This is a genomic window from Streptomyces sp. CoH27 (assembly GCF_020181035.1).
Classification (GTDB): Bacteria; Actinomycetota; Actinomycetes; order Streptomycetales; family Streptomycetaceae; genus Streptomyces; species Streptomyces camelliae.
Map to the genome: position 1 here is coordinate 230,167 of NZ_JAIQYY010000007.1, position 57,009 is coordinate 287,175.

The following is a 57,009-nucleotide window of genomic DNA, read 5'->3' on the forward strand; positions in this document are numbered from 1 at the left end:
GGCCAGGCGGAGGAGGTCGACGATGGCGGACGGATGCCGGGCGGCGGCCATCGTGAGGTCGAGGCGCGCGAGGACATCGTCGAAGAGGGGCGTGGCGGCCTTTCCCCGCCCCACGACGAGCAGCCAGGTACCGCTGTTCCGGCCGACCTTGGTCAGCCGGAGCAGGCGGTTCAGGGGACGGTCGTATCCGGCACCGGGCTCCATGCGGTAGACGAAGTCCTGGAGAGAGGCGAGTTCCACGCCCAGCATCGCGCCACCCCTGCCCACGACGGAGTGGACGAAGTCCAGCAACGACTTCTGGGCCGCCGCGGAGAGGACTCTCCCGTCGAGGGACTTGCCGAGCTGAAGTACCAGGCGCAGGAGCGCGGCGTCGGACAGGTCGTCGGCGTCGTGCCTCAACTGGCGGGCCACCGCTTCCAGGTAACGGCCCTGGTTGTGCTCGGGCAGGTGCTCCAGGTGGCGCAGACATCTGGCGTACAGGCCGGGCAGCGCCGCGGAGTCGGACCAGTCCCGGCAGAGCAGGGCCAGGAGTGCCTTCGCCGCAGAGCGGACGAACCTGTCCTCGTCCAGCTGGTACGCGTGGAGTGTGCCGGGCATCTGGCGCAGGAGCGGGTGAACGGCGTGCAGCAGGAATTCGGCGTCGCTGTCGCCGACGAACATCACCCGTCTTACCGTACCCGAGATGCCGGACGGGGCGACCTCTTCCGGCACCGTGTGATACGAGCCGAACCGTGTGCTCATGGCGCCCAGTTGCCAGTTCAGCTCGTGCTGGAGGAGCGGCACCTGGCGGGTACTGATCCGCAGATCCGGCTCACGGTCCCGTGTGCAGCGCTCCGGGTGCAGTGCGGAGGACAGCAGGTCCCAGGACTCGGACGACAGCTGAGACTGCCATCGCAACGCATACCGCCGCCAGCCGTCGACCAGGTCGCCGCTCTCCACGAACGCCGACGCGTACACCTCGCCCGCCGCCAGCACCGCGATCAGCAGCAGATTCACCTCGTACACGGCGTTCCGGTACGTCCTGGTGACCGCTGCCGGCGCGTGCCCCGGATCGGTGCGGTGGGGGTTGTCCCACTCCGTCTGCCGGAACAGGACGGCCAGCAGGCCGGGCAGCCTGTCCCGGGCCTCGCCGTCCGGCCAGGCGGCGAGCATGTCCCCCAGGTTCCGCGGGAGTTGGTCCCGGTCGGTGAGCGGGGTGAAGGACAGCAGGGCGTACAGCTCACCGTCGTCCTGGCTCCCGGACTCCGCCAGCCGGCGCAACGCCCGGTCGATCAGCCGGGCCGCCAGATGCTCGCCGAACGTCGCGTGCAGGAACTCGTAGCTGCGCAGGCGCTGGTCGGTCACCACGGCCTGCGCCTCATGGACGAAGAAGAAGCGGCCGAAGAGCGGCTCGGCGCCCGGGGATTGGCCGAAGAGCGGCTCGGCGCCCGGGGATTGCGGGCCCGGAGCGCCGGGGGCCAGCGCGTGCAGGTCCCGGTCCGCCTGCTCGCCGCTGATGGCCTGGGCCCCGCGGTGCAGCATGCCGAGGGCGATCACCGACAGCCGGTGCAGCTCACCGTCGACGGCCCTGTCCTGCTCGGCCGCCGGCAGCGGGCCGTCCTTGACGACCTGGCGGCGGACGAACTCCGTGAAGAGCCGCTCGTACAACTGGGTACGGTCGAGCCGCTCGGTCTGCGAGGATCCGAGGCCGTTGCCGACCGCGTCGTACAGCGCGAGCATGAGCAACAGCAGCGGCTGGGAGGCGAGTTCCCGGTGCGGCAGGACGGCAGCGGACGTCAGCGGGAGCAGTCCGTGCCGTGCGAAGTAGGACCGGTTCGTGGTGTTCCAGATGTCCAGCCAGCGCTCGATCTCGTCCGTGCCGAACGGCGCCAGCCGGAGCACCTGGCTGCCCTCCGGGATCTCCGCGCGGTCCGCCACCACGGTGCGGCTGGTCACCACCACGATCAGCGGACGGCCCTGCTCGGCCTCGCGCCTCTGGAACCGTTCGACCTCCTGGAGATAGTCCCACTGCCGGCCGGAGTCGAGGAGGTGGGCGCCCGCCTGGAGCAGCTCGTCGAAGCCGTCCAGCAGGACCACCGGGACGGCCCCGGGCTCGGACTCGGACCAGTCGGGCCAGCCGACCGCCCGTCCTGTCGCCTGTTCCAGCGCGTGCTCCAGCTGTGCCTGCACACTCGCCTCCGCCGGGGTGCGCCGCAGTTCCACCCGCAGCGGACGGAACGCGCCGGCCGGCAGCCGCGCGGCGAGCAGCCTGGTCAGCAGCGACTTCCCGGCGCCGGGGTGGCCCAGCACCACGAGGGGGCTCAACAGCGCGGGGAGGCTGAGGAGGTAGGCGGCGAGGAAACGCTCGAACCCGTCGTACGCAGGCCGCGCCTCCCACCACTTGTCGGAGGCGACCCCGTCCCGGGAACCCGGCTCGAAGCGCGGACGGGCCAGCTGGAAGCGGGGAGTGACATAGCCCTCCGCCAGGCTCGGCAGCCGGGGGCCGTGCGGATCGAGTGCGGCGATCGGGTCGTCCAGCCGGGCGCGGCCCGCCACGGCCGGGCCGGCCCCGCCCGCGAACGCGGTGAGCAGTCGCCCCAGCCCGGCAAGGCCGGTCCCGTGGCCGTCCTCGGGGCCGTCCCCCGCCCCGCCGGGCAGGTTGGCCGCCAGCGCGAACTCGGGGCAGGCCGCGGCGATCCCGGCCGCCCGGCTCCCGTAGCGGTCGAGGAACGGCTGCCACATGGACTCGGGCAGCGTCCCCAGGACGCGCGCCCGCAGGACCGGGTCGACCGCGCCGTCGGTGGTCCACACATGATCCGCGGCCGCCCCGCCCAGCAGGTCGTCGACCAATGACCGTGCACTGCTCAGCACCGATGTCCGGCACCCCACCAGCGCCTCCACCATGAGGACCATCCGGGCGGCCTGGAGGAGCGCCCGGCGCCGAAGGCCGTGCGCGGCCCGCACCCGCTCGGGAAAGCCGTCCAGCAGGAGGCTGAGGGAGAGGCGTGGGTCCGGGGCCTCCCCCTGCCGGCCCCACACCCGGTCGGGGTCCAGGCCCGGCCGTCCGTCCGCCAGCAGGCGCACCGCGTCGTCGGTCCTCATGTACAGGTACTCGGACACGTCAAGGGGCTCGGGAGGGACAGCAGCCGGGAGCGGATCCGCTCCCGACGAGCGGCGGGATTTCCCCCGCCCGCTCTCGACCGCCCCCTCCACCTCCCCGTACCGCCCCCGCCACCACTCCACATCCAGCCGCAGGCCCGCAGGCAACGGCGTCCGCCGGCCGGAGCCGTGCCGTTCCCCGCACAGCAGCACGATCCGCCGTACCGCGTCCCACTCCGGAGCCCTGCGCCGGTTCCCGTTGAGCAGCGCCGAGACCGCACCGGCGCTCAGGTCGAGCATCGCCGCGATCTCCGTCTGCGGCACCCCGCACGCCCGCACCAGACGCCCCAGCGCGGCACAGAACTCCCCGACCGGACCCGGCACTGCTGCGGCCAACTCCCCACTCCTTCGCCACCGTTCGGTGTACGACTCCGAAGCCTACGGAGTGACCTGCGGCTTTCGCCGGGGGTTCGGCGGGATTCGGGGTTCGGCCGAGGCGCGGCGCGCAGGGGCCATCGTCGTCGGGCAAGCCACCCGTCGTACGCCCCCGGAGGGAACGCCATGACCGTCCAGCCGCCCCTGCTCCTCGCCGCCCTCGTCTTCCTCGCGGTCTACGCCGGCGTCGTCCTGCCCGCCGTATGGTCGAGCAAGCCCGCCCGCAGGACCGCGGCGCTCAAGGTGCTCGGTCAACTGCTCGGTGCCCTGCGGCACTGGAAGCAGCGGTGATCAGGAATGCCCGCCCGGCTCCGTCAGATCGATCAGCCGGCACACCGTCTCGATGTCGATCTTGACCTGGGCGATGGAGGCGCGGCCCGAGAGCCAGGTGATGAGGGCCGAGTGCCAGGTGTGCTCGATGACGCGGACCGCCGAGAGCTGCTCGGGGGTCGGGTTCTCCAGGCCCATCGCGTCCAGGATGATCACCGTCGTCTGGCGGGAGACCTGGTCGACCTCGGGGGAGACGCTGCGGTCGGCGAACGTGAGCGCGCGGACCATCGCGTCGGCCAGGTGCGGCTCGCGCTGCAACGCCCGGAAGGCCCGCATCAGCGTCTCCGCCACCCGCTCGGCCGCCGTGTCGCCCGCCGGGGGCTTCTTGCGCAGCGTGCCGTGCATGTGCTCCAGCTGGTCCTGCATGGTGGCGACCAGCAGATGCACCTTGGACGGGAAGTAGCGGTAGAGGGTGCCGAGGGCGACCTGGGAGGACTCGGCCACCTCGCGCATCTGCACCGCGTCGAAACCGCCCCGGCTGGCCAGCTGGGCGCTCGCGTGCAGGATCCGGCGGCGGCGGGCCTCCTGCCGCTCGGTGAGGGGCGGTGAGGCCGGCCTCGACATACTGGCTTCCGCAGGCATGGGTCCCGTTCCGTGACAGTCGGTGAGGGCGTCTGTAGGGCACGTGATCAAACAGCATGACAGGGCGGTCCGCCGTGGCGTGAATCACCTGATCCACCGCTCACAGCACCCCTACCTGCCGGTAGATTCAGAGCCTCTTGAACGATCAAGTCTGAAACTTGTTCTAGATTAGCGTCCCGGCGTAGTCTCGCGGGACAGCGCAGGCAGAAGGGGGCACGGAGTGACCGCTGAGGCCCGGAACGCGGGTGCCCGCAAGGACCCCGCGGCCGACGGCGAGCGACCGCTCGACATCGCGCTCCTCACCTATAAAGGGAACCCGTTCTGCGGCGGGCAGGGTGTCTATGTACGGCACCTCTCGCGCGAGCTGGCCCGGCTCGGGCACCGCGTCGAGGTGATCGGCTCGCAGCCGTACCCCGTCCTCGACGAGGGGTATCCCGGGCTCACCCTCACCGAGCTGCCCAGCCTCGACCTGTACCGCCAGCCCGACCCCTTCCGCACCCCGGGGCGGGGCGAGTACCGGGACTGGATCGACGGTCTCGAAGTCGCGACCATGTGGACCGGCGGGTTTCCCGAGCCGCTGACCTTCTCCCTGCGTGCCCGCCGCCATCTGCGCGCCCGGCGCGGTGAGTTCGACGTCGTCCACGACAACCAGACGCTCGGGTACGGCCTGCTGGGCGACATCGGCGCCCCCCTGGTCACCACCATCCACCACCCCATCACCGTGGACCGGCAGCTGGAGCTGGACGCGGCCGAGACCCGGCAGCGGCGCTACTCGGTCCGCCGCTGGTACGCCTTCACGCGGATGCAGAAGCGCGTCGCCCGCCGGCTGCCCTCGGTCCTCACCGTCTCCGGCACCTCCCGGCAGGAGATCGTGGACCACCTCGGCGTCCGCGACGACCGCATCCACGTGATCCACATCGGCGCCGACACCGACCTGTTCTCGCCGAATCCGGCCGTGCCCGAGGTGCCGGGCCGGATCGTCACCACCTCCAGCGCCGACGTGCCGCTGAAGGGCCTGGTCTTCCTCGTGGAGGCGCTGGCCAAGGTGCGCACCGAGCACCCGGCCGCCCATCTCGTCGTCGTCGGCAAGCGCCCCGAGGAGGGGCCGGTGGCCCAGGCCATCGAGCGGTACGGCCTCGCCGGCGCCGTCGAGTTCGTCAAGGGCATCTCCGACGCCGAACTCGTCGACCTGATCCGCTCCGCCGAGGTCGCCTGCGTGCCCTCGCTGTACGAGGGCTTCTCGCTGCCCGCCGCCGAGGCCATGGCCACCGGCACCCCGCTGGTCGCCACGACCGGCGGCGCCATCCCCGAGGTCGCCGGCCGCGACGGCGAGACCTGCCTGGCCGTCACCCCCGGGGACGCGGGCGCGCTCGCCGCCGGGCTCGTACGGCTGCTCGGTGACCCGGAGCTGCGGGTGCGGCTCGGCCGGGCCGGCCGGGAGCGGGTGCTCGCCCGCTTCACCTGGGCGCGGGCCGCCGAGGGCACCGTCGCCCGCTACCGCGAGGCCATCGCCCGCACCGGCGGCCTCCGTACCCGGCCGTACCCCGTGCCGCACACCGAGCCGTACCCCATGCCGCACCCCGAGGGCCGCCCCGCGGCCGCGGCAACAGGCGTCTACACCGAAAGCAGGGCCACGTGCTGACCGTCGACTTCTCCCGGTTCCCGCTCGCCCCCGGCGACCGTGTCCTGGATCTCGGCTGCGGGGCCGGCCGGCACGCCTTCGAGTGTTACCGGCGCGGCGCCCAGGTCGTGGCCCTGGACCAGAACGGCGAGGAGATCCGCGAGGTCGCCAAGTGGTTCGCCGCGATGAAGGAGGCCGGGGAGGCGCCCGAGGGTGCCACCGCCACGGCCATGGAGGGCGATGCCCTGGCCCTCCCCTTCCCGGACGAGTCCTTCGACGTCGTCATCATCTCCGAGGTGATGGAGCACATCCCCGACGACAAGGGCGTGCTGGCGGAGATGGTGCGGGTGCTCAGGCCCGGCGGCCGGATCGCCATCACCGTGCCCCGCTACGGCCCCGAGAAGGTCTGCTGGGCGCTGTCCGACGCCTACCACGAGGTCGAGGGCGGCCACATCCGCATCTACAAGGCCGACGAACTGACGGCGAAGGTCCGCGAGGCCGGCCTCAAGCCGTACGGCAGCCACCACGCGCACGCGCTGCACTCGCCGTACTGGTGGCTGAAGTGCGCGTTCGGCGTCGACAACGACAAGGCGCTGCCGGTGCGGGCGTACCACAAGCTGCTGGTCTGGGACATCATGAAGAAGCCGCTCGCCACGCGCGTCGCCGAGCAGGCCCTCAACCCGGTCATCGGCAAGAGCTTCGTCCTCTACGCGACCAAGCCCCACCTGCCCCGTCTGTCCGCCGAGGTGGCCGCCCAGTGACGACGCCCCGGACAGAACACCTCGTCCTGCCCGGGGTCCTCACCGCCGGGCAGGCCGCCGCGACCGTCCGCGGCATCCTCGCCGTACAGCGGGAGGACGGCGCGATCCCGTGGTTCCGCGGGCACCACCTGGACCCCTGGGACCACACCGAGGCCGCGATGGCCCTGGACGCGGCCGGCGAGCACACGGCCGCCGAGCGGGCCTACGACTGGCTCGCCCGGCACCAGAACGAGGACGGCTCCTGGTACGCCGCCTACGCCGACGGCGCCCACGACGACGTCACCGACCGCGCCCGCGAGTCGAACTTCGTCGCCTACATAGCCGTCGGCGTCTGGCACCACTACCTCGCCACCGGCGACGACACGTTCCTGGACCGCATGTGGCCCACCGTGTACGCGGCCGTGGAATGGGTGCTCAGGCTCCAGCAGCCCGGCGGCCAGATCGGCTGGCGGCGCGACGCCGACGGCACGCCGACCGCGGACGCGCTGCTCACCGGCAGCTCCTCGATCCACCACGCGCTGCGCTGCGCCCTCGCGATCGCCGAACAGCGCGAAGAGCCGCAGCCGGACTGGGAGTTGGCGGTCGGCGCACTGCGCCACGCGATCCGCCGCCACCCGGAGCGGTTCCTCGACAAGGACCGCTACTCGATGGACTGGTACTACCCGGTCCTCGGCGGCGCGCTGACCGGCGAGGAGGCCATGGCCCGCATCGCCGAGTCCTGGGACCGCTTCGTGGTGCCCGGCGTCGGCGTACGCTGCGTGGTCCCCAACCCCTGGGTCACCGGCGGCGAGTCCAGCGAACTCGCCCTCGCCCTGTGGGCGGTGGGGGAGTCCGACCGCGCCCTGACGATCCTCCAGTCCATCCAGCACCTGCGCGACCCGGACAGCGGCCTGTACTGGACGGGGTACGTCTTCGAGGACGACGCGATCTGGCCGCGCGAGCTGACCACGTGGACGGCGGGCTCCCTGCTGCTCGCGGTGGCCGCTCTCGGGGGCCACGAGGCGACGTGCGCGGTCTTCGGCGGGGAGCGGCTGCCGGCGGGGCTGGACCCGGACTGCTGCGGCTGACCCACGGCCTTCAGCGCCGGTACAGGCGGCCTGCGAGGGCGTGGCCCACGATCAGGTACACGACCGCCGCCAGGCCGTAGTCGCAGACCACCCGTGCCCACTCCTGGTCGAAGGTGAAGATGCCCTGGGCCCAGCCCGCCAGCCACGTCGCCGCGTCGTGCACGAACCGGACCACACCGTTGGACCGGTTCGCATGCACCAGGAACAGCAGGATCCACAGGCCGATGATCGCCGCCATGACGTAGGCGACGGTCGCGACGATCCTCCGGGCCGGATGTGCGCCGTAGGAGCGATAGCGAGGGGTGACAGGGGTCATACCTGCGGATTGCCGCAAAACGGGCTCCGAAACCCGGACGGTGAAACCCGGACGGTGTGACCCGGATGGTGAGACCGGGACGGTGTGACCCGGACGGTGTGACCCGAACGGCGTCCCCCGAGTGGCGCAGTCGGCCGCCTCGGGTGACGCTGCCGGAGAAAGCAAACCGCTCGGGGAGACGCGACTCGTCCGGAGGACCTCGTGCCCGTACCGATACGGCGCCTCTGCGTGGCGCTCACGCTCTGCACCGCCCTGCTGGCCGGGGCCACGGCCTGCGGCACTGGCGAGACGGCTAGTACGAAGGACACCACGAAGGACACCGCGGCCCTCCAGGCCGTCCCCGCCGCCGACACCCCCAGCCCGACGACGTCGGCGGAGCGCCAGAAGTTCGCCAAGACCCGGTTCGTGGCCAACGCGGGCCTCGCGGCCGGCGCGACCTACCAGTGGATCGTGAAGCCCTGGAAGGCGGGCAAGTTCAAGAAGGGCGCCGACGGCCGCAAGTCGGCCCTGGTGAAGGCCGGTCTGGCCGGTGCCTTCACCTACAACCGCCTCAAGGCCGCCGAGAGGAACGCCCAGGGCGACCCGAAGCTCGCCAAGGCGCTCGCGCCGCTCTCCGCAGGCATCGACGCGCTGAAGAACCTGCCGGCGAAGCTCCGCAACGGTGACGCCGGCGCGGTCAACTCCTTCAACGACACGATCAACAAGGTCAAGGGCGCGGGCGCCAGCGCGGGCGCCCCGGTCAAGGACCAGGTGCCCTCGGCGTCCCAGCTCGCCAAAGGGTAGCTAGACCGCTAGGAGTTCAGCTCCGCCAGCACCCTGAGCGTGTGCGGGTCCGGTGAGACGGCCAGCAGGTCGGTCACCGGGCCCGCGCGCCATGCCGCCAGCCGCTCGGCGATCCGCGCACGCGGCCCGACCAGCGAGATCTCGTCGGCGAAGGCGTCCGGCACGGCCAGCACGGCCTCCTCCCGCCGCCCGGCGAGGAACAGCTCCTGGATCCGCCGCGCCTGCCCCTCGTACCCCATACGGGCCATCAGGTCGGCGTGGAAGTTGCGGGCCGCGTGCCCCATCCCGCCGATGTAGAAGCCGAGCATGGCCTTGACGGGCAGCAGCCCCTCGGCCACGTCGTCGCACACCCGCACCTGGGCCAGCGGAGCCACCATGAATCCCTCGGGCAGCTTCCGCACGGCCTCCCCGTACACCTCGGGCCGGCTCGGCGCCCAGTACAGCGGCAGCCAGCCGTCGGCGATCCGCACCGTCTGCGCCACGTTCTTCGGCCCCTCGGCGCCGAGCAGCACGGGCAGATCGGGCCGCAGCGGATGCGTGATGGACTTCAGCGGCCGGCCGAGCCCGGTCGCGTCCGGCCCCCGGTAGGGCAGCGGATGGAACCGCCCGTCCACTTCCACCGGCCCCTGCCGTCGCAGCACCTGCCGTACGACGTCCACGTACTCCCGGGTCGCGGTCAGCGGCGACTTCGGGAACGGGCGGCCGTACCAGCCCTCCACCACCTGCGGCCCGGACAGGCCGAGCCCGAGCAGCACGCGTCCGCCGGAGAGGTGATCCAGGGTGAGGGCGTGCATCGCGGTGGCGGCCGGGGTGCGGGCGGCCATCTGAGCAACACCCGTACCCAGCCTGATCGTCGACGTCCGCGCCGCGATCCAGGTGAGCGGGGTGAAGGCGTCCGAACCCCAGGACTCCGCCGTCCACACCGAGTCGTAGCCGAGCCGCTCCGCCTCGACGGCGAGCGGTACGTGCCGGGCGTCCGGGCCGCGTCCCCAGTACCCCAGTGCGAGCCCGAGCCGCATACGCCACCTGCTTCCTGACGGAGCGTCAGATCGCTGACCGGAAGCCGAGCGTACGACAACGGCCCCCCGCCCGGAAGGGCGAGGGGCCGTACGTCGTGCTGCGCGAGGTCAGCCGCGCTGGATGCCGGAGGTGTCCTGGAGGACACCGCGGCGGCCGTCCTGGGTCTGCGCGATCAGCTGGGCACCGCGCTGCTCGACGGCCAAGTACCAGGTGCCCGGCGCCAGTTCGGCGATCGGGGTCGGCGAGCCGTCCTCCGCGAACAGCGGACGGGTCACCGGCACGGCGAACCAGAACGGCGAGAAGTCCGCAGTGGCCGGCTGAGCCGCCGCCGGAGCACCCTGCGCGGCCGGCTGCGGGGCCCCTGGTGCGGCCGGCTGCGGCTGCCCGAAGGGCTGACCCGGCTGCGGCTGGGCACCGTACGGCGCCGCCGCGGCCGGGGCGCCCGGGTAGCCGTAACCGCCGGGCGGCTGGGCGCCGTAGGGCTGCGGGGCAGCCGGCTTCGGCGTCGGGAGCAGACCGGCCTGGAGCACCGGGACGAGCGGGGTGGCGATGGCCGCGCCGGCCATGACCAGCGTGGCGATCAGGGCGAGGATCAGGCCCATGCCCGCGTCCGGACCGTCGCTGGACGAAGAACCGATGTTGTTCGCGCCGCCGGCCGGGTCGATGACATTGCCGAGGGCACCGAGCGCGGCGACGACGGTGAACGCGGTGCCGGCCTGGACGAGTTCCAGCCCGGCCACCTTGCGGGGCTGCGGCAGGCCACGGCCGAGGACGACGAGCGCGGCACCGATGATCCCCGCGAACACGACGCCGAGCAGGACCGGTCCGCTCGCCCAGAGGTTGGGCATGTCGAGGCCGCTGGCGCCATCGACGTTGTACGAGTAGTTGTCGAGGAACGACGCGATGAACAGCACCACCGCTGCTCCGATCACCACGCCGTCGCCTCTAGTGAGGGAGCGGATATTCACTTCAGAGGTCCTTCGTAGTCGTCTCTCGTCGTCGGTAGACACTACCGTCCGCAAGATCCAGCCGTACGGCCGTATCCGCCCGCCGGTCACGACCCGTGCAGGAAACTCACGATTCCGTCAGAGATTCCTTGCGCCGCCCGCTGCCGCCAGGTTCCGCTGGTCAGGAGTGCCGCGTCCTTGCTATCGCGCATGTTGCCGCACTCGATGAACACCTTGGGAACCGTTGACAGATTGAGACCACCGAGGTCCGTACGTGTGACGAGACCGGTACCTTTTCCGACGTAGTTGGACGGCGGCTCGCCGGTGTCGCGCACGAAGTTCCCGGCGATGCGCGTGCCCAGGTCGCGGGAGGGGCCGACGATGTTCCGGGTGTCGGCGGCACCGGCGTGCACGGACCCCGGCAGGATGACGTGGAAGCCCCGGTCGCCCTCCGCGGAGCCGTCGGCGTGGATGGAGATCGCCGCGTCGGCGTGGGCGGCGTTCCCGAACCGGGCCCGCTCGTCCACGCACGGCCCCCAGGCCGGGCTGTCCCCGTCATGGGTCAGCTTCACCGTGGCGCCCTGCGCCTCCAGCAGCGTGCGCAGCCGGTGGGCGACGTCGAGGGTGAACCGGGCCTCGGTGTAACCGTCGTTGGTGGATGTTCCGGTGGTGTCGCATTCCTTGCGGTTCGTCCCGATATCGACCTGGCGGTTGATCTCGGTGGCGTGCTGGAAGTTGCCCGGATTGTGCCCGGGGTCGATGACCACGACCTTGCCCACGAGCGGCCCGGCTCCACCGGCGGCCGGGTCCTTGCCGTCGTCGCCGGGGGAACCGTCGGGGGAGGCCGAGCGGACCGACGCAGAGGCGGAGTGGGGGGAGGCCGACGCGGCGGAGGCCGTACGGCCGGACGCCCCGTTGCCGCCCCCGCCTCCCACCGCCTCGTACACCACCCAGCCGAGCAGCGCACCGGGCACCAGCGCGGTGAGCGCCACGGTCATGGGGCCGCGCCGGGGTCGGCGAGCCTGCGGGGGTTCGAATTCCGGGCCTGTGTACGACACGTCTGCCACCCTAACGGCCGTCCGGGGTGTCCCTACGGTCCAGGACGGCCCTATGGGTGACGCCGTCGAACCGTTCCCGACACCCCTCCGTCCGCATGATCTGTGAGAGAGCCGGTAAAACCGCTCCTGCACTACAACGACGCACAACACACAGGAGTCTCACATCCGACCGCACCCACCCTCAAAGGACAACTCATGCACGTCGTGAAGACCGTCCTGCTGGTCCTGATCGCGCTGCTGCTGACCGTGCTCGCCCTCGGTGGCCTGATATCCGCGTTCAAGGGCGGCGGCCTGTTCGACCTCGTCATAGCCGCGTTCCTCGGCTGGGGAGCGGTCGTCTGCTGGAGATCCCTCAAGAGCTGACCGCCGCACCCAACCCGTCCCGGAGGAGGACCGTTGCGCACCTTCCGCCCCGTCGTCGCCTGCATCCTCGGGCCGACCGCGTACCTGTTCTTCATACTCGCTGTCGACCCGATCGATCCGAATGGCGGCGACGCCTGGGATGGCACCGGCTGCGGGTGGACAGCCGCCGTGCTCGCGTTCGCCACGTATGCGATCGCGCCGAAGCCACCGAAGCCTTTACACTCCCGCACCACCACGCCCCCGCCGGCACTGCTGGCGGGGCGCCCTGACACCGGAGATCCCCTTGAACCGGCGCGCCAACACCGTCGTCTCCGCAGCAGCCGCCGCCGTCATAACCGCCGGAGCCTTGTTCGCCGGCCAGGCGATCCTCGGCAGCACCTCCGGCAGCAGCGCGCCCAGCGGCAGCAGATCCGCCCCGTACGCGGCCGCTGACGAGAAGGACGACATCGGCACGTACTGCCTCGACCTGGTCAAGTTCCAGAACGAAGCCGCCGCGGGCACCCTCACCGACGATGATGCCAAGACATACCAGCAGGACATGCAAGGTGCCGTTGACCGTCTCAAGGCCCACGGCAAAGTGAAAGCGCTACCCGTCGAATACCTGACGGACAACGGTGCTACTGGCTTGGCAGCCTGGGACACCGCCCAGCAGTGGTGCCAAAAGCAGAATTACTGACCACACCTGGCAGGACAGACATCCTGTGATCGACTGTGCAGCTGGCTCCGGCTGCGCGTCGGTCGGCGAGCCCACAACGCCTGGCGGCGAACCTACGACAGCGGCACTCGTTGAACGGGCGGGTGGCGATGGCCGCCGAGAGGAGAATCCACGATGGGACGGCAGAAGCCGAGCAAGCCGCGCCGAGAGCGCCCTGAGAAGCTCGTGACGAACGAGCCGGAGCAACCCCTGCCGGGCTGGCCTGACAGTCACGCATCCGCCGAGCTGACCGAGGACGACGTCGACGAGTGCGTGAGGGTTGTCGTCCACGGCGTTGAGCACCGTTTGCACGCCACCACCGCGCGGGCCCTCAGCGACTCCCTGCTGAAGACCCTGGACGCGTACAACGAGCGCGTGGGGGGCGCTTGCGCGGATCCCGCTATGCGCGCGCTCCTGCCGCAGGTACCGCCGGAGGCGCTGATCGTCTGACCCCGCCTGCGGTCAGAGCCGCCCTGTATCGCCCAGGCCCTCTGCACTGTCATCACGGCCGAGCAGGGGGCTTCGTGGTGCCCACTCAAGGATTGCGCGCAACTGTGCCCGCCATGCCTCGGCGAGCAATCCAGCGCAATCAGCGGGCATCTGCACGCCATCCCGCGCATTCTGAGACCAACCGTAGGGATGCGGAGGCGACATGACGCTCAGGTTCATCGGCACCACCAGCGACGAGGGCGACTGCCCCACCCTGTACGAGATCGAGGGCACCGACGAGATCCTCGTCCAGGGCGACCGCGAGACCGCCCCCGAGCATCTCGTACAGCTTCGGGACGTGAAGCCGTCCGAGACCTTCGTACGCGTCCCGCGTAGTCTGCTCACCCGCTACGCGCCCCGGACTGAGGCGCCCGAGTTGCGCCCGTTCTCTTCGATCGCCCACCTGTTCCGCGAGTTCCGGCACACCGCCTGGCGGCTGGAGACCCGCCCCGGATACGCTTCCGACCGGCGCAGCCCGAAGTGGGCCCGCTGGCAGGCCGGCGAGGACATCGCCACCGAGGCGAGCGGGTGGCTGGAGAACGTCACCGCGCAGACGGCCGCCAGGAAGCGGTTCGCCCGGGTGCGCCTGGTGGACGACCCGCCCACCGAGGGGCAGCGGTTCCTCCTCGCGAGCGCGCCGGGCAACGTCGCTGCCGGCGAGGACATCCGCAACCTGCCCCGCGCGCAGGCCGAACAGCTGCGCCTGCCGGACTTCGACTTCTGGCTGTTCGACTCCAAGATCCTCGCCCGGTTCGCGTTCGACGAGGACGACACCACCCTCGGCGTGTACGTCACCGAGGACCCCGCCGAGGTGCTCGCCGCCTGCCAGGCCCGAGACGCTGCCTGGCATCACGCTGTGCCTACGCAGGAGTTCGCGCGCGGGGTAGCTTCGACTGTGTGACCACCGACTTCCAGACGGCCCGTGAAGCCCTCGGTGCGCGCCTGCGGGAACTGCGCGCCGAGGCAGGGCTGGAAGGGAAAGATCTTGCCGCGCGTCTCGGCTGGCAGACCTCGAAGGTCAGCCGCATGCAGAACGGCAAGCAGACGCCCACCCGCAGCGACCTGAGCGTGTGGGCGCACGCCCTTGACCGGCCGGACGTCGAGGACGAACTTCACGGCCTGCTGGCTGGCCTGGACATGAAGCAGCGCAACCGGTCCTGGCGCAAGCAGCTGGCCGGCGGCATCCGCGGCCGACAAGAGATCGCGGTCCGTCTCACCGAGAACACCCAGCAGATCCGCGCCCTCGAAGTCTCCCGGATACCAGGCTTGTTCCAGACGCCGGAATACGCGCGCGTCGTCTTCGACTCCCTCGCCGAGTTCCGCGGCATCCCTCAGACGACTGATGCGGCCGTCGAGAAGCGGATGCGCAGGCAAGAGGCCCTGTACGACCCGGAGAAGACATTCCGGTTGATCCTCTGCGAGGCCGCCCTTTATCACCGGCCCTGTCCCGTCGACGTGATGGCGCAGCAGCTCGACCGGCTCTATAACCTCGTAGGTCAGAAGCGCATAGAACTGGGGATCATCCCGTTCGGTGCGCAGCTACGTCGTACGGCTCCGCACGCGTTCTGGATCTATGATCGCCGGTTGGTCATCGTGGAGACGATCAGCGAAGAGTTATGGCTGACCGGCGACGAGGACGTGGAGCTGTACGAGCGGGCCTGGCAGTGGTTCGACGAGTCCGCCGAGTACGGTGCCCCGGCACGGCGTCTGATCGGCCGTGCACGGGCCTCTCTCGACCTCTCGTAGGCAATTAGGCGCAAGCCGCGCGGTAGCCCGCGCAATCGCGCGCAATCGGCGCGCAGGCGCGCAACTGCCCTGCATACGGTCGGTTCATGGCGACACACGTTCCCTGGGCGTCGGTGCAGGAAGGCCAGGACTGGCTACTGTCCTGCACCCCGAACCCGGAAGCCGTACAGCACGCGTGGGAGGCCGAGCAGCTGGCCGCGATCCCGGCGGGCGCCCACTTGCGCGTCGCCGAGGTAACGCTCGTCCGCTCCCTCGAAGCGATCCGGCGGCTCGGCTTCAACCCTCATGGGCCGGTGCTCGCCGATTTCCATGACGACGCCAGCTGGTGGCTGCTCCCGGCTGGCCTCACCGATGAACTCGACGACGTCCCCGGCCTCACTGTGCACCCGGCTGGCTGGGAGCTGCTGTGCCCGCCCGTCGTGCGCTCCGTCGGCGGCCGGTGGTGGGTGGCGACCCCGGACGGCTCCGGCCGGCTCACCGACCCAACCCTTCTCGCCGCCGCATTCGGCCCCGGCGGCTACCGACCCGAGCGGGAGGACGCACCGTGCCCGCGCACGCCCTGAGTGAACCCGTCCACCTGCCGCTGCCCGAACCCTGGCCCGAGCCGCACAAGGGATGCGACGTCTGCGGAGCGCTCGCCACCCAACGCCTCACCTCGCAGGCGGCCGGGGACTACTCCGCGGTCACGGACTGCAACGTCGAGATCCGTGCTCACCGCTTCCCACACGTGCGGAGGAGGCGGTGAGCCGCGGGGGCCGGCATTACGTGGATGCTGGCAGCGGCGTCGGGCATCTCCGCCGGATCGCCAGCGATGCCGAGTACAACCGCATTCAGCGCGCGTACCGGGCCTACATCGACCACGGCAGGGGCTGCCCCGTCTGCGCCGTCGACAGCAGCGTGTGCACTACCGCTGGCGACCTGTGGAACGTCTACCGCGAGGCGCACGAGGAGTAGCCCTCGTGCCCGGCGTACGCCGATCGCGTCGGGCGCCGAGGTTTCCAGCGCCGCCTGCCTCTTGCACCCCAGGCTCAAGGAGGCGGAGGGTCCCCCACCGTCTGCCTGGCCGTGGACCGGAAACCGCGGCCAGGCGCCGTGCCCCGGCGCGTACCAGCCGCCGGGCCGGAACCGTCACGTCCCTCCGGACAGCCGGAGGGCGAACCACCACAGCCAACCGCGCTCAACGAGGAGTGCACGTGCCTGGTTCGACGTTCTCCACCATCCTGAAAACCTCCGCCGGCTACATCGACATCGCGGCCAACGCGCACGGCGAGGAGAAAGCCTTCCTCGTCCTGAAGGCCCTCCAGCGGATCCGCCACAGCATCCCCCACATCGTGGAAGTCGGCCCCGGCGGGGGCTCCGCCGTCGCCTACCTCGCCTCACAACTCCCCTCCGCGCAGCACCCCGACGACGTCCGCATGACCCTGGTGGAGGTACCCGGCGTCACCTCCGCGACGCTGGAAGAGGCCATGCACGCCTTCAACCGCGCCGGCACCTGCCGCCTGGTCACCGGCTTCGCCCAGGACGTCGGCACGATCCTCACCGAACCGGCCGACGTCATCAGTGCCTCCGCCCTGCTGCACGAGGTGTACTCCTACGGAGGCGGCTATCACGGGCTCCATGGCGTGATCCGCACGCTGCCCACCGTGCTGCGGCCGGGCGGCATGTTCGCCTACCGTGACGTGTACGCCGTCAAGGCCGCATCCCTGCACGACCGGGTGATGCAGACCTACACCTCCCGGTCGTGGCTGCGGTTCCTGCGCATGTTCCTGCCGCAGTACCTCCAAGAGGGCACGCACCCGTACCACAGCGCCTCCGACCTCGTCGTCCTGCGGCAGGACTCGCGGATCGTCCCGGCCCAGAACCTCGACGAGCGCACGAGCGCGGTCGCGGCCGGCCCGGTGGGGGTCTTCCGGGAAGTGCAGCGGCACTGCATCACGCTGCGGGATCACGTCTGGCGCTCCGGCGTCCTCGGCTTCCGGCCGTACCTTGAGGGCCCGCTCGCCGGCGACTGGATCGACGCCCGGCACGGCCACAAGCGGGTGCACTACACAATGACGGGCATCGACTGGCTCCCGGACTCGCAGAAGACCATGCTGCTCGCTTTGAGCGAGTGCTACCTCGACCACTACACCGTCGACGGCGACATCTTCGACGAGTGCACGGACATCGCCCTGAACAGCTTCCTGGACGTCGCCGAGCGCGGCGACGGAGAGTGCGGCGACGTGTGGAAGAAGTGGGCGACCCGGGAGGGCAGGGAAACGTACGCGTACATGACGTTGGATGCCCTGCTCGCCGCGATCGCCGTGCACTCGACGGAGGCGGCGCAGGAAGAGCGTACGGTGCTGATGCCCGTCACCGCGGCGGACGTGATCCGCAGGGACCGCGCGTACTACAACCGGTACTTGCGGCGCGCGCTGCCCAACCCGTTGAAGGACGCCAAGCAGATGGTGCTCTTCTCGAATGTTCCTGTAGCCGACTCGGGGGCGTTGGCACAGGGGATGCAGGTTCTTCAGCAGTGGTGCAGCAAGGGCAGTCTGGCCCGTGTGTACTCACTACAGCCGTCCGGACGTCGACTACATGGAGACGGTGGAGTGCCTGCGGGTTCGGCGTCGCGGTGATTTCGCCGAGGTCACCTACAAGCCGGGGTCGACGGCGGCTACGCACAGCGCCGATGGTGTGATCTCGAAGCCGGAGACGAACGTCGTGCTGGCCAGTGCCGGGCAGGCCCCGCTGGCGGACCAGCTGCTCCAGGCGGTCGGCATGCAGCTGCTGGTGCGGGTGGAGAAGCACCGGGTCGCCTACCGCCACCCGGACTTCCCGGACGTCACGGTCAATATCGACGCGCTGGCCGGCGTTGGCAGCTTCGTGGAAACCGAGGTGCTGAGTACGGACGCAGTCGCGGCGGCCGGACTGGTCGAGCGGGTGGAGAAGGAGCTGGACATCGCCAATTGCCCGATGGTGGAGCTGCCGTACCGGGACCTGGCGATGCGCTCCACCGTCACCTGATCCTCTGCCTCATGCGTCCCGTCCGTGTTGCACGGGCGGGACACCGCTGTTTGCGCCCTTGTGGCCGACCCGCATTGCCCTGACGGTGGTCGTTCATCAGGGTGGGCTTCGACGGTAAGGGGGATGAGGTGGCGCGCACGCGGGATGACCTGTTTGGCCAGCTGCTGCTGCATGCGGCGGTGGTGTTGCATCGCGGGGTGGCGGGCCGGACGGCGCGGGAGCGGTGGCGGGCTCGGCGGGACTGGTTACTGCGGGCGGCGCATCGGCGGGGCGTTCCGGTGGAGGAGCTGTCCAACCGGATGGGGCTGTCCGCGGGCTGGATCCGGCAGGTTCTCACCGGGAAGCGGCCAGCCGAGCCGCCGGCGGTGGAGGCTGCCTGACGGCATGCGTAAAGGCCCCGGCCGCGGTTGCGGTCGGGGCCTTGTCGTGTTGTCGTCGCCTAGCGATTGGCCTGCGGCACAAGGATGGCCGACTATTTTCGGCCGTTCTGAGATGGAGGGTATTTCCGACTGAGCAATCTGCAGCACACCCTGCACCACGGGAAGCGCGAGGCCAGCTAGCCTGCGCTGATTCGGTTACGGATTCTCGATTACGGCTTCTGCCCCACCGATGGGGCAGGTGACGCCGCCCGGATATCACTGCGCGCGGTCTGTCCGGATCAGTCTGTCGAGTAGCTTCGGCCCTGCGGCGTCCGAGGGTGCCGAGCCGAGAGATAACAGCAAGGTCACAGTGGATCTTGTGGATCGTCCTTGGGGATGAGAGGAGGAACGCTGAACGCCAGAAGACTAGTAGTCACAGCGAAACGGCCGAGGTGCTGGAACACCCCGGCCGCTGTTTGACCAGCGAGTTGACCGCTCGCTGACCGATCGGAACCCCACCTACGGAAAATGGAGGCTCCATGGGGAGCGTATCGCAGTCCCCACAACCGAAGCCGACTCCGGACTACCTGCTCAACACCCCACTCCTTCAGTTGCTGGCGGAGTTCGGGGTGCGGGTGACTGTCCTGGAGAGCCAGGACTTCACGGGTTTCACTTGGGTGGATGAGAGCGGGAGGCTGTCGTTGATCCGGCCAGCGGGCCAGTCCGATGCCGTGTGGCAGGTGATCGCCCGGACGAGGCTGGCCAGGTCGTTGGGGGTGCCGTTGGCGCCTTCTTCAGAGCCGCACAGGTCGACCGGGGTGTAACACCAGCCCCTTCGCCCCCGGCTCCGGTCGGGGGCGTTCTCATGCGCCGGGTTCACGCCCTTGTTGCTCCACCCTCGCTCCCCTGACGGTGTCCCGTCAGGAAGGTGTCGTTTCGATGCAAGGGGGATGGCGTGGCACGCACGCGGGATGACCACGGGCCGATCTCGCGGCACGCGGGCGACCGGACACTGCCGCTCCCCGCCCCGGTCAGGCTGGCCTGCTCAATTTCCGGGTACTGCAGCTGGGGCCTCAGATCCCTGCCCGCGTTCGCCGCAGGACACGGAGCGAACCGGTGACGGAGACCTCCTCGAACGCCCCGGACGCGAGTGCCCGCAGATACACCCGGTACGGCGCCTGTCCGGTGAACTCGTCCTCGGGCTCCGGGAAGACGTCATGGATGACGAGGAAGCCCCCCTCGGCGACGTGCGGCGCCCAGCCCTCGTAGTCGGCGCCGGCGTGCTCGTCGGTGTGGCCGCCGTCGACGAAGACGAGGCCGAGCGGGGAGTTCCAGATCGCTGCGATCTGCGGAGAACGGCCCACGAGGGCGATCACGTGCTCCTCCAGCCCCGCCTTGAACAGCGTGCGGCGGAACGTCGGCAGCGTGTCCATCAGCCCCACCTCGGGGTCCACGGTCTCCGGATCGTGGTAGTCCCACCCCGGCTGCTGCTCCTCACTGCCCCGGTGGTGATCGACGGTCAGCGCACCGACCCCGGCCGCCCGAGCCGCGTCGGCGAGCAGCACGGTGGACCGCCCGCAGTACGTCCCGACCTCAAGCAACGGCAACCCCAGCCGCCCCGCCTCCACAGCCACCGCGTAGAGGGCCAGCCCCTCGTCCACGGGCATGAACCCCTTGGCCGCTTCGAACGCGGCCAGGATCTCGGGCTTGGGGGTGGTGGCGGCGGACATGGGGTCCTTCCGGTTCGTACGACGTTTCCGGCCACCCATGCTGCCGCACCCCCGGCCACTTGTGTGACCGGGGGTGCGTGAATCAAGAGGCGCGGGGCTGCATCGATGTGCGGCTCCGCCGCGTGGGCGCGATCAACCACGACGTACGCCGCAGCCGCGGACGAACAGCGCCTCCCGAGCTCTCAGGCGCTCACAACCTCCCCCGGCAGCGAAAGATCCAGCTCGACAGCCCGCTCCTCACCGGAATGCGTGGCGGAAGAGGCGAGCGGACCGTGCCCCGGCGCCTTGGCAGCCAGCACATATGCACCCGAGCCAGGCACTGCCAGGGCATACGTGCCGTCCGTCTCGGAGAGAGTTGCTCCGGCCTGCCGCCCCCGCCGGTCGATCAGCGTGACCTTGGCCCGCGCGACAGGAACACCGGAGGCGTCCAGAACCCGCCCGCGGAACCCCCGCAGCACCTCCTCGGCCTGCTCCAGCACGGCGTCCTCCTCACTGCTGGCCCGCAGCTGAACGTGCTGCTGAGCCGGCCGGCCGGCCTTCGGCAGGAACAGCGCCAGCAGCAGGCCCACCGCGACCGCGGCCGTGGCGATGAGGAAGGACACCCGGAAGCCGTGCATGGTCGGGATCGCGATGCCGCCCACGTTGTTCGCCGTGTTGGCCAGCACCATGCCGATGACGGCGCTCGACACCGACGTACCGATGGACCGCATCAGCGTGTTCAGGCCGTTGGCCGCGCCGGTCTCCGAGGCGGGAACGGCACCCACGATCAGCGCCGGCAAGGACGAGTACGCGAGACCGATGCCCGCGCCGAGGACGACGGACGTGACGATGGTCTGCCAGGCCGCGTCCATCAGGCCGAGGCCGCCGCCGTAGCCGAGCGCGATGATCAGCAGGCCGAGGATGAGGGTGGTCTTCGGGCCGTAGCGGGCGGACAGGCGGGCGTAGACCGGCGCCGTGAACATCATCGTCAGGCCCAGCGGGGCCACGCACAGGCCCGCGACGACCATGGACTGGCCGAGGCCGTAGCCGGTGGCCTTCGGCAGCTGGAGCAGCTGGGGCAGGACGAGCGAGACGACGTAGAAGGCGACGCCGACCATGATCGATGCGAGGTTGGTGAAGAGGACGGCCGGGCGGGCGGTGGTGCGCAGGTCGACCAGGGGCGCCTCGACCCGCAGTTCGAACAGGCCCCACAGGACGAGGACGACGACCGCCGCGCCGAACAGGCCGAGCGTGGTGCCGGAGGACCAGCCCCAGTCGCTGCCCTTGGTGATCGGGAGCAGGAGCAGCACCAGGCCGGTGGACAGGCCGAGCGCGCCCACCAGGTCGAAGGAGCCCTCGGCGCGCATCGGCGACTCGGGTACGACGATCAGGGTGAGGGTGATGGCGATGACGCCGAGGCCGGCGGCGCCGTAGAAGAGGGCGTGCCAGTTCGTGTGCTGCGCGACCAGGGCTGCGGCGGGCAGCGCGAGGCCGCCGCCGACGCCGATGGAGGAGCTCATCAGGGCCATGGCCGAGCCGAGCTTCTCGCGGGGCAGCATGTCGCGCATGAGGCCGATGCCGAGCGGGATCGCGCCCATGGCGAAGCCCTGCAGGGTACGGCCGACGATCATGGTGAGCAGCTGGCTGGTGAGCGCGCTGACCAGGGCGCCGACCACCATGACGGCGAGGCTGAGGATCAGCATCCGCCGCTTGCCGTACAGGTCGCCGAGGCGGCCCATGATCGGGGTGGCGACGGCGCCGGACAGCAGGGTCGAGGTCAGGACCCAGGTGGCGTTGCTGGGGGCGGTGCTCAGCAGCTGCGGCAGGTCCTTGATGACCGGCACGAGCAGTGTCTGCATCACCGCGACGACGATGCCCGCGAAGGCGAGCACGGGCACTACGGCCCCGCTCGCCCTCCGAGCCGGCTGGTCGGTGGTCGTGTGGGTCATTGAGTCGAGGCCTCCCCGTCGGAATAAGTGCTCGGTAAACCTCGTATGCACAGGCAACTATTCCGTTGCTTCGAGCCCCTAACGAATCCTTGACCGACTCATGGGTTTCTGACCCTGGGTCAGGCCTGGTGAGTTTGTGGAACGCGTTCTCATCTGCCGCGCCATGAAGGCCTACGTCGCCGGGGCCGGGATGCCGCGCGTATGGTGCATCGGCCGCTGACCGAGCTCCAGTGCTCGCCGGCCTCGGGCGGCGCGGCGGCCGCGGTCGTGGTGTCGCGGCGGTTCGCCGACGAGCGCGGGCTGTCCGGGCGGGGGAGCGGCAGGTGCCCGGGGCGCGAGTGGGGCTCGCGCACGACATCGGGCTGTCCGGGGCGGCGGTGGTGACGCTGCCGCGGGGGCTGTAGGGGAGGGGGCCGAGGGGGTGTGGGGCGGCGGCTGTGCGCGCCTCACAGCCACCCCTGCTGCCGGGCCTCGCGTACGGCCTCGGCCCGGTTCCGGGTGCCGGTCTTGCCGATGGCGGAGGACAGGTAGTTCCGGACCGTGGACTCGGACAGATGCAGCCGGCCGGCGATGTCGGCGACGGTCGCCCCGTCCACCGACGCCTTCAGCACGTCGCACTCACGGGCCGTCAGTGGATTCGGCCCGGCGCTGAGCGCGGTGGCGGCGAGCGCGGGGTCGACCACGGTCTCACCGGTGAGCACGCGCCGGACGGCCTCGGCCAGTTCCTCCACGGGCCCGTCCTTGACGAGGAATCCGGCCGCCCCGGCCTCCATGGCCCGGCGCAGATAGCCGGGCCGGCCGAAGGTGGTGAGGATGAGCACCCGGCAGTCGGGCGCCTGCTCGCGCAGCTCGGCCGCCGCGTCCAGCCCGCTGGCGCCCGGCAGTTCGATGTCCAGCAGGGCCACGTCCGGCCGGTGCAGCAGCGCCGCCTCGACGATCGCGTCACCCCGGGAGACCTGGGCGACGACCTCGATGTCGTCCTCCATGCCGAGCAGCAGCGCGAGGGCCCCTCGCATCATCCCCTGGTCCTCGGCGAGCAGGACCCGGATGCACGTGGCGGGCCTGCCGTCCCGGGGCATCTCGTTCATGGGCTCAGGGTACGGCCGCCCACCCGCCGCGTGCGGGGCGGTGCGGGAGCGGTCTGTGCGGCGGCTGTTCGCCGATTAAAGAATCGGCATTGTCCCGTGCGGCGGGGGTTGACGGCCTCGGATGGCACCCAAACAATCGCCTCTGCTTTTCCAGGAATCACTGCCAAATTCCGCAGTCGAATGGGTTCGGTATTTCGGTCGAACGTTGTCCGAGATTCCGAACGTGAGCTGCCCTACGACGAACCGAGGTGCACCTTGCCCCCCAGAACCCCCCGCCCCCGGCGCCTGAGAAGCGCCGTGCTGTCCGTGTTCGCCGTCTGCGCCACCCTCGTCGCGCTGCTGCTCGGCACCGGTGCGCCCCAGGCGGCCGCCGCGGGTTCGCTGCCCTGTGACGTCTACGCCGCCGCCGGCACCCCCTGCGTCGCCGCGCACAGCATGGTCCGGGCGCTGTACTCCTCGTACAACGGCTCGCTGTACCAGGTGAAGCGGGCCTCGGACAGCGCCACCAAGGACATCGGTCTGCTGGCCGCCGGCGGATACGCCGACGCGGCCGCCCAGGACTCCTTCTGCTCCGGCACGACTTGCATCATCACCAAGATCTACGACCAGTCCTCGCGCCACAACGACCTCACCGTCGAGGGCGCCGGCGGGGCCGGGGCGGCCGATGTGGGGGCGCCCGCGGACGCCCTGCCGGTGACCGTCGGCGGGCACCAGGTCTACGGCCTGGAGATATCCGCCGGGATGGGCTACCGCAACGACTCCACCTCGGGTGTCGCCACCAACGGCGCCGCCGAGGGGATGTACATGGTGACCTCCGGCACGCACGTCAACGGCGCTTGCTGCTTCGACTACGGCAACGCCGAGACCAACAACAAGGACACCGGCAACGGGCACATGGACGCCATCAACTTCGGCACCGAGTGCTGGTTCGCCCCCTGCTACGGCTCCGGCCCCTGGGTGCAGGCCGACCTGGAGAACGGGCTGTTCCAGTCCGACGCCGGCTACAGCAAGAACTCCTCCAACACCGGCACGGGCGCACTTCCGTTCGTGACCGCGCTGCTCAAGAACAACGGGCAGAATCATTTCGCACTCAAATGGGGAAATGCCCAATCCGGCGGGCTCACGACCACCTATTCCGGCGGTGAGCCGACCACGAGCGGATACTCTCCGATGCACCAGGAGGGTGCCATCGTCCTCGGCACCGGCGGTGACAACAGCAACGGCTCCATCGGGTCCTTCTTCGAGGGCGTGATGACCTCCGGCATCCCGACGGACGCCGCCGACGACTCCGTCCAGTCGAACATCGTCTCCGTCGGCTACGGCGGCGCGACCGGCAGCACCGGCACGCTGAACGCCGGCTCGGAGATCTCCCTGCGCGCGACCACGTCCTGCTGCACCAGCGACTACGTCCGGCACCAGAACAACGCCGGTGTCCTCTCCTCCATCACCTCCAGCAGCTCCAGCCTGGACAAGAACGACGCCACCTGGATCGTCCGCAAGGGCCTCGCCGACGCTTCCTGCGTCTCCTTCGAGTCGCGCAACTACCCCGGCGACTACCTGCGCCACTACAACTTCACGATCTACCGGCAGCCCATGGACGGCACAGCCCAGTTCCGGGCGGACGCCACCTTCTGCCCGACGACCGGCAAGAGCGGTACCGGCACCTCGTTCGCGTCGTACAACTACCCGACGAAATACCTGCGCCACTACGACTACAACCTCTATGTGGCGAGCGACGGCGGGTCCAACGCCTGGGACAGCAGCACGTCCTGGACCGACGACGTCAGCTGGGCGGTCAGCTCGCCCTGGGCGCCGTAATCGCGAAATCCGTCAATTCCGCTGACTCCACCGGGAGTTCGGCGGTGACCGAGAAACCGCCGCGTGGCGACGGGCCGGCCGTCAGCGAGCCGCCCGCCGCCGCGAGGCGCTCGGTCAGCCCCTTCAGCCCCGTGCCGCCGATGCCCTCCCGGGGCCGGCTGACCGGCTCACCGGTGCCGTTGTCGGTGACGGTGAGCCGGGCCTGTTCGGTACCGCTCTCGACGGTGATCTCGCAGCGGCTCGCGCCGCTGTGCCGGACCACGTTGGTGACCGCCTCGCGCACCACCCAGCCGAGCAGCGCCTCGGTCTGCGGGGCCAGCGGCGTGCCGGACTGCCGGATCACCGGCTCCACGCTCGCCGCGGACAGCGCCGAGCGGGCCCGGGTCAGCTCGGTGGCGAGGCTCCCCTCGCGGTAGCCGGTCACCGCCTCGCGGATCTCGGTGAGCGCCTGCCGGCCCACCGACTCGATGTCCGCGATCTGCCCCAGCGCCGCGTCCATGTTCCGCGGGGCAAGCCGCCGGGCCGCCTCCGACTTCACCACGATCACCGACAGCGTGTGCCCGAGCAGATCGTGCAGATCCCGCGAGAACCGCAGCCGCTCCTTCTCCACCGCCCGCCGGGCCAGTTCCTCGCGCGCGGCCCGCAGCTCCCGCACCACCTCGGACAGACCGAGGATCGCGGCGGTGACCATGCTGGACAGGAAGGTGGCGTAGCCGATGTTCGCCGCATCGTTCCAGCCACCGCGCAGGCCGGAGATCGCGGCCGCGTACGCGGCGAGCAGCAGGCCCGTACGGCCCAGCCACGGGCCGCGCAGGGTGGCGCCCGTGGCCAGGCCCAGCAGCGGGAAGAACATCAGCCAGTTGCCCCCGTACCCGGCGGCCAGGCCCGTGGTCAGCAGGCCCATCACCAGCAGCGCCACCCGGGTGCGGACGGCCTCACGCTTGTCCCGGTCGAAGGAGCGGAACGTGATGTAGATGTACAGGGAGTTGAAGACGAACAGGCCCAGGCTGCCGATCAGGGGGTTCGGGGTCTTGTCCTGGAGCAGGTTGGAGAAGGACCCCATCCCCATCAGCAGCCAGGGCAGCAGCGCGAAGCCGGTCGGCGGCGGGCCCGGGTGGTCGACGTCCGGGGTCCCGCCCTTCTCCCGGGCGGCCTGCTGCGCGGCCTTGAACCGCTCGTGCTCCGCCTTCCACTCGATCCGCGCCGTCTGCCAGGCCCGTGCCTGGCACTGCGCTCTGTTCCACACCGTCATGCCCGTATGTCCCCCGATCAGATGGTCCCCGCCCTGCGGCGGTACGACAGCACAGCGTACGAACCGAACAGTCCCAGCCAAACCGTCAGCACGATGATGGCACCGGCGCCGGGCGCGTGCCCGTCCGAGACGGCGGTGCCCAGCTCGGCGAACCGGCGGGTCGGGGTGTACGCCGACAGGTCGCGCAGCCAGCCCGGGAACAGGCTGACCGGGAACCACAGGCCGCCGACCACCGAGAGCCCCAGGCTGAGGAGCATGTTGGCGACACCGGTCGCGGGCCCCGTCAGCCGGTAGCCGTTGCCGAGGCCGAGCAGCGTGAACGGCAGGGAGCCGAGCCACAGCAGCAGCACGAGCGCGGCCCACTGCCAGGCCGCCAGCCGCACCCCGTTGACCAGACCGCCCGCCGCGAGCACGGCGACGATCGCGGGCAGCACCGTCACCGCGCCGGTCAGCGTCCGTCCCTGCACCACCTCGCGCGGGGTCATCGGGGCCACGCGCAGCTGCCGCAGCCAGCCGACGGCGCGGTCCTCGGCCACCGCTCCGCCGGTGTTCAGCGCGCAGCCCACGGCGCCGTAGGCCGCCATGCCGACCATCCCCGCGGTGCGCCAGCCGGTGTCGGCTCCGCCGAGGTTCGTGAACAGCAGGTACATCATCACCGGCATGGCGATTCCGCCGATGACGAAGCCCGTGTCGCGCAGGGTCCGGCGGATTTCGAGGCGTACGTAGGCGAGCATCAGCGAAGCTCCACGTCGTGGGATGCGATGAGGGTCCGGGGGCCGGCCGCCGTCAGCGCCAGGAACGCGTCGTCCAGCGAAGCCGGAGTCACCTCCAGCCCCCTGATCGCCCCCAGCTCCGCCAGCGCGATCACCGTCGCGTCCGAGTCGTTCGTGCGCAGGAGGGCCCTGCCGTCCTGTACGTCCACCGAGCGGACCCCGGGCAGCAGGGCGAGGGAATCCGGATCCCGTCCCGCCAGGTCCACGCCGACCAGGCTGCCGCCCGCCGCGCGGCGCAGGTCCTCGCCCGTGCCGTCGGCGACGATCCGGCCCCGGTCGAGGATCACGATGCGGTCGGCGTGGGCGTCGGCCTCCTCCAGATAGTGCGTGGAGAACAGGACGGTGTGGCCGCGTCGGGTGTAGGCGCGCATGGAGTCCCAGAAGACGTGCCGGGCCTCCACGTCCAGCGCCGCCGTCGGCTCGTCCAGCACCAGCAGCGCCGGATCCCCGGCCAGCGCGAGCGCGAACCGCACCCGCTGGACCTGCCCGCCGGACAGCCGGTCCATCCGGCGCCCGGCCAGGCCCGCGATCCCGGCCAGCTCCAGCGCCCGCGCCACCGGCATCGGCGCCGGGTACCGGGAGGCGACGAAGGTCACCAGCTCGCCCACCGTGACCCGGGGCACCGGCCGCGCGTCCTGGAGCATCGCGCCCACCCGTCCCGCCCGCACCGACCGCTCCGGCGGCGCCCCGAACAGCTCCACGGCGCCCGCGTCGGGCTCGTACAGCCCGAGCAGCAGCCCGATCGTGGTGGACTTTCCGGCGCCGTTGCGGCCGAGCAGGGCCACGGTCTCGCCGGGCGCGATGTCCAGGTCCACCCCGTCCACCGCGCGCACCGCGCCGTACGTCCTGACCGCCCCCGTGAAGGAGACGGCGCTTCCCCGTTGTCCCCGTTGTCCCCGTTGTTGTCCCCGTTGTGTCATGCCTACGACGCTACGAGCCCGGCCCCGCCTCCGGCAGATGCGCATGTACGGACTCGGGCAGTACAAATGTCACTGCCGAGCAAAGCTGACACTGCGTCAGGAGCCTTCACAAGTCAGGAGCGCTCGGCTATACAGGGGGCGCCGGACTGGAACGCGTTCTAGATCCCGCCCGTGGACGACCTCGGTGCGGCCGACGGTGCGGACGTCCGCACCGAGGTCTTGAGACCCGTCAGGAGCCGTATGCCCATCGACGCAAGCCGAGCCCTCGCGGCCGAACCCCGGACCGGCGAGATCTCCTGGACCACCAAGGACGTGCAGCTCTACCACCTGGGCATCGGCGCCGGCGTCCCCGCCACCGATCCCGACGAGCTGCGCTACACCCTGGAGTCCCGGCTGCACGTCCTGCCCAGCTTCGCCACGGTCGCGGGCGCCGGCTCGCCCGGCGTGATCAGCGGACTGTCCATGCCGGGCGTGCAGGTCGATCTCGCCAGGGTCCTGCACGGCGGGCAGAGCCTGGAGATCCACCGGCCGATCCCCGCCCAGGGCACCGCCACCGCCACCGGGCGCATCGCCGCCGTGTACGACAAGGGGACAGCGGCCGTCCTGGTCATGCGCACCGAGGTCGCCGACGCCGACGGCCCGCTGTGGACCAACGACGCCCAGATCTTCGTACGGGGGGAAGGGGGCTGGGGTGGCGACCGCGGCCCTTCCACTCGCCTCGAACCGCCCACCGGCGAGCCCGACCGGACCGTCGAACGGCACATCCGCGAGGACCAGGCCCTGCTCTACCGCCTCTCCGGCGACTGGAACCCGCTGCACGCCGACCCCGACTTCGCCAAGCGCGCCGGGTTCGACCGGCCCATCCTGCACGGGCTGTGCACCTACGGCATCACGCTCAAGGCCGTCGTGGACACGCTGCTCGGCGGGGACGTGAGCCGGGTGCGGTCGTACGCCACCCGGTTCGCCGGGGTCGTGTTCCCGGGGGAGACCCTGCGCATCCGCATGTGGCAGGGGGAGGGGAGTGCCGTCCGGGTGGCCGTGAGCGCTGTCGAGCGAGAGGACGCGCCCGTCCTCGCCGACACCGTCGTCCAGCACTCCTGAACCAGGCCGTAGTGGAAAGAACCCGCAGTCGAGGGGAGAGCCGCACCATGCGCGCAGCCGTACTGCACGAGATCGGCCAGGAAAAGCTCGATGTCCACGACGATGTCGAGGCCGTGGGCTTCGGGCCCGGCAAGGTCAGGGTCCGGGTGCGCGCCACCGGGCTGTGCCACTCCGACCTGTCCGCGATGAGCGGGGTGCTGCCGCAGCCCGCGCCGTTCGTGCCCGGCCATGAGGGCGCGGGCGAGATCCTCGAAGTCGGGGACGGGGTACGGGGCTTGAAGCCGGGGGACCGGGTGGTGATCTGCTGGCTGCCCGCCTGCGGCGCCTGTCCGGCCTGCAAGCGCGGCCAGACCCAGCTGTGCCTGGCCGGGTTCATGAACGCCGGCACCCCCAACTTCAGGCGGACGGCCGGTGATGTCTTCGGCTTCGCGGGCACCGGCACCTTCGCCGAGGAGGTCGTGGTCGACGCCGGCTGTGCCGTGCCCATCCCCGAGGACGTGCCCTTCGACATCGCCGCCTTGATCGGCTGCGGGGTCACGACGGGACTCGGCGCCGCGCTCAACACCGCCGATGTGCAGGCCGGTTCGTCCGTGGCCGTCATCGGGTGCGGGGGCGTCGGCATCTCGGCGGTGCAAGGTGCGCGGCTGAAGGGCGCCGCCGAGATCGTCGCCGTGGACCCGGTCGCCTCCCGCCGCGACGCCGCCCTCAGGTTCGGTGCCACGAAGGCCGTCTCACCCGACGCGCTGGCCGACGCCAAGCAGCAGGTCACCGGTGGCGAGGGCTTCGACTACGTCTTCGAGGTCGTCGGGAAGTCCGCCACCGCCCGCACGGCCTACGAGAACACCCGGCGCGGCGGCACCCTCGTCGTGGTCGGCGCCGGCGCCCTGGACGACTTCCTCCAGCTCAACATGTTCGAGCTGTTCTTCGACGAGAAACGCATCCTGCCGTCCATGTACGGCGGCGGGGACGTGCTGCGCTCCTACGAACGCGCGATCGCCCTGTGGCGGGCGGGCCGGATCGACCTCGCGGGCCTGATCACCCACCGGGTGCCGCTGGCGGAGATCAACGAGGCACTGGACCAGATGCGTACCGGGACCGCCCTGCGTACGTGCATCGAGATCTGAGAGACCCGAGGACTTTCATCGATGTCACTGCCACTGGAGGGGATGGCGGCCGTCGTCACCGGCGCCGGGCGCGGGCTCGGCCGGGCCGAGGCCCTCGAACTCGCCCGGCTCGGCGCGGCCGTCGTCGTCAACGACTACGGACAGCCCGGGCGGGACGGCTCCGGCGCGGCCTCGGCCGGGCCCGCCGAGGACGTCGTCGCCGAGATACGGGCCCGGGGCGGCCGGGCGCTCGCCCACACCGGGGACGTCGCCGACTTCGAACAGGCCGGGGAACTCGTCGAGTCGGCCATCGCCGAGTACGGCAAGCTCGACATCCTCGTCAACAACGCGGGCATCCTGCGTGACCGCATGGTCTTCTCCATGACCGAGGACGAGTGGGACTCGGTGATCCGGGTGCACCTCAAGGGCCACTTCAACACCACCCACTTCGCCGCCGCGCACTGGCGGGAGCGGTCCAAGGCGGCCGGCGGGGAGAGGGTCTACGGGCGGATCGTGAACACCTCCTCGGAGGCGTTCCTGGCCGGTTCCGCCGGGCAGCCCAACTACGCCGCCGCGAAGGGCGGCATCGTCGGCTTGACCACCTCCACCGCCCTCGCCCTGGCCAAGTACGGGGTCACGGCCAACGCGATCTGCCCGCGCGCCCGCACCCGGATGACCGCGGACGTCTTCGCCGGCGTCCAGGAACCGGACGAGGAGCGGCTGGACCCGCTGGCCCCCGAGCACGTCGCCCCGCTCGTCGGCTATCTGGCCGCACCGGCCGCCGCCCGCGTCAACGGCCAGCTTCTCGTCGTACACGGCGGCATGGTCGCGATCGTCGAACGGCCGCGGGTGCGGGCCAAGTTCGACAGCAAGCAGGAGACGTTCACCTACGACGAGCTCGACGCGCTGCTCACCCCGCACTACGCGGACCGGCCGCCGGGGGAGACGTTCGCGGCGGCGGAGGTGCTGGGGCTCAAGCGGAGCTGAGACACGAAAAGAGGGGGTGCCCCCGTGGGCACCCCCTCTTCGTTCATGACCGTCAGGCGGCCATTTCGGCGCTCTCCGCGGCCGGCTTGCGGTGCTTGCCGTGCGGAGCCGTCTCACTCTCCTGGGCCGAGACCTGGCCCCGGTGCCGGCCGTGGCCGGACGCGTCCTGAGAGTCGGCAGACAGCTGCTCGTTGGTGCTGGTGTCGCTCATCGGAAGAATTCACCCCGTCAACATGATCTTTCGTACAGCCCGGCGAGTGTAACCGGCACACCACGGGCCGAATCCAGGCGCACACGCCAACCGGCACTAGTTCGTTACAAGACGCCCCAGCGGTGCCTGCTGCAAGGGCACCGGACGTGCCATCACGGGCTCCGGAGACAGCGGAGGCTGCGGTTCCACAGGTTCCGGAGGGTCCGGTTCCGTCGGCTCCGGTGACGCCTCGGGCGCCCCGGCAGCCGTGCCGTCCCGGACCGGACCCTCCGGACCCGCCTCCCCCGGGGCCACGGCCGTACCGCTTCCCGCGGCCCCCGCACCCCCCGTCTCCCCCCAGGGCGCCGTCAGCTCCGCCACGCCGCACGGAGTCTCCTCCGTGGCGTACGGCAGCCGCAGCACCCCGTCCCGCGTCCACAGCCCCGCGCCGGTCAGCCAGCCCGCGGGCGCCGGGAAGTGGCTCACCTGCCGCCCGGCCGGCCGCCAGACGCCCACCCAGCTGCCGAGCGGCCCGTCGACGCGCAGCGCCACCGCGCAGTTCTCCGGCATCAGCACCTGCCCCGGCTGGATCGCGAACGGCGTCACCGCGCAGTTCGGCAGCCGCAGGGACTCCGGGAAGCGCACCGGCAGCGTGCTGCCGAGGACCCCCCAGCCCAATCGTTCCTGCCCCGGCGAGGGTGCGTCCGAGGAGATGAGCAGCAGCCCGCTGTCGGGGTCGGCGAGCAGCAGCCGGTCGCTGCTCGCGGGCGTGATCTGGAGCAGGGGCGAGACCAGCGCGCGCTCCAGATCCACCACGACCGCCTTCACCGGGCCGCCGGCCGGCTCCCGGTCCAGCGCCAGCATCCGCCCGGCGCGGTCCAGCCACACCCCGCCCGAGCAGCGCCCCGGCACCTCGGCGAGCCGCTCGGGACCGAAGGCGCCGCCCGCCACCAGCCAGACCGTGCTGGAGCGCGGGCCGACGGCGAGGGCGTACGCCCGCGTGCCCCCCGGCGCGGGCGGCAGCAGCGTGAGCCGGGTGCCGGGCTCGGGGCACTCCACCGCGCCCAGCGGCAGCTCGCCGGTGCCGGGCCCGGTCGGGTACAGCAGCGAGAAGGCGTGCCGCCGCTCGATCAGCCGGTGGATGAGCACCCGGCCGTCGGCCAGCGGCTGCACCTGCGTGCCGGGCTCCTCCGGCTGGTTGCCGGGCAGCGGCACCGCGTACGGCTCCGGGCCGTCCAGCGTCCAGCGCTCCGGGAACCAGCAGTCGCCGGCGGGCGCGAGCCGGGCGGCGTACGCCCCGTCGGCCGTGAGGGCGCATCTGCTCCCTCCGCTCCCTCCGTCGTCCGCGCCGGTGGACGGGGATTCGATCGCACAGGCCGTCATCGTTCGGTCACCTCCGGTGACGAAGGTAGTTTTCGCACGCACAGGCGTGGGACCGGCCCTGCGCGCTTCACACATACGGGTGGCGCAGAAGCGATTCACCTGAGGAAAACGGGGCGATTGTGCTGAGCGGGACCAGACCTGACGGATGCGGTGTGGCGCCGCCGAACAGCCAGGTAGCCTTTGCTGCGTGCCCCGTCTGTCTGAAGTCATCGCCGCGCTGGAGACCCTGTGGCCCGCCGAGCGGGCCGAGTCCTGGGACGCGGTCGGCACGGTCGTGGGCGACCCCGGCCAGGAGGTCACCCGGGTCCTGTTCGCCGTCGACCCCGTCCAGGAGATCGTCGACGAGGCGCTGAAGCTCGGCGCCGACCTGCTGGTCACCCACCACCCGCTCTATCTGCGGGGTACGACGACGGTGGCGGCGAGCCACTTCAAGGGCCGCGTCGTGCACACGCTGATCAAGAACGACATCGCGCTGCACGTGGCCCACACGAACGCCGACACCGCGGACCCGGGTGTCTCGGACGCCCTCGCCGGCGCGCTGGACCTGCGGGTCGTAGGCCCCCTCGTCCCGGACCCGACCGACCCGGCCGGCCGCCGGGGCCTGGGCCGGATCTGCGAGCTGGACCACCCCCTGACCGTCCGCGAGCTGGCCGCCCGCGCCGCCGAGCGGCTGCCCGCCACCGCGCAGGGCATCCGGGTGGCCGGCGACCCCGAGGCCCTCGTCCGCACGGTCGCCGTCAGCGGCGGCTCCGGCGACAGCCTCTTCGACCAGGTCCGCGCGGCCGGCGTCGACGCCTTCCTCACGGCCGACCTGCGCCACCACCCGGCGAGCGAGGCCGTCGCCCAGAGCCCCCTCGCGCTGCTCGACGCGGCGCACTGGGCCACCGAGTGGCCCTGGTGCGAGCTGGCCGCGAGCCAGCTCGACGAGATCTCCGACCGCCACGGCTGGGACCTGCGCGTCCACGTCTCCACGACGGTCACCGACCCCTGGACCGCCCACGCGGCGTCCACCACCCCGAGCAACTAACAGGAGCCCCCAACTGAACGCCGCGCCCGCCGACCAGATCCGCCTCCTCGACGTCCAGGCCCTCGACGTCCGCCTCCAGCAGCTCGCGCACAAGCGGAAGTCGCTGCCCGAGCACGCCGAGATCGACGCGCTGAACAAGGACCTCACGCAGCTGCGCGACCTGCTGGTGGCCGCGCAGACCGAGGAGAGCGACACCGCCCGCGAGCAGACCAAGGCCGAGCAGGACGTGGACCAGGTGCGCCAGCGCGCCGCCCGCGACCAGCAGCGCCTGGACTCCGGCGCGGTCACCTCGCCGAAGGACCTGTCCAACCTCCAGCACGAGATCGCCTCCCTCGCCAAGCGCCAGGGCGACCTGGAGGACGTGGTCCTGGAGGTCATGGAGCGCCGCGAGGCCGCGCAGGAGCGGGTGGCGGAGCTGACCGAGCGGGTCGCGTCGGTGCAGTCGAAGATCGACGACGCGACCGGCCGCCGGAGCGCCGCCTTCGAGGAGATCGACGGCGAGGTGGCCACGGTGACGAAGGAACGCGAGGTCGTGGCGGGTTCTGTCCCCGCTGATCTGCTGAAGCTCTACGACAAGCTGCGCGAGCAGCAGGGCGGCATCGGCGCGGCCAAGCTGTACGCCCGCACCTGCCAGGGCTGCCGCCAGGAGCTGGCGATCACCGAGCTGAACGAGATCCGCGCGGCCGCGCCGGACACCGTCGTACGCTGCGAGAACTGCCGCCGCATCCTGGTGCGTACGGCCGAGTCGGGTCTGTAAGAGTCGTAAGGGGCTTGTGGGGTGCGGGAGTTCATCGTCGAGGCGGACGGCGGGTCGCGAGGCAATCCCGGGCCGGCCGGTTACGGCGCCGTGGTCACCGACGCGGCGACGGGGGAGATCCTGGCGGAGGAGGCCGAGTACCTCGGCGTCGTGACCAACAACGTCGCCGAGTACCGCGGCCTCCTGGCCGGCCTGCGCGCCGCCCACGCCCTCGACCCGACGGCCACGGTCCGCGTCCGCATGGACTCCAAGCTGGTCGTCGAGCAGATGTCGGGCCGCTGGAAGATCAAACACCCCGACATGAAGCCCCTGGCCGCCCAGTCCCGCTCGATCTTCCCCCCGGACCAGGTCACCTACGAGTGGATCCCGAGGGAACAGAACAAGCACGCGGACCGCTTGGCCAACGAAGCGATGGACGCGGGGGCGAAGGGCGAGCCATGGTCCCCGCCCGCCGTAGCTGCGGGCAGTCGTGCCGCTGGGGCGGCACGGGTGGGCGCAGCGGCACCTCACAGCGAGCAGCGCCTGGAAACCGTAGACGAGCAGCAGCCTCCCAGTGCCGGCGCGGAAACCCCGGACGAGCAGCAGCCTTCCAGTGCCCCCGGCTGGGGCAGCGCCCCAGACCTCGGCGCCCCCGCCACCTTCGTGCTGCTCCGCCACGGCGAAACCCCCCTGACCCCCCAGAAGCGCTTCTCGGGCAGCGGCGGCACCAACCCCTCCCTCTCCGAAGCCGGCCGCGAGCAGGCCCGCCGGGTCGCGGAGGCGCTCGCGCGGCGCGGGACCATCCAGACCATCCTCGCCTCCCCCCTCATCCGCACCCGCGAGACCGCCGGCGTCGTCGCCGCCCGCCTCGGCCTGGACGTGACGATCGAGGACGGCCTGCGGGAGACGGACTTCGGCGCCTGGGAGGGCCTCACCTTCGGCGAGGTCCGCGAACGCTACCCGGACGATCTGAACGCCTGGCTCGCCGACCCGGAGGCCCACCCCACCGGCGGCGGCGAGAGCTTCGCCGAGACGGCCACCAGACTCGCCGTCACCCGGGACAAGCTGATCGCCGCCTACGCGGGCCGCACGGTCCTGCTCGTCACCCACGTCACCCCGATCAAGACCCTGGTCCGGCTCGCCCTCGGCGCCCCGCCCGAGTCCCTGTTCCGCATGGAGCTGTCGGCGGCCTCCCTGTCGGCGGTGGCGTACTACGCCGACGGCAACGCCAGCGTCCGGCTCTTCAACGACACGTCCCACCTGCGTCCCTGACCTCGCCGAGCCGCGCGGCGGCCCGCGCCAGCTCCTCGATCCGCGCCCAGTCCCCGGCGGCCACCGCGTCCGCCGGGATCATCCAACTCCCGCCCACACACCCGACGTTGGGCAGCGAAAGGTACTCCGGCGCGGTCGCCGGGCCGATCCCGCCCGTGGGGCAGAAACGAGCCTGCGGCAACGGCCCGGCCAGCGACCTCAGATACGCCGCACCGCCCGCCGCCTGCGCCGGGAAGAACTTCATCTCCCGCACCCCGCGCTCCAGCAGCGCGACGACCTCCGAGGCGGTCGACACCCCGGGCAGGAACGGCACCCCCGACCCGCGCATCGCCGCCAGCAGCCCCTGCGTCCACCCGGGGCTGACCAGGAACCGCGCCCCCGCCGCCGTACACGCGCCGACCTGTTCCGGCGTGAGCACCGTGCCCGCGCCGACCACCGCCGACGGCACCTCGGCGGCGATCGCGCGGATCGCGTCCAGCGCCGCCGGCGTCCGCAGCGTCACCTCGATCGCGGGCAGCCCGCCCGCCACCAGGGCCCGCGCCAGCGGTACGGCGTCGGCGGCGGCGGAGACGACCACCACGGGGACTACGGGTGCGAGATCCAGTACGGAGGCAGCCGAGGGCGAGGGCAGCGGTGAGGTCATGCCCTCATCGTGCCCAGCCGCTCCATTATGTGCAATGAGCGTTGCGCATGTTGCAATGCATCTCGCGGACGCTCCGAGCGAAGGTCAATGGATCTCCTCCACCAGCACATCCAGCGACCACGCCGTGCCCGCCTTCCCCGGCGCCTCCGCCTCCACGACGTACCCCAGGTCCCGCAGCACCGCCACCAGCTCGGCGGGGTCCTTCGGCGCGGCGCCGGCCGTCAGCAGGGCGCGCACCATCCGGCCCTTGGTCGCCTTGTTGAAGTGGCTGACCACCTTCCGGGTCGGCGCGTGCAGCACCCGTACCGTCGCCGTCCGCCCCGCGACCTCGCCCTTCGGCTTCCAGGCCGCCGCGTACGCCGCCGACCGCAGGTCCAGGACCAGGCCGGCCCCGGCCGCCTCGGGCAGCACCTCGGCCATCGGCGCCCGCCAGTGCGCGCCCAGCGCGCCGAGGCCGGGCAGCTTCACGCCCATCGAGCAGCGGTAGGAGGGGATCCGGTCCGTCACGCGCACCGCGCCCCACAGACCGGAGAAGACCAGCAGCGAGCGCGCCGCCCGCCGCTTCGCCGCCGTGTCCAGCGTGGCCAGGCCGAGGGAGTCGTAGAGCACGCCGGTGTAGATCTCCCCGGCCGGGCGGGCGCCCGCCGCCGGCAGGCCGGCGTTCTTCGCGACCTCGCCGCGCAGCCCCTCGCTCAGCCCCAGCACCTCGCGCGCCTTCTCCTCGTCCCCGGCGCACAGCTCGACGAGCTCGGTGAGCACCGCCTCCCGTGCGGCGGTCAGCCCGGGCAGCGACAGGGACTCCAGCTTCAGCGGGGCACCCGCGCCCGAGTTCGCCTTGCCTTCGGACGGCGGCAGCAGGACCAGCACCACATACTCCTCACCTGGGGGGGTTTCGTTCGGATCATCCTGGCGTCGCGGGGTCCGGCACGCACACCTGCACGCACCAGACCCGCTCGGGCCGGCCACAAGGCAGCGTTCGTCACGGCCGAGCTGATCCGAACGACACCCCCTGGACCTCCGCGCCAGCGTACGGCGTGCCGGGCCCCCGGCCGCGACCTACGCTCGCTGTATGCCCCGCCGCACGATCCGCGTGACCGGTGCCCCCGAGGCACCGCTCCGGGCCGCGCTCACCGCGCTGCGCGCCGAGCTCGGCGTCCCGGGCGCGTTCCCGCCCGAGGTGCTGGAGGAGGCCGAGCAGGCGGCGAAGGCCCCGGCGCTGCCGTCGTACGACGCCACCGACATCCCCTTCTTCACCCTCGACCCCCCGGCCTCCACCGACCTCGACCAGGCCGCCCATCTCTCCCGGCGCCGCACCGGCTACCGGGTCCGGTACGCCATCGCCGACGTCGCCGCCTTCGTCGCACCCGGCGGCGCGCTGGACGCGGAGGCGCACCGGCGGGTCGACACCCTGTACTTCCCGGACGGGAAGGTCCCGCTGCACCCCGTCGTGCTCAGCGAGGGCGCCGCCAGCCTGCTGCCGGACCAGGTGCGGCTGGCGGTGCTGTGGACGCTCGACCTGGACGCGGACGGCGGGACCGTCGCTGTGGACGTGCGCCGCGCCCTGGTCCGCAGCCGCGCCAAGCTCGACTACGCGGGCGTGCAGAAGGCGATCGAGACCGGGACCGCGGAGGAGCCCGTCGCGCTGCTGAGAGAGATCGGCGAGGCCCGGGAACGGCTGGAGGCGGCACGCGGCGGCATCTCGCTGAACGTGCCCGAGCAGGAGATCACCGCCCAGGACCACACCTACGTCCTCGGCTACCGCGCCCCGCTGCCCGCCGACGGCTGGAACGCCCAGCTCTCCCTGCTCACCGGCATGGCCGCCGCCGAGCTGATGCTCGCCCACGGCACCGGAGTGCTGCGCACCCTCCCGGCGGCCCCCGACGGCGCCGTCGCCCGCCTTCGCCGTACCGCCGTCGCCCTGCACATCGACTGGCCGCACCATGTGTCCTACGCGGCCCTGATCCGCTCCCTGGACCCGCACACCCCGCGGCACGCGGCCTTCCTCCAGGAGTGCACGACTCTGCTGCGCGGCGCCGGCTACACCGTCTTCCGGGGCGGCGACCTGCCCGCGATCACCACGCACGCCGCCGTCGCCGCTCCCTACACCCACTGCACGGCCCCCCTGCGCCGTCTGGCGGACCGGTACTCCTCGGAGATCTGCCTCGCGGCCGTCGCCGGGCAGGCCGTGCCCGACTGGGTGCTCGCCGGCCTCGACGCGCTGCCCCGGCGGATGGCCGAGGGCGCCCGCATCGCCGGGACGGTCGAGCGGCAGTGCATCGACCTTGTGGAGGCGGCCCTGCTCAAGGACCGGATCGGGGAGGTCTTCGAGGGGTGCGTGGTGGACGTCGAGGAGCGTCAACCGTCCGTCGGCACCGTGCAGTTGCTGTCACCGGCGGTCATCGGGCGGATCGAGGGCGACCACCTCCCGCTCGGCGAACGCCTGCGGGTACGGCTCGTCCGGGCCGAACCGGGGGCCGGCTCCGGGGCGGCGAAGATCCTGTTCACGGCCGCGTGAGCGCCTGGACGAGGGTGCCTCGCCGTCTTCGCCGTATGACTGTAGTCACTAAAAGTTTTGGGCGGCTATAGTTTTCATATGAACGACGAACGTGTGCGCGACGACGAGCTCCCCCTGCGCGAGCGTAAGAAGCGGGAGACGCGACAGCGGATCTCGGACGTCGCCACGGGCCTGTTCGCCGAGCGCGGTTTCGACGCGGTGACGGTCGCCGAGGTCGCGCGGGCGGCCGGGGTGTCCCCCATGACGGTCTTCAACTACTTCCCGCGCAAAGAGGACCTGTTCCTCGACCGCATCCCGCAGGCCGCCGAACTCTTCGCCGCCGCCGTGCACGACCGCGCGCCCGACGAGTCCCCGCTCACCGCCCTGCGCCGCCTGGCGCTGCGGCTCCTGGACGAGGGACACCCGCTGAGCGGCGTGGGGGAGCGCTTCCCGCGCTTCTACCGGATCGTCCTCGCCTCCCCGTCCCTGCGCTCCCGCGTCCGCGAGTGCGTGGAGGAGGTGGAACGGGCGCTGGCCGCCGCCCTCGCCGCGGCCGGTACGGCGGATCCGCAGCTCCTGGCCGCCCTGACCGTGGCCGCCTACCGCACGGTCTTCGTCACCTCCGCGCGCCGCCTGCTGGCCGGCGACCCCGTGGCCGAGGTGGCCCGGGACCACCGGGCACGGCTGGCGACGGCGTTCACGGCCCTGGAGCGGGCGGAGGGGACGGCCTCCGGCGGCTGAAGCGGTCACCGGCACCACCGGCACCTGGGTCCGTCCCTGGCTCTCCTGGCGTCCTCTGGCCTCCCCTGGCATCGAATTCCGGCCGGAACGCGTTGCACCGACGAGTGCGGAACGGGCTGAACGGACGGACAAGGAGATGGCTCATGGGGGAGCAGGCGCTGTGGACCAGGGCGCGGCTGGGCCGGTGCGGGCCTTCGCTGGATATGCTGACCGCGAACTTCCGGCAGCACGTGTACGCCCCGCACGCCCATGACGAGTACACGATCGGCGTCTGCGTCGGCGGCAGCGAGATCATCGACTACCGGGGTGGTCACATCCGCACCGGACCGGGCGCGATCATCGTCCTCGAACCCGGCGAGATGCACACCGGCGGCCCCGGCAACGACACCGACGGCTACGCCTACCGCGCCCTGTACGCCGAGCCGTCCCTGCTGGCCGACGGCGTCCTCGGCGGGCTGCCGTACTTCCGCGAACCGCTCGTCCAGGACCCCGCACTCGTCGCCGCGCTGCGCCATGCCCACACCGAACTCAGCGTCTGCCCCGACCCGTTGGAGGCGGAGTCCCGCATCCCCTGGCTGCTGACGGCCCTGGCCCGCCGCCACTCCACGGCCCGGTCCGGTGCGGACCTGGTCCCGGGCGCGGCCACCATCGCCCGGACGGTCCGCGACCGCCTGGCCGGCGAGCTGACGGACCCGCCGAGCCTCGCCTCCCTGGCCGCCGACCTGGGCCTGTCCCGCTACCAGCTCCTGCGGGCCTTCCGTACGACGATGGGCATACCCCCGTACGCCTGGCTCGCCCAGTACCGGGTGACCCGGGCCCGCGCGCTGCTCGCCGCCGGCCTGCGCCCCGCCGGGGTCGCCGGGCTGGTGGGCTTCGCCGACCAGGCGCATCTGACCCGCTGGTTCCGCCGGGTGCTCGGGGTGACCCCGGCGGTGTACCGCAACAGCGTTCAAGACACGCCATGACAGGGTGGCCGAAACTCAGTTCATGACTGCACGCGGCTGGTTCCTGTTCTCCCTGATGGGAGTGATCTGGGGCATTCCCTATCTGATGATCAAGGTGGCGGTGGACGAGGTGTCCCCGCCGGTGGTGGTGTTCACGCGCTGCGCGCTCGGCGCGCTCATACTCCTCCCCTTCGCCCTGCGCCAGGGCGGCCTGCCCGCGACGATACGGGCCCACTGGCGCCCCATGCTGGCCTTCGCGGTCCTGGAGATCATCGTCCCCTGGTTCACCCTGACGGACGCCGAACGGCACCTGTCCAGCTCGACGGCCGGCCTGCTGATCGCGGGCGTGCCGATCGTGGGCGTGGTGGTCACTCGGCTGCTGGGCGACACGGAACACCTGGGCGCCCGGCGTCTCGCGGGCCTCGCCCTGGGCCTGGGCGGCGTAACGGTCCTCACCCTCCCGCACCTGACCGGCGGCGACGGGCGTTCCCTGGCCGAGGTGCTGGTGACGGTCATCGGCTACGCGACCGCCCCGGTGATCGCCGCCCGCCGCATGAAGGACGTCCCCTCCCTGCACCTGACGGCGGCCTGCCTGTCCCTGGCGGCCGTGGTCTACGCCCCGGTGGCGGCCGCGACCCGACCGTCCGCCGTCCCCTCCGCCCACGCGCTGGCCGCGCTGGCCGGCCTGGGCGTGATCTGCACGGCGGTGGCCTTCGTCGCCTTCCTGGAGCTGATCAAGGAGGCGGGCCCGACCCGGGCGACGGTGATCACGTACGTCAACCCGGCGGTCGCGGTGGCGGCGGGCGCGCTCTTCCTGAACGAGTCCCTGACCCCCACCATCCTGGCGGCCTTCGCCCTGATCCTGACGGGCTCCGTCCTGGCGACGGCGTCCACCGGTCCGCGCCGCTCCAAGCGCCCGGTACCATGGTCCACACGGCAGACGAGCCGGGCGGACGGCCGCGTGGAGTCCCCCTAGGGGGCTTCCCGAGGAACGTCCGGGCTCCACAGGGCAGGGTGGTGGCTAACGGCCACCCGGGGTGACCCGCGGGACAGTGCCACAGAAAGCAAACCGCCCGGCGCTCAGGCGCTGGGTAAGGGTGAAACGGCGGTGTAAGAGACCACCAGTGCCCAGGGTGACCTGGGCAGCTAGGTAAACCCCACCCGGAGCAAGGTCAAAAGGAAACATCCCGGTGTTTCTGCGCGGACGTTCGAGGGCTGCCCGCCCGAGTCCGCGGGTAGACCGCACGAGGCCGACGGCAACGCCGGCCCTAGATGGATGGCCGTCGCCCCGGCACCCGCGAGGGTCCCGGGGAACAGAACCCGGCGTACAGCCCGACTCGTCTGCCGCTACCTACCGGTGTCTTTCGCGCCGGATGCGGTGGCGGTCGTCCTGCGGAGCCACTGTGCGCACAGGGACGTCCACGTGCCGGCGGGCGTCATGTCCTGGGCCAGTCCCACGCCGTGTCCGCCGGTGGGGAACACGTGCAGTTCGACCGGGACCCGCAGGGAGGCCAGGCGCCGGGTCAGGGACAGGGCGTGGTCGACCCCGACGGTGTCGTCGTCCGCGCAGTGCCAGATGAAGGTCGGGGGGGTCTGCGGGACGGCGATCAGCTCGATGGAGACCGCGCGGCGCTGTTCCGGGGTCGAGCCGGGGCCGAGGAGCGGGTCGCTGTCCGGTTCGCCGACTGCGGCGGGGCCGAAGGTGTGCCATGACGTCGCCGGGTAGCAGAGCACCGCGAACGCGGGCCGCTCGTCGTCGGCCGTGTCCGGGCCGGCGGCGAGGTGGGCGGCGAGGTGGCCGCCCGCGGAGAAGCCGAGGACCCCGATGCGCGACGGGTCGACCCCCAGCCCCGGCGCCTGCGAGCGCGCCTCACGCATCGCCGCCCGTGCCGAGTCCAGCGGCGCGGGGTGAAAGTCCTGTGGCCCTACCGGGTACTCCAGCACCCAGGCGGCGAATCCGAGCTGGTTCAGCCACTGTGCGACGGGCTTCCCCTCGTGCGGGGCAAGGAAGGTGTAGCCGCCGCCCGGCATGACGATCACCGCGGGCGCGCCCGCAGCCGAGCGCGGCACCTCCGCCGTCGGTGGGTGGAAGGTCAGCGCTGCCGCGCCACTGTTCGTGATCCGCACGTCTGTCATCTGTTGCTCCATCTGCGAGAAGGGGTTTTCTTCGGGGTTTCTTCCGTCGGACCGCCGCGGTCCCGAAGGAAGTGCGGGCCGCACGGATGCGCCTCCCGACACCTGCACACGTCAGCGCAACGCGTGTGCGACGGCGGCTCCTTCGCGTACGAAGACGGGTATGCGCTCCAGTGGGGCGTCGGCGTCGGGTGCCGTTCCACCCTCCAGCACGTGTCCGGTGGCCGGGTCGTACCAGCGGGCGCCGGAGGGCAGGTAGACCCGGCGGGTGCGCGCGCCCGGCTCGTACACCGGTGCCACCAGCACATCGGGGCCGAGCAGGAACTGGTCGTCCACGTCCCAGGCGCGTTCGTCCTCGGGGAAGTCGAAGAACAGCGGGCGCATCGGCGGTGCGCCGGTGCGGTGCGCGTCCTGGGACAGCAGGTCCAGGTACGGGCGCAGGCGTTCGCGCAGCAGCAGGTGGTCCCGGAGGATGCCGTACGCCTGCTCCCCGTAGGACCAGACCTCGTTCGGCCCGCCGGTCATGTCCGTGGAGAAGGTCGGGTGGTGGGGCACGCGGTCCCCGTGCAGCCGCATGATGGGGCTGAAGGTGCCGTACTGGAACCAGCGGATCAGCAGCTCGCGGTAGGCGGGGTCGTCGGGGTCGCCGCCGAAGAAGCCGCCGATGTCGGTGTTCCACCAGGGGACGCCGCTCATCGCGACGTTCAGTCCGGCTCTGATCTGCCGCGCGAGGGAGTCGAAGGTGGTGGGGATGTCGCCGGACCACAGTGCGGCGCCGTACTTCTGGCTGCCCGCCCATGCGGAGCGGACCAGGGACAACGGCCGGTCCTCGCCGGCCGCGCGCAGGCCGTCGGCGACGGTCCGGGTGTGCAGGAGCGGGTAGAGGTTCGCGGCCTCGGCCGCCGGACCGGCGGCGTAGACGGCACGGTCGGCGACATCCCGGGACAGGTCGGGTTCGCAGGCGTCCAGCCAGAAGCAGGCCACGCCCGCTGAAAGGTAGTTGTCGCTCAGTCGTCGCCACAGCGCGGCGCGCGCGTGGGAGTTGGTCGCGTCGTAGTACGCCATCCGGCGCATCGGCTCCTCGGCGCTACGGGAGGGCCAGTGGTAGGTGAGCAGGCCGCCGTCGCCGTCCCGTACGAGGCATCCGGCCGAGCGCAGCTCGTCGAAGGTGTCACTGCCGGGCTCGACGGTGGGCCATACCGAGACCGCGAGCTTCACCCCGAGGCCGGAGAGCTCTTCCACCATCGCGGCGGGATCGGGCCACTCGCTCGCTTCAAAACGCCAGTCGCCCATCGCGGGCCAGTGGAAGAAGTCGCAGACGATGACGGACAGCGGCAGTCCGCGTTCCTTGTACTGCCGTGCAACAGTCAGGAGTTCGTCCTGGGTACGGTAGCGCAGTTTGGACTGCCAGAAGCCGGACGCCCACTCGGGCAGGAGCGGCGGACGTCCGGTGGCCAGGGTGTAGGCGTCCAGGATCTGGGCCGGAGTGTCACCGGCGGTGATCCAGTAGTCGACCCGCCCGCCGGCGTCGGCGACCCACCGGGTGGTGTCGGTGCCCAGTTCGGCACGGCCGGTGGCGGGGTTGTTCCACAGCAGTCCGTAGCCACGCGAGGAGTGCAGGAAGGGGATGGCGGCCACCGTGTTGCCCTGGACGAGGTCGATCACACAGCCTTTCTGGTCCAGGAGCCCGTGCAGATGCTGCCCGAGGCCGTGCAGCCGCTCGCCGGCGTAGGCCTCGAAGTGCTGTTCCGTCCGGCCGCCGGCCGCATGGACGCGGGGGCCGGGATGATGGGGGTACGGGGACTTGTCGGCGAGGAGTTCACGGCCCGAGGCGGCGTGCAGGAATTTCAGCCGGCCGTCCGGCAGGGCCTCGACAGCGAGGCGGCCGTTGACCAGGCGGGCAGAGCCGTCTGCCGCGACGGACACATCGACGTGGGGGGAGGGCGAGGGGATCTCCAGTGCGCCGGGAGCGGAAGGGGCGACTGTCCCGGACGAGGCCCGGACCCGGACTGCGTGCGGCCCCCAGGGCTCGATACGGAGGATCTCTTCGGCGGTGTGACGTTCCAGGCCATCCGCGCTGATGCTGTAAGGCAAGGCGATTCCTCTTGTTCTTCTGACGCCCGGCCCCATGCGGGAGCACACGGGGCCGGAGTCGGTCACGCGGTGGTCAGGAGACGGTGCCGGTGACCGTGTCACCGGACCTGGTCACGTGGTAGGTGACGGAGGCCCCGCTCCAGAAGTCGAACTTCAGGGTCACGGTGGCGCCGTCGGTGAGGGTCTTCAGGTAGTCGGAGGTCAGCCGGATCGCGCCGTTCGGGTAGTCCGGCGTGAAGTGGGTGTTGAACTCCTGGTACGGGGTCCAGGAGTAGGGGCCGGCGTTGCTGCCGTCCGCGTACCGGGACTCCATGGCGGCCAGCACGTCGCCCTTGAACTGGGTGGGGATGGTCAACGAACTGGTCGTACCGGTCGCCTCGGACTGCACCGGCAGGTCGTTGCTGATCACGTGGAACGTCCACGGCACGCCCCGGGAGAACCGCGCCTGGAAGGTGGCGTTCTCGCCGTACGCCCGGTCGCCGCCCAGCCGGGTGAGCAGCGAGGGGGTCAGCGTGAGCTGGTCACCGGACACCGCGTAGTCCACGCCGGGACGCAGCCGGGTGTGGCCCTGCCACAAGCCCCGGAAGGACAGGCCGTTGAGGTTGAGGGTGACGGTGTGCGCGGCGACCGGCGTGGACTTCGGCAGGAACACCTGGTCGGTGGACGCGGTGCCGGAGCGGGTGTGCCAGCTCGCCTTGAGCAGCGCGGTCAGCTCGGGGTCGCGCCACTGGAGGGTGTTGCGGTTGAGGAACGAGCCCGCGTCCCACAGCGCGGTGGTGATGCCGTTGATCCGCGCCTCGTAGCCGAGCTGCTCGAAGTACTTGAACGCCTCGCCCCGCTCGATCTGGTCGGGCTTGGTGAAGTCCGGGTAGGACAGCGTGCCGTACTCGCCCAGGTACACCGGGATGCCCTTGGCCACGAAGACGTCGTGCACCGCGGTGAAGTCGTCGATCAGGTCCTGCTGGGTCTGCTGGTTGTAGGTGGTGAAGCCGCCGTTGTTCACGGAGAAGGGCCAGAAGCTGTAGTAGTGCACGGTCGCCCCGAGGTTCGGGTCGTGCAGCCTGGTGATCGTCGTGTACAGCTCGCCCATCTTCTGCGGGGTCGGGCTGGTGTTCTGGTCGGGCAGCAGCAGGACGCGGGTCGCGTTACGGCCGCCGGACTGCCGCACGATGGTGTGGAACGAGGTGTTCAGCTCGTCCATCGCCTGGGTCTTCTGCGCATCGGTGGCGTTGTCGCTGAACTGCGGCTCGTTGACGCTCTCGAACAGCAGCTTGCGCGGCTCGTCCTTGAACGCGGCCGCGATCTGCTGCCAGGTCGAGTCGAACCGGGCGAGCACCGCGTCGTGGTCGGCGGTGGTGATGTTCTTGATCCACTGCCACGAGTCGTGGTGCACGTTCAGGTCCACGTACAGGCCGTCCGAGATGGCCCAGTCCACGACCTGCCTGACCCGCGCCATGTACGTCGGGTCGATCGTGTAGGGCGCGGTGGTGTCCTGGTGGCTGCTCCAGGTCACCGGTATCCGCACGCTGCGGTATCCGGCCGCCCGGACGGTGTCGAACACCGCCTTTGTGGTCAGCGGGCTGCCCCAGGACGTCTCGGCCGGGAAGGCGTCGAGGGTGTTGCCCAGGTTCCAGCTCGGCTGCATCGCCGCGACCACGGATTGCGCGCTGGTGGTGGCCTCCCCGTTCGCAGCGGTGCTCGCGGTGGTGCCGGCCAGGGCAGGGGCGTTGCCCGCACCAACCGTGGTGATCAAGGCCAGGGGGAGGCTCGCCAGCAGCCACAGCCGCCGGCCGGCTCTCCCCGGGCGGGGTGTTCCGGTCATGTTCGGTGCCTCTCGATCGTCGGGATGTGCTCGTGCACGCGGGTGCCGGGCACGGGTTCTGGGGACGGGTGCGGCGCTCAGCCGATCTGCTCGTAGTCGAACCAGTCGACGTGGACGGTTCCGGCGGCGGCGTAGACGCCGATGACGCGGCCGGTGAAGCCGCCGGCCACCTCGGTGGAGACGTACCGGCCGTCCAGCGCGCCCAGTGCGGTGAACGTGCCGTCCGGCTCCTCGAAGCCGAGCGTGACGAGGTCCGGTCCGGTGCCCAGGCCCAGGTCCTGCGGCGAGGTGATGTCCATGCGCAGCACCACCGGGCCGTCCGGGGCGGGACGCGAGCCGAGCACGCTGCGCAGCCCGCCGATCCGGGCCACCGCGCGGACCTCGCCGTCGGCGACCTCCACCTCGTAGTGGTGCCGTTCGTCGAGGCGTACGGCCAGGCCGCCGGCGCCCTCGGCGGGGTCCAGCAGGGCGCGGCTGCGGCACGTCAGGTGCTGCTGGCGGCGGCCGACGAACACCACGTCCTTCTCGTCCATCGAGGCGCCCCGGGCGCGCAGGGTCAGCCAGCCGGGCCGCTCCCGGGTGGTGATCAGCTCGGCCGGGCGGTCGCGCAGCGAGATCCACTGCGGCGCCAGCCGCTCGGCGTCGAAGTCGTCCCGTGCGGGTGCGGTCGCGGGGTGCAGCGGCCAGTTCGGCGCGGGCAGCGCGAGGTCCGGCGAGCCGACCACCGGCCAGCCGTCCACCCAGGTCACCGGGGCGAGAAAGGTCTCCCGGCCGAGCACGTGCCAGCTCGGGGTCGAGCCCTGCGGCCGAACACCCAGCAGCACCAGCCACCAGGAGCCGTCCGGGCCCTGCACCAGGTCGGCGTGGCCGGTGTTCTGCACCGGGTGCGCGATGCCGCGGTGGGTGAGGATCGGGTTGTGCGGGCATGGCTCGAACGGGCCGTTCGGCGAGGTGCCGCGGGCGATCGAGGCGGCGTGCGCGCGTTCGGTGCCGCCCTCGGCGATCAGCAGATACCAGTAGTCGCCGATGTGGTAGAGGTGCGGGGCCTCGGGATAGAGGGAGCCGGGGCTGCCGGACCAGATCTGGCGCGGCTCGCCGGTCACCTTCCCGGTGGTCGGGTCGAGCTGGACCTGCTGGACCCCGGCGGAGGTGCACCAGCAGGTGCCGTCCTCGTCCCAGGCGAGGTCCGGGTCGATGCGGGGCACGTCCGGCAGCCGGATGGGGTCGGACCACGGGCCGGCCGGGTCGGTGGCGGTGACCAGCAGGTTCCCGTAGCCGCTGACGTTGGTCACGATCAGGTGGAAGCGGCCGTCGTGGTGGCGCAGGGTGGGCGCGTAGACGCCGGCCGAGGACGGCGCGTCCAGCGGCAGGACCAACTGCTCGGGCCGGTCCAGCACGTTGCCGATCTGCGTCCAGTGCACCAGGTCGCGGCTGTGGAAGATCGGCACGCCCGGGAAGTACTCGAAGCTGGAGCAGGCGAGGTAGTAGTCGTCGCCGACCCGGCACACCGAGGGATCGGGGTGGAACCCGGGGATGATCGGGTTGCTGACGGTGGCGGTCGCCTGGTGCTGGTCGGACACGCTTGTTCCTCTCCGGGGGCCCGCCGGCCCTGTTTCTGGTCGTCGTTCGACGTGGGGGGGGCGGCCCGGCGAGGCGCGGGGCCGCCCGATGCGGTTCAACTGACAGGTGTCAGCCGAACGTCCACTGCTGGTTGCTCTGGTTGGAACCGCAGGCCCAGAGCTGCACCTTGGTGCCGTTCGCGGTGCCGAACCCGTTCACGTCCAGGCACAGCCCCGTCTGCACGTTGGTGACCGTGCCGTTGGAGTCGACGTTCCATTGCTGGTTGGCGCCGCCGGTGCACTGCCAGATCACCGCGGCGGTGCCGTTCGCCGTTCCGGCGCCGGAGTCGTCGAGGCACATCGGGGTGGAGGTGCTGGCGTAGAGGCGGAACTCCTTGGCGGAGGTGCGCGTCAGGGTCTGGGCCGTACCGCCGTTGCAGTCCCAGATCTGGGCCTGCGTGCCGGCGGTGGTGGTGCTGTTGTTGATGTCCAGGCACTTGCCCGCGCCGACCGCGTGCAGCGCGCCGGTGCTGCCGCCGGTGCCGCCACCGCTGCTCGGGTGCATCTGCACCACGACCACCGAGTACGGGGGGATGGTCTGGGTGGTCCCGGAGCCGCTGGTGGACGACGTGATCGAGGTGCCGTTCTTCTGGTACGTGTACACGGTCGGGGCGGCCGAGGACGGCGTGAACCCGTTGTAGGACAAGGACACCGTGGTGCTGTTGTTCGGGTCCTTGTTGATCAGCATCACGTTCACGTCGCCGTTGCCGCGGTGCACCGCGTGCGCGGAGATCAGCGGGGTGGAGCTGCTGGTCTGGATCAGCGAGTCGCCGGACTGGGCGAGCTTGCTGATCATCGAGATGCCGTAGTACGGCGCGAACGGGGTGTCCACCGCCGGCTCGCAGGACGCGCCGCTGGACAGCACGCCCCCGTCGCCGTAGTCGGTGGCACCGTCCACCGTGGTCACCTGGGAGCAGTCGGTGCCGTTGTGCATGGCCCAGTAGTCGACGGTGAACGCGCCGTTCTCCGCCCAGGTCAGCATCTGGTCCGGGGCGAACAGCCCGTTCGGGGCGGTGTCCTTGTCCCTGTCGGCGTTCGTCTCGGTGATGGCGATGCCCACGTTCGGCGCGTTGCTGCCGGCGTACTGGTTGATCAGCGACCGCACCGTGCCGGCCATGTGCGGGGCGCCCGCCTGCGGCTTGGTCAGCAGATCGGCTTCGCTGGTGCTGGTCGGGTAGTCGTGCACGATCACGAAGTCGATCTTCGAGCCGGCGATGGACAGGACCGTGTGGTTCCAGTCCTGGGTGTCACCGGGGCCGACGATGCCGTCCGGCCAGCTCCCGGGTGTGGTGAGCACCGCCCCGATCTTGATGCTGGGGTCGACCGCCTTCATCGCCGAGATGAACTGAAGGAGGTTGGTGGCGTAGGTGGTGGCGCTGTGGCTGGAGTGCTTGTCCGTCTCCCACTGGGCGCCGTACTCGCCGTTGCCGGGGATCTCGTTGCCGATCTCCCAGTACTTGACGCCGTAGCCCTTGGTGATGTTGGCGTACTTCACCCAGGCCGCGGCCTCGTCCGGCGTGCCCGACCCGTAGTCCGCGGTGATGATCGGCTGCGTGTTCGCCGCCCGGACGGTGGCCATGAACGAGTCGAAGTCGGTGTTCGGGGCGACGTAGCCGCCGTCGACGGTGTTGGTCTGCCAGTGGTAGACGTCGGCGTCGCTGCCGCCCGGGTAGCGCCACATCCCGATACCGGCGTTGTGGAGCAGGCCGGGGATGTCCGAGCGGTTCATGTTTTGGTCGTAGACCTGGGTGTTCAGGCCGGGGACGGTGGACGAGTAGTTCGCCAGCCAGTGGCTGGTGTCGACCGTCACCGTCGCCGAGGTGGTTGCGGTGGTGGCCGCGGTGGCGGCCGGGGCGGCGGTGAACGCGCCGACGGACAGGGCCGCGACGGTGAGGGACAGAGCGCCGGCTATGGCGAGCAGGCGTTCTCGTCCGGCTCGGAGGAACCGTTTCACGAAACCCTCCATTGGGTCGTGGTTGGGTGTGGGGGGTAGTGCTCCCGTCCGCGGAAACGGCGGGCTTCCAGCCGTGCGCTCGGGCACGGCAGGCTGGGTGGGGGGAGCCCTCATCGCACTGTGGGGCGGCCCCGTGGGGTGGGCGCCGGTCGGTTCAGGGGTGGGCGCGGGTCAGTTCAGGCGGAGCAGGACGGCCGACGGGGCCGTGGGCAGGGTCAGCGTGAGTTCCGCCGTACCGGGGTTCCAGGCGGTGGTGACGCGGCTTTCAGCGGGGAAGACCGGTGTCGCGACCACCGGGGTGTCCCGCAGGTGCGGCAGGTGCAGGGTGGTGGTCGGGCCGGCGCCGGGGCGGCGCCACGCGGTCAGGTAGGTGGTGGCCGGGGTGCGCAGGGCCAGCGCCACCCAGGGGTCGTCCCAGGCCGGCAGGCCCAGCGGCCACACCGGCAGCGCGCCCGGCAGGTCGGCGCGCAGGTCGCGGTAGACCGCCACCGCCTGGTGCACCAGGGCGCGCGCCTCCGGTCCCAGGCCGGCCAGCTGTCCGGACAGGTGGATCCGCCCGAGCAGCGCGCTCACCAGCGTGAACGCCACCTCGTCCGGGGTGTCGTCGGGCTGCGGGTAGGCCCACACGGCGCCCTGCTCTGGGGTGACGGCGGTCGGCGCGGCAGCCGCGATCGGCGCGTAGAGCAGCAGGTTCTGCTGGTCGCTGGTGGACAGCAGTTGCATACGGGACAGCAACGCGTGGTCCGCGCGCATGCCGCCGGACGCGCAGTCCTCCAGCACCAGGTGCGGGTGCCGGTCCAGCACACCGTCCAGCCAGGCCAGGTGCGCCCGGTGGTGGCCGAGCGCCCCGGCGGCCGGGACCTCGGCGGGGTGGCCGGAGGTTCCGGTGCCGGCGTCGATGTTGTGGTCCAGCTTCAGGTAGCCGACGCCCCAGTCGCCGACCAGTCGGTCCACCACGGCGTCCAGGTGGGCGCGGGCGGCCGGGTGTCGGAGGTCGAGCTGGTACCGCCCGGTCTCCACCACCCGCACGCCGTCGCGGCGGAAGAAGGCCTCGTCCGGCAGCGCGGTGGCGATCGGGCTGCGCACCCCGACCACCTCGGGCTCCAGCCACAGGCCGGGCACCATGCCGCGCTCGCGGATCCGGTCCAGCACCTCGTGGATGCCGCGCGGACCGGGGAACCGGGTGGTGGACGGCTCCCACTCGCCGACGCTGTCCCACCAGCCGGCGCTGTCGTCGTACCAGCCGGCGTCGATCACGAAGTACTCCGCGCCGGCGTCCGCGGCGGCGTCCACCAGCGGCAGCAGCTTCTCGGTGGTCGGGTCGCCCATCAGGCAGTTCATGTAGTCGTTGAAGATCACCGGAAGGTTCTCGTGGTCCGGGTGCGGGCGGCGGCTCGCGCGGCGGTAGCGGGTCAGCGCGCCGAACGCGTCGTCCAGCCGGTCGCCGAACGCCACCGACACCGGCACCGCGCGGAACTCGCCGCCCGGTTCCAGCGGGTGCCGCCAGCCGTGGTCGCCGTCGGTGGGGCCGGACAGCGCCAGGTAGGCGGTGTCGTGCCGTTCGCCGCAGTCCCAGCGCCAGCCGCCGCCGTTGTGCTCGACCTGCCACACCCAGGCGCGGCCGGACGCGCGGTCGGACAGCGCGCCCATCGGCAGGTGTCCGCAGGTCGACCAGGTGCCCTGCCCGGCCAGCGCGAACGAGCCCTTGCCGTACCCGTACCGGACCCGCCCGCTGAGCTGGGGCAGCGCCGCCCGCAGCGGCCGGCGCTGCCAGCGGAGCTCGGCGAGCCAGTCGTTGTCGGCCCACCACACGTCGGCGGTGTCCAGGTCGACGTCGGTGATGCCGCCGAGGGCCAGCGAGGTCACCGATTCGAGGTGCAGGGTGCCGGTGCCCTCGTTGCGCAGCGTCACCTCGGCGCGCAGGGCCGGCACGCCGTCCGGGGACCGGTACACCACCTCGGCGACCAGCCCGGTGTCCGGGTCGTGAAGCGCCACGGTGAGCACATGCCACCCGCCCTCGCGGGTGACGTGGTGCGCGCGGTGCCGCAGCCGCGCGCCGAGGGCGCTGTCCACCAGGCGGTGGCTGGACCAGAACCGGCCGTGGCCGGTGGCGGTGACCTCGACCAGCGGCAGCGCGCCGTCCCCGGCCGGGTCGGAGGGGCCGTCCAGGTCGAGTCGGGTGGTGCCGTCGGCGGCGATGCGCAGGTCGAGCCGCAACGCGTCGTGGCCCCAGCTGAGGGTCTGGTGGGTCGGCGTGGTGGTCACAGCGCCACCTCCGCCCCGGCATCCGCGGCGTCGCGGACAGGCGGCCGCTCGCACACGTGCAGGTGGTCGCGCGGGATCGGGTACGCCCCCTCGCCGTACGACGAGACCTCGTTGTCCAGGCCGGTCATCGCCGGCTCGGGCGTCCGCTCGGGGCCGCGCGAGCTGTGCTGGGGCGCGGGCGGGACAGCGGGAGCCCCTGGTCCCACAGGGGGGTGAAGGTCGTCAACGTGCGGGGACATACAGGGCTTCTCCTCAAGTCTGGGGCCGGGAAGGCCCGCTGCCGCGGGCGCGCTCGACCGGCACCGCGCGGGTGCGGTGGGCCGGGTTCGGGCCAGTGCCGGTGCTACCGCGGCGCGGAGTCGGTGCTCTGGCGGACTGTCAGGGTCGGTGTCAGCAGGACGCGTTCGCCGGTCGGTTGTTCGCCGCGTTCGGCCGCGGTCATGGTGTGCCGGGCACAGGGCGACGACGGAGGCGTCCTCGGGGACGGTGCGTCCGCTGGTTCGCAGCAGGTTGAGCAGGGGGCCGATCGCCGCCTCGTTGGGCGCACGGGGCCGCTTCCGGTCTGCGGGGTGGTACGGCGGCCGGTCACGTCAGCCCTTGATCGCGCCGGTCAGCACGCCGGTGCGGAAGTGCTTCTGGACGAACGGGTAGACGATCAGGAGCGGGACCAGGGTCAGCACCACGACCGCCATCTGCAGGGACAGCGGCGCGGTGTGGGCGTGGGCGCTGCCGAAGCCGGCGTTGACCGAGCCGGGCAGGCCGACGTCGCGGTTGACGTAGGTGAGCAGGACGTACTGCAGCGGCCACTTCTGGCTGTCGGTGGGCATGTAGAGCATCACGTTGAAGAAGGCGTTCCAGTAGCTCACCGCGTAGAAGAGAGCGACCACGGCGGTCACGGCGCGCGAGGTGGGCAGGACGACGGACCACAGGATCCGCCAGTCGCCCGCGCCGTCGAGCCGGGCCGCGTCGATGAGCTCGCCGGAGGTCTCGGAGTAGAAGGCGCGCAGGACCAGGATGTTGAACACCGAGACCGCGCTGGGCAGGATCAGTGCCCAGTACTTGCCGTAGCCGCCGAGGTCGGTGACGACCAGGAAGGTGGGGATCAGGCCGCCGTTGACGAACATCGTGACGATCAGCAGCAACAGCAGGAAGCGGTGTGCGAAGGAGCGGGGCCGGGACAGGCCGTAGGCGCACATGACCGACACGGCCATCGAGACCGCGGTGCCGATCAGGGTGACGCCCAGGCTCACCACCAGCGAGGTCCGCACGGTCGGGTCCAAGAGCATCTCGCGGTACGGCTCCACGGTCAGGCCGTCCGGCCAGATCACCAGGCCTCCGGCCCGGTTGATCGCCCCGGGAGTGGAGAAGCTGGTCACCAAGATGATCCAGACGGGGACCAACACCACCGCGACGACCCCGGTCAGGGTCAGCACCTTGACGGTCTGTCCGACGACGGTGGGCGGTTCCTCCCACGGCGGGCGTGCCGATCCGGCCTTGTTGCCGCGGGCCTGAGCCGCCGCTCCGGCGCGGGTGGGGCTGATGCTGAGGGTGTTGGTCATGCGCGGTACAACCCGTCTTCGCCGAAGGCGTGTGCCAGCTTGTTGGCACCCCAGATGAGCAGCAGTGAGATCACGCTCTTGAACAGCCCGGCAGCCGCTCCGTAGCTGTAGTTGTTGGTGGCGATGCCGTAGTAGAAGGAGAAGGTGTCCAGCACGTCCGCGGACGAGTGGCCCACCGCGTCACGCTGGATCAGGAACTGCTCGAAGCCCACCGACAGCGCGTTGCCCAGCCGCAGGACCAGCATCAGCACGATCACTCCGCGCATGCCGGGCAGGGTGATGTGCCACATCCGCCGCCAGCGACCCGCGCCGTCGGCTGCGGCGGCCTCGTACAGCTCCCTGTTGATGCCGGCCAGTGCGGCCAGGAAGACGATGATCCCCCAGCCGGCCTCCTTCCACACCGCCTGGCCAGTGACCAGCAGGGCGAAGGTGTGCGGGTTGGTCATGACGTCCCATGTGCTCATGCCGTGCGAGCGCAGGTACTGGTTGAGCAGGCCCGCGCCGCCGAGCATCTGCTGGAAGATGGTGATCGTGAGCACCCACGAGAAGAAGTGCGGCAGGTAGACCACGGACTGGATGAGATTGCGCACCCGCGTGCTGAGCACCGTGTTCAGCAGCAGGGCCAGCACGATGGGGATCGGGAAGAACAGGATCAGCTGGACGAAGCTGAGATAGATCGTGTTCTTCAGCGAGTCCCAGAACTGCGGGTCGTGGAACAGCTGGCGGAACTGGTCGAATCCCACCCACTGGCTGTGCCAGACCCCGATCAGCGGGTCGTAGTCCTGGAACGCGGTGGCCAGGCCGAACAGCGGCGCGTAGTTGAAGACCAGCAGCAGCGCGATCGAGGGCACGGTCATCAGGAGCAGCGTCTTGTCGCGCCGTATCCTCATCCGCCAGTTCAGCCGCACAGGGCGTCCCGTGTCCTGCGGCTGCTGGACGCTCACTGGCCGGTCCCGACCTTGTCCAGGACGTTCGTGGTCATCCATCGCGTCAGGCGGTCACCACTGCTGGACTTCCAGCTGGAGATGGCCGCCTGGACGTCGGAGACCGTCTTCTTGCCGTGGTAGCAGTCCTTGATGGTGTCCTCCACCGACTGTGCGGCGGCGGCAGTCGCCAGCGACTGCGACAGGCTGATGTTCACGTTCCAGAACAGCGGCTTGTACGCGTACTTGACGTTCGCGGCCGCCCAGCCGGTGTAGTCCTTGGTGACGACGTCGGCGCCCTGGTTGCTGATCGCGGAGGTCGGCGAGGCCAGGAAGGGGTAGGTGGTCGCCTGGACGAACTTCTGGCCCTCCTTGGTCGCCGTCGGCACACCGTTGTTCATCGTGTAGTGGACGCCCTCGACACCGAAGTTGACCATGGTGTACTCGCGCGTGCCGTAGGGCGCGGCCAGGTAGTTGGCCACCGACAGTAGTTCCTCGATCTGGGCCGGCTTCAGGCGCTTGTTCAGGTAGCTGATCATGCTGGCGGAGGGATTGAGGAAGATGCTCGGGGTGCTCTTGCCGTCGGCGGCGAAGATGTTGAACGCGCCGCGGCGGTAGTGCGTGTCCGCGGCGGTGCCCGACTGGTAGTCGGCAAGGTTCCACGCGCCGAGGCCCCCGCCGGCGATCAGCACCTTCCCGGAGTAGAACCGGGTGCCCTGGCCGGCGCCGTTCCCCGCCAGGGCGTCGGGGTGCATGAAGCCGGACTTCGCCAGGCGGTAGTGCCAGTTCATGGCCTCCAGGAACTCCGGCACCTCGTACTTGTGGACCAGCTTGCCGTCCACCAGCTTCCACTGCGCCGGTACGCCCCAGAAGAGGGAGAGGTAGGTCCACACGTCGTCGAAGGCCCACACACCGCGCTTGGCGTCGGTCAGCTCCTTGCCCAGGTTCCACATGTCGTCGGCGGACTTGACCTGGTCCGCGGTGATCCCCTTGGCCTCCAGGCTGTCACGGCGGTAGAAGATGGCGCCGGCGAGCGAGAAGTTGGTGGAGCCGCAGGGGATTCCGTAGATCTTGTCGCCCCACGCGCAGGTCTGCCAGGCGCCGGTGGGCAGGGCGGCGAGGTTCGGGTACTTCTTGACCTTGTCGCCGGCCAGGTAGGGGGTGAGGTCCGCGAGTTGGGTCCCGGCCAGTTCACCGGTGTTGAAGGCGTTGTTCCACCAGGCCGGCAGCTGGATCCAGTCGGGCAGGCGGCGCGCGGCGGTCATGGTGGGGACGATGGTGTTGTAGTTGTTGCCATCGGCCGGCTTGACGGCGAGGTCGACGCCGAGGGCCTTGTTCATGGCCTGATAGAAGGAGTTCCCCGCCGGGGGGACGGTCCCCCACAACGGGGTGACCGCGGTGTAGCTGCCGCCCTTGCCCGGCACTCCGGAGACCGTCGCGACCTGGTCGGTGGGGTAGCGGAGGAACCCCGGGTCGGTCGCCGCCCCGTTGCCGCCACCCGACACGGACGGGATGTCCGGCTTCACGGCCGTGCTGGGCACGTAGGCCGGCAGCGCCGCCTTCAGGCCCGTCTTGGTGTTCGCACCGGTCTTCTGGTGCGTGCCGCCCCCGCAGGCGGACAGCAGCGGCGCCATCGCGGCGGCTCCCGCGACCGACGCGGCCGTACCGATGAAGGTTCTGCGATTCAGCTGACTGCTCATGTGGAGGCGGCCCTTCCCCAGTGAAGCGTCGAAGCGCTTAGACGATGGGCGGGACCGTATCGACCGCTCTCCTACCGGGCAAGAGGAGAAACAAAAGCAAAAAATCCTTTCTGCTTTCGTTGACAGCCCAGACGGCCTCGTGGCAGCGTCGATGC

General features: G+C 71.3%; 52 protein-coding genes, 1 other RNA gene and 1 pseudogene (1 of these 54 only partly in view). 28 read left to right on the plus strand and 26 right to left on the minus strand.

Features of this window, described 5'->3' with window-relative positions; all coding sequences use genetic code 11:
- Positions 1 to 3,474 carry the 5' portion of an NACHT domain-containing NTPase gene (locus LE548_RS13485; protein WP_225097031.1) on the minus strand. It extends 228 nt beyond the left edge of the window, so 3,474 of the gene's 3,702 nt are visible here — the first part of the coding sequence; it begins with the start codon at positions 3,472 to 3,474; the stop codon falls past the left edge of the window.
- Between the two features lie 165 nt (positions 3,475 to 3,639).
- Here LE548_RS13485 and LE548_RS13490 point away from each other — a divergent pair, with 165 nt between their 5' ends.
- Positions 3,640 to 3,804, plus strand: coding sequence for a hypothetical protein (locus LE548_RS13490; RefSeq protein WP_225097032.1), 165 nt, complete (start codon positions 3,640 to 3,642; stop codon positions 3,802 to 3,804).
- On the opposite strand, the gene LE548_RS13495 is transcribed toward LE548_RS13490, so the two are convergent.
- Positions 3,805 to 4,425 (minus strand): TetR family transcriptional regulator, encoded by a 621-nt coding sequence (locus LE548_RS13495; protein WP_225097033.1) that lies wholly within the window; start codon positions 4,423 to 4,425, stop codon positions 3,805 to 3,807.
- 220 nt (positions 4,426 to 4,645) lie between these two features.
- Here LE548_RS13495 and LE548_RS13500 point away from each other — a divergent pair, with 220 nt between their 5' ends.
- Genes LE548_RS13500 through LE548_RS13510 form a run of 3 tightly spaced genes read left to right on the plus strand, consistent with a single transcriptional unit; the run spans position 4,646 to position 7,874 of the window.
- A complete protein-coding gene (locus tag LE548_RS13500) occupies positions 4,646 to 6,067 on the plus strand; it encodes a glycosyltransferase family 4 protein (protein ID WP_225097034.1) in 1,422 nt (473 codons plus the stop codon).
- Positions 6,061 to 6,807, plus strand: a complete 747-nt coding sequence (locus LE548_RS13505) for a class I SAM-dependent methyltransferase (RefSeq protein WP_225097035.1) — start codon at positions 6,061 to 6,063, stop codon at positions 6,805 to 6,807. The genes LE548_RS13500 and LE548_RS13505 overlap by 7 nt, the downstream gene beginning before the upstream one ends.
- Entirely contained in the window at positions 6,804 to 7,874 is a 1,071-nt protein-coding gene (locus LE548_RS13510) for a prenyltransferase/squalene oxidase repeat-containing protein (protein ID WP_225097036.1), read from the plus strand. Before LE548_RS13505 ends, LE548_RS13510 begins: the two co-directional genes overlap by 4 nt.
- 10 nt (positions 7,875 to 7,884) lie before the next feature.
- Here the strand turns inward: LE548_RS13510 and LE548_RS13515 are convergent, their stop codons facing one another.
- A complete protein-coding gene (locus tag LE548_RS13515; RefSeq protein WP_225097037.1) occupies positions 7,885 to 8,190 on the minus strand; it encodes a hypothetical protein in 306 nt (101 codons plus the stop codon).
- A 201-nt stretch (positions 8,191 to 8,391) separates the two neighbouring features.
- Between LE548_RS13515 and LE548_RS13520 the strand changes: the two genes are divergently transcribed.
- A complete protein-coding gene (locus LE548_RS13520) occupies positions 8,392 to 8,973 on the plus strand; it encodes a hypothetical protein (RefSeq protein ID WP_225097038.1) in 582 nt (193 codons plus the stop codon).
- Positions 8,974 to 8,981: 8 nt separating this feature from the next.
- On the opposite strand, the gene LE548_RS13525 is transcribed toward LE548_RS13520, so the two are convergent.
- From LE548_RS13525 to LE548_RS13535, 3 genes are all read right to left on the minus strand, one after another.
- Positions 8,982 to 9,992, minus strand: a complete 1,011-nt coding sequence (locus LE548_RS13525) for an LLM class F420-dependent oxidoreductase (RefSeq protein WP_225097039.1) — start codon at positions 9,990 to 9,992, stop codon at positions 8,982 to 8,984.
- Between the two features lie 108 nt (positions 9,993 to 10,100).
- Positions 10,101 to 10,961, minus strand: a complete 861-nt coding sequence (locus tag LE548_RS13530) for a hypothetical protein (RefSeq protein WP_225097040.1) — start codon at positions 10,959 to 10,961, stop codon at positions 10,101 to 10,103.
- A gap of 86 nt (positions 10,962 to 11,047) precedes the next feature.
- Complete coding sequence (locus LE548_RS13535) at positions 11,048 to 11,998, minus strand: N-acetylmuramoyl-L-alanine amidase (RefSeq protein WP_225097041.1); 951 nt, start codon at positions 11,996 to 11,998, stop codon at positions 11,048 to 11,050.
- A 195-nt stretch (positions 11,999 to 12,193) separates the two neighbouring features.
- On the opposite strand from LE548_RS13535, the gene LE548_RS13540 reads away from it, so the two are divergent.
- From LE548_RS13540 to LE548_RS13590, 11 genes are all read left to right on the plus strand, one after another.
- On the plus strand, positions 12,194 to 12,361 hold the full coding sequence (locus tag LE548_RS13540; RefSeq protein ID WP_225097042.1) for a hypothetical protein: 168 nt from the start codon (positions 12,194 to 12,196) through the stop codon (positions 12,359 to 12,361).
- Between the two features lie 283 nt (positions 12,362 to 12,644).
- Positions 12,645 to 13,037: a hypothetical protein gene (locus LE548_RS13545; protein ID WP_225097043.1), complete on the plus strand. Its 393-nt coding sequence runs from the start codon at positions 12,645 to 12,647 to the stop codon at positions 13,035 to 13,037.
- 153 nt (positions 13,038 to 13,190) lie between these two features.
- A complete protein-coding gene (locus tag LE548_RS13550) occupies positions 13,191 to 13,505 on the plus strand; it encodes a hypothetical protein (protein ID WP_225097044.1) in 315 nt (104 codons plus the stop codon).
- Between the two features lie 202 nt (positions 13,506 to 13,707).
- Positions 13,708 to 14,445 carry a DUF6879 family protein gene (locus LE548_RS13555; RefSeq protein ID WP_225097045.1) on the plus strand — a complete coding sequence of 246 codons (738 nt, stop codon included), beginning with the start codon at positions 13,708 to 13,710 and terminating at the stop codon, positions 14,443 to 14,445.
- Positions 14,442 to 15,290 (plus strand): helix-turn-helix transcriptional regulator, encoded by an 849-nt coding sequence (locus tag LE548_RS13560; protein WP_225097046.1) that lies wholly within the window; start codon positions 14,442 to 14,444, stop codon positions 15,288 to 15,290. Before LE548_RS13555 ends, LE548_RS13560 begins: the two co-directional genes overlap by 4 nt.
- Before the next feature lie 86 nt (positions 15,291 to 15,376).
- Entirely contained in the window at positions 15,377 to 15,853 is a 477-nt protein-coding gene (locus tag LE548_RS13565; protein WP_225097047.1) for a hypothetical protein, read from the plus strand.
- A complete protein-coding gene (locus tag LE548_RS13570; protein WP_225097048.1) occupies positions 15,835 to 16,035 on the plus strand; it encodes a hypothetical protein in 201 nt (66 codons plus the stop codon). Before LE548_RS13565 ends, LE548_RS13570 begins: the two co-directional genes overlap by 19 nt.
- Before the next feature lie 20 nt (positions 16,036 to 16,055).
- Complete coding sequence (locus LE548_RS13575) at positions 16,056 to 16,244, plus strand: hypothetical protein (protein WP_225097049.1); 189 nt, start codon at positions 16,056 to 16,058, stop codon at positions 16,242 to 16,244.
- 239 nt (positions 16,245 to 16,483) lie between these two features.
- Positions 16,484 to 17,908, plus strand: a complete 1,425-nt coding sequence (locus tag LE548_RS13580; RefSeq protein WP_225097050.1) for a hypothetical protein — start codon at positions 16,484 to 16,486, stop codon at positions 17,906 to 17,908.
- Complete coding sequence (locus LE548_RS13585; RefSeq protein WP_263636039.1) at positions 17,868 to 18,296, plus strand: CYTH domain-containing protein; 429 nt, start codon at positions 17,868 to 17,870, stop codon at positions 18,294 to 18,296. Before LE548_RS13580 ends, LE548_RS13585 begins: the two co-directional genes overlap by 41 nt.
- Positions 18,297 to 18,424: 128 nt before the next feature.
- Positions 18,425 to 18,676: a hypothetical protein gene (locus LE548_RS13590; RefSeq protein ID WP_225097052.1), complete on the plus strand. Its 252-nt coding sequence runs from the start codon at positions 18,425 to 18,427 to the stop codon at positions 18,674 to 18,676.
- Between the two features lie 1,052 nt (positions 18,677 to 19,728).
- Here LE548_RS13590 and LE548_RS13595 read toward each other — a convergent pair.
- The 3 genes from LE548_RS13595 to LE548_RS13605 form a co-directional block, all read right to left on the minus strand.
- Positions 19,729 to 20,385 (minus strand): class I SAM-dependent methyltransferase, encoded by a 657-nt coding sequence (locus LE548_RS13595; RefSeq protein WP_225097053.1) that lies wholly within the window; start codon positions 20,383 to 20,385, stop codon positions 19,729 to 19,731.
- A 182-nt stretch (positions 20,386 to 20,567) separates the two neighbouring features.
- Positions 20,568 to 22,313, minus strand: a complete 1,746-nt coding sequence (locus tag LE548_RS13600) for an MFS transporter (protein WP_225097054.1) — start codon at positions 22,311 to 22,313, stop codon at positions 20,568 to 20,570.
- 446 nt (positions 22,314 to 22,759) lie between these two features.
- Positions 22,760 to 23,392, minus strand: coding sequence for a response regulator transcription factor (locus tag LE548_RS13605; RefSeq protein WP_225097163.1), 633 nt, complete (start codon positions 23,390 to 23,392; stop codon positions 22,760 to 22,762).
- A gap of 309 nt (positions 23,393 to 23,701) precedes the next feature.
- Here LE548_RS13605 and LE548_RS13610 point away from each other — a divergent pair, with 309 nt between their 5' ends.
- Positions 23,702 to 25,219 carry an alpha-L-arabinofuranosidase B gene (locus LE548_RS13610; protein WP_263636080.1) on the plus strand — a complete coding sequence of 506 codons (1,518 nt, stop codon included), beginning with the start codon at positions 23,702 to 23,704 and terminating at the stop codon, positions 25,217 to 25,219.
- Here LE548_RS13610 and LE548_RS13615 read toward each other — a convergent pair.
- Genes LE548_RS13615 through LE548_RS13625 form a run of 3 tightly spaced genes read right to left on the minus strand, consistent with a single transcriptional unit; the run spans position 25,197 to position 28,164 of the window.
- Positions 25,197 to 26,471, minus strand: coding sequence for a sensor histidine kinase (locus LE548_RS13615; RefSeq protein ID WP_225097056.1), 1,275 nt, complete (start codon positions 26,469 to 26,471; stop codon positions 25,197 to 25,199). The two genes, LE548_RS13610 and LE548_RS13615, sit on opposite strands and share 23 nt — an antisense overlap.
- A 17-nt stretch (positions 26,472 to 26,488) precedes the next feature.
- Positions 26,489 to 27,205 (minus strand): ABC transporter permease, encoded by a 717-nt coding sequence (locus LE548_RS13620; protein ID WP_225097057.1) that lies wholly within the window; start codon positions 27,203 to 27,205, stop codon positions 26,489 to 26,491.
- Positions 27,205 to 28,164 carry an ABC transporter ATP-binding protein gene (locus LE548_RS13625; RefSeq protein WP_225097058.1) on the minus strand — a complete coding sequence of 320 codons (960 nt, stop codon included), beginning with the start codon at positions 28,162 to 28,164 and terminating at the stop codon, positions 27,205 to 27,207. The genes LE548_RS13620 and LE548_RS13625 overlap by 1 nt, the downstream gene beginning before the upstream one ends.
- 240 nt (positions 28,165 to 28,404) lie before the next feature.
- Between LE548_RS13625 and LE548_RS13630 the strand changes: the two genes are divergently transcribed.
- The 3 genes from LE548_RS13630 to LE548_RS13640 are packed head-to-tail and all read left to right on the plus strand — an operon-like array spanning position 28,405 to position 31,355.
- Positions 28,405 to 29,265, plus strand: coding sequence for a MaoC/PaaZ C-terminal domain-containing protein (locus LE548_RS13630; protein ID WP_225097059.1), 861 nt, complete (start codon positions 28,405 to 28,407; stop codon positions 29,263 to 29,265).
- Positions 29,266 to 29,312: 47 nt separating this feature from the next.
- A complete protein-coding gene (locus LE548_RS13635; RefSeq protein WP_225097060.1) occupies positions 29,313 to 30,389 on the plus strand; it encodes a Zn-dependent alcohol dehydrogenase in 1,077 nt (358 codons plus the stop codon).
- A gap of 21 nt (positions 30,390 to 30,410) precedes the next feature.
- Complete coding sequence (locus LE548_RS13640; protein WP_225097061.1) at positions 30,411 to 31,355, plus strand: 3-oxoacyl-ACP reductase; 945 nt, start codon at positions 30,411 to 30,413, stop codon at positions 31,353 to 31,355.
- A gap of 52 nt (positions 31,356 to 31,407) precedes the next feature.
- Here LE548_RS13640 and LE548_RS13645 read toward each other — a convergent pair whose 3' ends face one another.
- Positions 31,408 to 31,566: a hypothetical protein gene (locus tag LE548_RS13645; RefSeq protein ID WP_225097062.1), complete on the minus strand. Its 159-nt coding sequence runs from the start codon at positions 31,564 to 31,566 to the stop codon at positions 31,408 to 31,410.
- Positions 31,567 to 31,662: 96 nt separating this feature from the next.
- Positions 31,663 to 32,928, minus strand: coding sequence for a hypothetical protein (locus LE548_RS13650; RefSeq protein ID WP_225097063.1), 1,266 nt, complete (start codon positions 32,926 to 32,928; stop codon positions 31,663 to 31,665).
- Between the two features lie 187 nt (positions 32,929 to 33,115).
- Between LE548_RS13650 and LE548_RS13655 the strand changes: the two genes are divergently transcribed.
- Genes LE548_RS13655 through LE548_RS13665 form a run of 3 tightly spaced genes read left to right on the plus strand, consistent with a single transcriptional unit; the run spans position 33,116 to position 35,963 of the window.
- Positions 33,116 to 33,955 carry a Nif3-like dinuclear metal center hexameric protein gene (locus tag LE548_RS13655; protein WP_225097064.1) on the plus strand — a complete coding sequence of 280 codons (840 nt, stop codon included), beginning with the start codon at positions 33,116 to 33,118 and terminating at the stop codon, positions 33,953 to 33,955.
- A 13-nt stretch (positions 33,956 to 33,968) separates the two neighbouring features.
- Positions 33,969 to 34,712 carry a C4-type zinc ribbon domain-containing protein gene (locus LE548_RS46005; RefSeq protein ID WP_308030180.1) on the plus strand — a complete coding sequence of 248 codons (744 nt, stop codon included), beginning with the start codon at positions 33,969 to 33,971 and terminating at the stop codon, positions 34,710 to 34,712.
- Between the two features lie 21 nt (positions 34,713 to 34,733).
- Positions 34,734 to 35,963 (plus strand): bifunctional RNase H/acid phosphatase, encoded by a 1,230-nt coding sequence (locus tag LE548_RS13665; protein ID WP_225097066.1) that lies wholly within the window; start codon positions 34,734 to 34,736, stop codon positions 35,961 to 35,963.
- Here the strand turns inward: LE548_RS13665 and eda are convergent.
- Both eda and yaaA read right to left on the minus strand, forming a co-directional pair.
- Complete coding sequence (eda, locus tag LE548_RS13670; protein WP_225097067.1) at positions 35,935 to 36,606, minus strand: bifunctional 4-hydroxy-2-oxoglutarate aldolase/2-dehydro-3-deoxy-phosphogluconate aldolase; 672 nt, start codon at positions 36,604 to 36,606, stop codon at positions 35,935 to 35,937. The genes LE548_RS13665 and eda overlap by 29 nt on opposite strands.
- Before the next feature lie 84 nt (positions 36,607 to 36,690).
- Entirely contained in the window at positions 36,691 to 37,473 is a 783-nt protein-coding gene (gene yaaA, locus LE548_RS13675) for a peroxide stress protein YaaA (RefSeq protein ID WP_225097068.1), read from the minus strand.
- 202 nt (positions 37,474 to 37,675) lie between these two features.
- On the opposite strand from yaaA, the gene LE548_RS13680 reads away from it, so the two are divergent.
- The 5 genes and pseudogenes from LE548_RS13680 (at position 37,676) to rnpB (ending at position 42,129) form a co-directional block, all read left to right on the plus strand.
- A complete protein-coding gene (locus tag LE548_RS13680) occupies positions 37,676 to 39,121 on the plus strand; it encodes an RNB domain-containing ribonuclease (protein WP_225097069.1) in 1,446 nt (481 codons plus the stop codon).
- Positions 39,122 to 39,199: 78 nt separating this feature from the next.
- Positions 39,200 to 39,841 (plus strand): TetR/AcrR family transcriptional regulator, encoded by a 642-nt coding sequence (locus tag LE548_RS13685; protein WP_225097070.1) that lies wholly within the window; start codon positions 39,200 to 39,202, stop codon positions 39,839 to 39,841.
- A 143-nt stretch (positions 39,842 to 39,984) separates the two neighbouring features.
- Positions 39,985 to 40,806 carry an AraC family transcriptional regulator gene (locus tag LE548_RS13690; RefSeq protein WP_225097071.1) on the plus strand — a complete coding sequence of 274 codons (822 nt, stop codon included), beginning with the start codon at positions 39,985 to 39,987 and terminating at the stop codon, positions 40,804 to 40,806.
- A gap of 85 nt (positions 40,807 to 40,891) precedes the next feature.
- A pseudogene (locus LE548_RS46465) lies at positions 40,892 to 41,608 on the plus strand (DMT family transporter); the annotation flags it as partial.
- 118 nt (positions 41,609 to 41,726) lie between these two features.
- Positions 41,727 to 42,129, plus strand: an RNA gene (gene rnpB, locus LE548_RS13700) — RNase P RNA component class A.
- A gap of 3 nt (positions 42,130 to 42,132) precedes the next feature.
- Here the strand turns inward: rnpB and LE548_RS13705 are convergent.
- The 10 genes from LE548_RS13705 to LE548_RS13755 all read right to left on the minus strand — a co-directional run bounded on the left by LE548_RS13705 (position 42,133) and on the right by LE548_RS13755 (position 56,854).
- Positions 42,133 to 42,921 carry an alpha/beta hydrolase gene (locus LE548_RS13705; protein ID WP_225097072.1) on the minus strand — a complete coding sequence of 263 codons (789 nt, stop codon included), beginning with the start codon at positions 42,919 to 42,921 and terminating at the stop codon, positions 42,133 to 42,135.
- Positions 42,922 to 43,032: 111 nt separating this feature from the next.
- On the minus strand, positions 43,033 to 45,012 hold the full coding sequence (locus LE548_RS13710; RefSeq protein WP_225097073.1) for a TIM-barrel domain-containing protein: 1,980 nt from the start codon (positions 45,010 to 45,012) through the stop codon (positions 43,033 to 43,035).
- Between the two features lie 73 nt (positions 45,013 to 45,085).
- Positions 45,086 to 46,834 (minus strand): cellulase family glycosylhydrolase, encoded by a 1,749-nt coding sequence (locus tag LE548_RS13715; protein ID WP_225097074.1) that lies wholly within the window; start codon positions 46,832 to 46,834, stop codon positions 45,086 to 45,088.
- A gap of 77 nt (positions 46,835 to 46,911) precedes the next feature.
- Entirely contained in the window at positions 46,912 to 48,414 is a 1,503-nt protein-coding gene (locus LE548_RS13720) for a glycoside hydrolase family 43 protein (RefSeq protein WP_225097075.1), read from the minus strand.
- 109 nt (positions 48,415 to 48,523) lie between these two features.
- The gene (locus LE548_RS13725) at positions 48,524 to 50,407 is read right to left on the minus strand and encodes an RICIN domain-containing protein (protein ID WP_225097076.1); all 1,884 of its coding nucleotides are present in this window, start codon (positions 50,405 to 50,407) and stop codon (positions 48,524 to 48,526) included.
- Positions 50,408 to 50,578: 171 nt separating this feature from the next.
- Positions 50,579 to 52,672 carry an alpha-galactosidase gene (locus LE548_RS13730; protein ID WP_225097077.1) on the minus strand — a complete coding sequence of 698 codons (2,094 nt, stop codon included), beginning with the start codon at positions 52,670 to 52,672 and terminating at the stop codon, positions 50,579 to 50,581.
- Complete coding sequence (locus LE548_RS13735; RefSeq protein WP_225097078.1) at positions 52,669 to 52,911, minus strand: hypothetical protein; 243 nt, start codon at positions 52,909 to 52,911, stop codon at positions 52,669 to 52,671. The genes LE548_RS13730 and LE548_RS13735 overlap by 4 nt, the downstream gene beginning before the upstream one ends.
- Before the next feature lie 351 nt (positions 52,912 to 53,262).
- Positions 53,263 to 54,231 carry a carbohydrate ABC transporter permease gene (locus tag LE548_RS13745; RefSeq protein ID WP_225097079.1) on the minus strand — a complete coding sequence of 323 codons (969 nt, stop codon included), beginning with the start codon at positions 54,229 to 54,231 and terminating at the stop codon, positions 53,263 to 53,265.
- Positions 54,228 to 55,175, minus strand: coding sequence for an ABC transporter permease (locus LE548_RS13750; RefSeq protein ID WP_374116076.1), 948 nt, complete (start codon positions 55,173 to 55,175; stop codon positions 54,228 to 54,230). Before LE548_RS13750 ends, LE548_RS13745 begins: the two co-directional genes overlap by 4 nt.
- The gene (locus LE548_RS13755) at positions 55,172 to 56,854 is read right to left on the minus strand and encodes a Tat pathway signal sequence domain protein (protein ID WP_225097080.1); all 1,683 of its coding nucleotides are present in this window, start codon (positions 56,852 to 56,854) and stop codon (positions 55,172 to 55,174) included. The genes LE548_RS13750 and LE548_RS13755 overlap by 4 nt, the downstream gene beginning before the upstream one ends.
- Between the last annotated feature and the right edge of the window lie 155 nt (positions 56,855 to 57,009).

Bases quoted from the DNA above. Each gene is read 5' to 3' on its own strand.
- LE548_RS13685 (WP_225097070.1), top strand. From the start codon at position 39,200: ATGAACGACGAACGTGTGCGCGACGACGAGCTCCCCCTGCGCGAGCGT.
- LE548_RS13625 (WP_225097058.1), bottom strand. From the start codon at position 28,164: ATGACACAACGGGGACAACAACGGGGACAACGGGGACAACGGGGAAGC.
- LE548_RS13550 (WP_225097044.1), top strand. From the start codon at position 13,191: ATGGGACGGCAGAAGCCGAGCAAGCCGCGCCGAGAGCGCCCTGAGAAG.
- LE548_RS13540 (WP_225097042.1), top strand. From the start codon at position 12,194: ATGCACGTCGTGAAGACCGTCCTGCTGGTCCTGATCGCGCTGCTGCTG.
- LE548_RS13645 (WP_225097062.1), bottom strand. From the start codon at position 31,566: ATGAGCGACACCAGCACCAACGAGCAGCTGTCTGCCGACTCTCAGGAC.
- LE548_RS13705 (WP_225097072.1), bottom strand. From the start codon at position 42,921: ATGACAGACGTGCGGATCACGAACAGTGGCGCGGCAGCGCTGACCTTC.
- LE548_RS13755 (WP_225097080.1), bottom strand. From the start codon at position 56,854: ATGAGCAGTCAGCTGAATCGCAGAACCTTCATCGGTACGGCCGCGTCG.
- LE548_RS13490 (WP_225097032.1), top strand. From the start codon at position 3,640: ATGACCGTCCAGCCGCCCCTGCTCCTCGCCGCCCTCGTCTTCCTCGCG.
- LE548_RS13605 (WP_225097163.1), bottom strand. From the start codon at position 23,392: ATGCCCCGGGACGGCAGGCCCGCCACGTGCATCCGGGTCCTGCTCGCC.
- LE548_RS13495 (WP_225097033.1), bottom strand. From the start codon at position 4,425: ATGCCTGCGGAAGCCAGTATGTCGAGGCCGGCCTCACCGCCCCTCACC.
- LE548_RS13600 (WP_225097054.1), bottom strand. From the start codon at position 22,313: ATGACCCACACGACCACCGACCAGCCGGCTCGGAGGGCGAGCGGGGCC.
- LE548_RS13715 (WP_225097074.1), bottom strand. From the start codon at position 46,834: ATGACCGGAACACCCCGCCCGGGGAGAGCCGGCCGGCGGCTGTGGCTG.
- eda (WP_225097067.1), bottom strand. From the start codon at position 36,606: ATGACCTCACCGCTGCCCTCGCCCTCGGCTGCCTCCGTACTGGATCTC.
- LE548_RS13650 (WP_225097063.1), bottom strand. From the start codon at position 32,928: ATGACGGCCTGTGCGATCGAATCCCCGTCCACCGGCGCGGACGACGGA.
- LE548_RS13585 (WP_263636039.1), top strand. From the start codon at position 17,868: ATGGAGACGGTGGAGTGCCTGCGGGTTCGGCGTCGCGGTGATTTCGCC.
- LE548_RS13620 (WP_225097057.1), bottom strand. From the start codon at position 27,205: ATGCTCGCCTACGTACGCCTCGAAATCCGCCGGACCCTGCGCGACACG.
- LE548_RS13640 (WP_225097061.1), top strand. From the start codon at position 30,411: ATGTCACTGCCACTGGAGGGGATGGCGGCCGTCGTCACCGGCGCCGGG.
- LE548_RS13565 (WP_225097047.1), top strand. From the start codon at position 15,377: ATGGCGACACACGTTCCCTGGGCGTCGGTGCAGGAAGGCCAGGACTGG.
- LE548_RS13680 (WP_225097069.1), top strand. From the start codon at position 37,676: ATGCCCCGCCGCACGATCCGCGTGACCGGTGCCCCCGAGGCACCGCTC.
- LE548_RS13745 (WP_225097079.1), bottom strand. From the start codon at position 54,231: ATGACCAACACCCTCAGCATCAGCCCCACCCGCGCCGGAGCGGCGGCT.
- LE548_RS13515 (WP_225097037.1), bottom strand. From the start codon at position 8,190: ATGACCCCTGTCACCCCTCGCTATCGCTCCTACGGCGCACATCCGGCC.
- LE548_RS13690 (WP_225097071.1), top strand. From the start codon at position 39,985: ATGGGGGAGCAGGCGCTGTGGACCAGGGCGCGGCTGGGCCGGTGCGGG.
- LE548_RS13595 (WP_225097053.1), bottom strand. From the start codon at position 20,385: ATGTCCGCCGCCACCACCCCCAAGCCCGAGATCCTGGCCGCGTTCGAA.
- LE548_RS13615 (WP_225097056.1), bottom strand. From the start codon at position 26,471: ATGACGGTGTGGAACAGAGCGCAGTGCCAGGCACGGGCCTGGCAGACG.
- LE548_RS13735 (WP_225097078.1), bottom strand. From the start codon at position 52,911: ATGTCCCCGCACGTTGACGACCTTCACCCCCCTGTGGGACCAGGGGCT.
- LE548_RS13630 (WP_225097059.1), top strand. From the start codon at position 28,405: ATGCCCATCGACGCAAGCCGAGCCCTCGCGGCCGAACCCCGGACCGGC.
- LE548_RS13555 (WP_225097045.1), top strand. From the start codon at position 13,708: ATGACGCTCAGGTTCATCGGCACCACCAGCGACGAGGGCGACTGCCCC.
- LE548_RS13635 (WP_225097060.1), top strand. From the start codon at position 29,313: ATGCGCGCAGCCGTACTGCACGAGATCGGCCAGGAAAAGCTCGATGTC.
- LE548_RS13525 (WP_225097039.1), bottom strand. From the start codon at position 9,992: ATGCGGCTCGGGCTCGCACTGGGGTACTGGGGACGCGGCCCGGACGCC.